Genomic DNA, 57,671 nt, shown 5'->3' with positions numbered 1-57,671 from the left:
TGTTGCAGGACTTGTTCTGAAATGTTGTGATGCTTCTTTTATAGTTAGAACCGTTCTGCCATAATAGCTTTCTTTTGCTTTTATTGAGGATTTCATTATTTCTTGCGAAAATTGATCTACTATGCAAATAAATAGTGTGTAGAACCTACATTCCCTTGTTATATGCAATACATCGCCTATATAATTAAAATATGAAAAAAATATAAATCCAATATGAAAGAGGGGGCATCATGTTGGAAGTGAAGATGTTTTATAAAAGTCAGGAAGAGGTAGCAAAGGCATTGAATACTTTGATTGACTCTTACTGGAACAATGAGGTTAATGAAGCCTTTATGCTTACCAACGTAGGTAATCTAATTCAGAACAATAGAAGTAAAATCTTAAAGGATACTGATTTCACAAGTATTCTCAAACAGAAATGCGGTAAGCGACGTTTAGAAGTTGTTGCAAGATTACTTGAAATTACTCAATAATACATTGCTTGTATAACTGGAGGAAAAACCTTGAAGACATTATTTGAACTTTGTAAGCCAAGAGATAGCGTGTTTAGTGATACGAAGCGAGAAGACGTACTCAACCTCTCTGACTTAGTAGAAAATAAAATTAACCCGAATGAATTTTTTCAAGAGAATTTCTTGACTCAAGGAATGAATGTACTTTTTGAGACAACTTTCAAACGGTTTAATCGACATAGTAATACAAGTATTATTAAATTAACCCAAGCAATGGGTGGCGGTAAAACGCACAATATGCTCGGGCTTGGATTACTTGCCATGCATCCAGAGTTTCGCGAAAAGGTATTAGGTAAGTCATATAAAGATGACCAATTGGGGAAAATAAAAGTCGTAGCTTTTACAGGTAGGGAAAGTGATGCTCCATATGGAATTTGGGGTGCAATTGCAGAGCAATTAGGTAAGAAAGAAATACTCAAAGATTATTATTCTCCACTTCGTGCGCCAGGCGAGAACGCTTGGATTACTTTATTGCAGGGTGAACCGCTTCTCATTATGCTGGATGAGCTTCCTCCATATCTCGAGAATGCTAAAGCTACAGTGGTTGGTAACGCAGACCTAGCTGTTGTTACAAGAACTGCATTGTCAAATCTCTTCTCCGCACTAGGAAAAGAGCAACTTTCTAATGTCTGCTTGGTGGTAGCAGACCTTAAGGCAACTTACGAAAGTGGAAGTGAACTACTACAATCTACCTTTAAAGAACTAGAGAACGAAATAAATCGCTCTGCACTTAATATTGAGCCAGTTGGTAGTACGTCTGATGAAATCTATCAAATTCTAAAGAAGCGTTTATTCGAACAAGTACCTGATGCTGCTGAGATTAATGATATTGCTATGGGATACAAGAATGCAGTCCATGATGCCAAACAAATGGGATTAACAAATTATTCTTCCGATTCACTTTATGTTGGTATTAAAGAATCGTATCCTTTCCATCCTTCAATTCGTGATCTATACGCTAGATTCAAAGAAAATCCTGGGTTCCAACAGACACGTGGATTAATCCGCCTTATGCGCCAGATTATTCGACAGCTGTACACTGGAGAACAGTGTAGCGCTCAATCTAAGTATATGGTCAACGTCTTTGATTTTAACTTGAATGATCGAAACATGTACACGACAGTAACACAGATTAAACAATCGCTAACTAATGCTGTTAGTCACGATATTGCATCAAGTGGTAAGGCAGTTGCTGAAGAGTTAGATGGTGTGTATGGTGACACTCTCGTTCAAGATGTGAGTAAACTAATATTGGTCGCTTCTTTAGCAGACGTACCTCATGCTCTATTAGGTTTGTCAATGTCTGATACTATTGGTTATTTGTGTGCGCCTAACAAAGATATTACTGGTATTAAGAAAGCTCTGGATGAACTTAGAATGAAGGCTTGGTATCTCGACCAAGATAAAGATGGACGCATCTACTTTAAAAATACTAAGAATATGATTGCCGAACTTCATTCTCTAGTGGAGTCTTACGACAATGAACATGCGAAAAAGGAGCTTCGCACATTCCTAGAACAAAGGTTTAAACCCGCTGTACAGGATTGTTATCAGGCGATTCAGGTGTTTCCCGCTGTAGATGACATACAACTAAGTGCGGATAAAATAACACTGATACTGTTTGAACCGTCTGTTGGTACTGGGTTACATCCTGAACTAAAACAATTCTATGATAACACAACCTACAAGAATAGAGTCATGTTTCTGTCGGGGCAACGCGATGTAATGAATCGTCTATATACATCGGCAAAAGAACTTAAAGCAATCGAAAAGATCATTGCAAATATGATTGATGAGAAAATTCCCGAATCAAATCAGCAATACCAAATTGCATTGGATACACGTGACAAAAAAGTGATGTCTGTATTGCAGGTATCAAGAGAGACCTTTGCAACCTTACATTTTCCGATCAAAACGGGATTGACCTCAGCTGACTTCTTAATGGAGTTCAAGGAGAATAACTACAAAGGCGAAGAACAAATTCGTAAACTTCTTGAAAGTAAACAAAAATTTACAACGGACATCAGCAGTGATACATTCCGTAAAAAATGTGAGGACCGGCTTTTCACTGTCAAAGAGATGCGTTGGAGTGACGTTAAAGAACGAGCTGCAATTGAAATAAGTTGGCAATGGCATATTCCTAGAGCGCTAGACGACTTGAAGAGTGATGCCATACGAAAGGACATTTGGAGAGAAAATGGCGGCTATACTGAAAGAGGACCCTTTGCTAAAGAAAAAACGAACGTTATTATACAAATTAAAGAACATAATCCTGAAAACGGAACAACGACATTAAAGGTAATACCGCAATTTGGCGATATGGTTTTTTATGAAGTTGGTGGCACAGCGACACAGGTATCCGAGCCTGTCCAGGATTTAAATCACTTTATAACTTCTGAGTTAAAGCTATCCTTTCTCTGTATTGATAGTAATGGGGAGCATGAACCAGGTGATACAGTAGAATGGAAATGTGATATCAAGATAAAAAATGATATCAAAACGACAGCAAATGGGACGTCAATTAAGTTCCAGGCTCATCCGAAAGCCAAGCTATTGTACACAACGGATGGTTCTAATCCGAAAGTTAATGGAGGCGTTTATAATGGTGAGTTTATTGCACCCGTGAATGCTACGTATATACAAGTTGTTGCTGAACATAGTGGGGAGTATTTTGATTTACAGACAATCCATGTTGAGAAGTCAAAGGCAAAAGGATTAAGTATTAACAAAGAGGTCAAACTGGATTTATACAAACGTTATCGGACGAATGACACTAGCGAGACGTTTAAGGACATTGCCATTTTGAAAAAACACGGTGCATCCATAGCTGACATTTCAGTTTCTATTATGAAGGCTGAGCAATCGAATAATGGTTGGGTAGAGATAACAATTGACCCGACAACAAAAGTGGACTTAACGCATCTTGAACAAGCCATTGAAGTTATTCGGGGCGGAATATTGAGCGAAGGTAAGTCAAACATTACACTTGAATATAACACTATTGGTTTTGAGAAGGGTCAGATGTTTCTTGACTGGGCTTCCGAAAGGGGAATTAGCCTCAATGATATTAAGGAAACGGAGATTAAACAATAATGGCAGCTAAAAAGTCAGCCCTAGGGTTTGGCTTTCTGCCTGAGCAGAGTCAACAACACTTTCTAGTTACCATCCCAAAGACAACTGATGATTTAGTTATCATTCATGAACGATTTCAATGGCAAAATGGGATAGAGAAACAAATAATAGATGAATTTGTTGATAAACCAAAGGCGCAATTATCCAAACACAAATGGAAACTTATTGAAGAAGCACTTAAGGTGGAATTTAATCATCGCTTAAAAAAGGACGCTATCTTGACCGGGAAATGGAGAGTTGGACAAAACCCTGTTGAGAAACTACTAGGCAAAGAATTGCTTCTGTTAGTCTGGGCGATTGAAGATTCCGATCCGTCAGTAATTCCAATAGCAATACGTAATTGGCGAGGATTAAGTGCAGAAGAACGTTGGTGGTTGTTCACTATGACTAACGCTTCCTCTGGTAATATTCATGACAAACGAGGTTGGCGTAAAGCGGTAAGATACGCACTAACTGAGAACCCCATTGACGAGAAAAACAAGCAAGTAGATTTATTTGAGTTGTTAGTAAATCAACAAAAAGATGTCTAATTAATTATGTCCACAAAGGTCAAATGATATCTTTTGTGGACATTTTTCATGGAGGAGTGAATGGCGTTATGACAAATGAGAAATCGTTTATAGAAGTACAGTTTCCAGTATCTAAAGTATCTAAAGAAAGCTACAAAGAAAGAAAAGCGAATTTCATGCAAACACTAACAGGTCTTGGGAAATGGTGGGGGAGAAAACCGCTAATCTTAGTAAGAGCTGCAATTTTAGGATTACTTATTCCTGCGAGTAATGATGCGAAGAGAGACAGAGATATTTTCTTGAAACTATTGACAATGGACGAATCTGGATTGTTGATTAGAAAGTCAAAACCTATTCCATTAAAAATATTATTTGAGTGTTCGTCAGAAGTCGAACGAAGAGTGTATTTCGATCTAAATTCAGAAAAACCAAAATACAAAAAGGGTATAAAGACGGAAGAAAAAAGTGAACTTCAACGCCTCGTTTTCAATAGATTTTCTTATGATGAGAAACTAGAATATTGCATGCGACCCGAAGAAGTTGAAAAGCTTCCAGATAGTGAATGGAAAGATATTAATTTACATCTAGGCACTTCAGCCACTAACTTACAAGAGTTGGTAAGTGAGTTGGGTATTCGCAAATTTGGACATCATCCAATAATAGGCGATTGTTTTAGTGGAGGAGGAAGTATTCCTTATGAGTCTGCACGACTGGGGTGCGGTGTATTTGCTTCTGATTTAAATCCAATTGCTATGCTCTTAACTTGGTCATCTCTAAATATTGCTGGTGCCACAGTAGAAGAAATAAGTAAACTACGATTATTTCAGGAAAAGATTTATAACCTAGTTGAAGTCCAAATTAGAAGTTGGGGAATTGAATCCAATGAGTCAGGAGATCAAGCAAACTCTTATTTATATTGTCTGGAAACAGTATGTCCCGAATGTGGAATTAAAGTTCCGTTATCCCCTTCATGGATAATAGGTAAAGGTACAAAAACAGTAGCATTATTGAATAAAGGCAATGACAATCAATACGATATTGAAGTGATTTCAAATGCAAGTGAAGAACAACAATCAATGGCAGAAAGTCAGTCAACTATTATTAAAAACAACCTGCATTGTCCTAACTGTAAAATGAGTACTCCAATTTCTTCCCTTCGTGGGGACCGTAAGAACGAAGATGGAAAGTCCAATTATGGTCTAAGAAAATGGGGGAAAGACGACTTTATTCCTTTAACCGATGATGTATATAATGAACGACTATTTTGTATTAGGTATGAACAAGAATATCTAGATGAAGCCGGAAATATTAAAAATAAAAGATATTATACCTCTCCTACTAAGGGAGATATGATACGAGAGGATAAGGTAAAAGAACTCTTAAGAGAAAAGTTTCAAATATGGAGATTAAAGGGGTATATTCCCGACTTGGAAATTGAGGAAGGGTATAACACGTCACAACCAATTCGAGAAAGAGGCTGGACTCATTGGCATCATCTGTTTAGTCCAAGGCAACTGTTGGTTCATGGTTTGTTTATGGAATTCATAGACAAAGAGGCAACTGAGCAAAAGGAATATGTTGTTGGTATGTTGGGAATTAACAAGTTAAGTGATTGGAACTCGAAACTTTGTCAGTGGATTAATGCTGGTGTAAATGAAAATTTAGGTCATACTTACTATAATCAAGCGTTGAATACTTTTTATAACTATGGAAGTAAAGGATTGAAAAATCTTAGCTCATATTGGTTTTTTAATATCAACACCTCTACAATCAATAGTGCTTCTATAAATATGAAAATTACAGATGCACGCGATATTACAGAAAAATGTGATATGTGGATTACCGACCCACCATATGCTGATGCTGTTAACTATCATGAATTATCAGAACTATTCTTGGCGTGGAATGGAAAATTTATTCAAAAAGTGTTTGGAGATTGGTACTCAGACAGCAAAAGAATTCTCGCAGTAAAAGGTACAGGAGAGGAATTTAATAACAGCCTAATAAATATATATAAAAACTTAAAAAACCATTCTGCTGATAGTGGAATGCAGATAGTTATGTTCACACACCAAGACGTAAAAGTATGGGCAGAGCTTTCTATGATTTTGTGGTCAGCAGGGCTACAAGTCTCAGCCGCGTGGAACATTGCTACCGAGACAGATGCTAATGGCTTAAAAGAGGGGAATTATGTAAAGGGAACGGTATTATTAATATTACGTAAGCAAGAGAACAATTCGACTGCCTTCTTAGATGAACTGTATCCAGAAATTGAGGAAGAAGTTATATCACAAATTAATAGTATGCGAGAAATCGATGATCAGGATGATCCTAATTTTAGTGATCCAGACTATTTACTAGCTGCTTATGCTGCTTCTCTTAAAGTACTAACTTCATACAAGAAAATTGAAGGCATTGATGTGGAGTATGAACTATCTAAAGCAAGAAATTCAAATGAAGAATCACCAATAGTTAAAATTATTAATGAAGCTGTTAAAATTGCTTATGATTATTTAATTCCGGTAGGCTTCGATAAATATATTTGGAAGACCCTAACGTCAGAAGAAAGGCTTTATATTAAAGGTCTGGAATTAGAAAAGCATAACATATACCAGCTCTCTGCTTATCAAGAACTAGCAAGAGGGTTTGGAGTCAATGATTACAAAGAAATGTTAGCTAGTACTAAAGCAAATGCTGCTAGATTAAAGACACCTTCGGAATATGCTACAAGGAATTTGAACGACAACTCAAAGTTTGGAACAACAATTCTTCGGAATATTCTATATGCTGTTCATACATCAATTAAAGAAGAAGATTCTCTAAAGGGACGAAACTGGCTAAAAACAGAACTTGTCGATTATTGGAATGTTCGTAGCACGTTGACTGAGATATTGAAATTTATTGCTCCAATTCGCTATATGGAAAATATGGAGCATTGGCAACAGGATGCCCATATGGCATCAATACTTAAAGAATTAATTGAAAACGACGGCGTATAAGATGGAGGAAGAAAAGAATGTTAAAACGATATTCCTCCAGAAGCAATCGAATTGATCAATCATTCTTAAATGCTCGATTAATGAATGCTCAGTATTATGATAGAATCGCTGGTTATTTCTCTTCATCAATCTTGGAAGTTGCGGGTGAAGCAATAGAAAGTGTTAGTGAAAAAGTACGAGTCATTTGTAATTCGGATTTATCTAAGGATGATGTGCTTACAGCGACTGCAGCGCAGAACGCAATGAGAAAAGAATGGTGCAGTTCAACCCCTGAAGAGTTGCCCCCTTCTTTATCTCCTCGTTTATTAAAGCTGTATTCTTTAATTAAAAGTGAAAAACTTGAAGTTAAGGTCATTCCCAACGATGTGTTTGGGCTAATCCATGGTAAAGCTGGAGTCATAACCTGTGCAGATGGAAATAAAACATCATTCATGGGTAGTGTGAATGAAACATATTCCGCCTGGCGATTAAATTATGAAATTCTGTGGGAAGACGACTCTAAGGAATCTATTCAATGGGTTCAAGAAGAATTCGAATTCTTTTGGAATAGTCCATATGCCATACCGCTAAGTGAATTTATCGTTGAGGATATCCACCGCATCGCAGAACGTGATGTTATTAGTACGATAGAGGAATGGAAGCAAGACGCAAATCCTGCTGCGGCGGTTATTGAGGCTCCTGTCTATCGGCAAGAGTACGGATTGTGGGAGCATCAGAAATACTTTGTTAATTTAGCCTTTGAAGCTCACAAGAAATCCTATGGCGCTAGATTTGTTCTTGCCGATCAAGTAGGTTTGGGGAAAACGATACAGTTGGCGTTGTCTGCCCAGTTAATGGCTTTATATGGGGATAAACCAGTATTAATTATTGCTCCGAAGACGCTATTGTGGCAATGGCAAGATGAAATGAATCATCTACTGGATATGCCTTCTGCCGTTTGGACAGGTAAGGAATGGATCGATGAGAATGGATTAAAGTATCCTGCTATCGGTAGTGCAGGGATTAAGAAATGTCCGAGACGTGTTGGGATTATATCGCAGGGTCTAATTACAGCAAATTCAGATTCTATGCAGTACATGCTAAATATGGAGTTTGAATGCGTCATAGTGGACGAGTCACATCGAGCAAGACGCAAAAATTTAAGCGAAGGAAAAGAAGACGAAAAGCCACAGCCTAACAATTTGATGGACTTTTTATTGAAAATCTCGCGCAATACCAAAAGTATGCTTTTAGCTACAGCAACACCAGTTCAGCTATACCCTATTGAGGCTTGGGATTTACTAAATGCATTATCACAAACTAACGAGAGTGTTATGGGCAATTCCGAAAGCCTGTGGCGCAAGCAGCCAGGAAAAGCACTAAAACTAATAATGGGTCAAACCCAGTTATCTAATATGGATCCTGAAAATTGGCATTGGATACGTAACCCATTACCACCTGCAACAGAAGACCGTATTAATATTGGGACGCTTAGAAGGAAATTGGGACTTAGAGACGACCAATTTATTGTCGAAGCAGGTGCATACTTTGATTTAGGCATCTCAGAGCAGAGACGCATCGGTAGAATTATTGATAACGGATTTATCCAAAATCATAATCCATTTATTCGTCAAATTGTAAGAAGAACTAGAGATTTTCTTGAAAACACACTCAATCCTGAAACTAACGAACCTTATTTGAAAAAAGTAGAGGTAGAACTTCTGGGAGAGAAGGAAAATGAAGCTATAAATTTGCCACCATATTTGCAAGAAGCTTACAGGTATGCACAAGAGTTTTCTGATTTGTTAAGCAAAAGGGTCAAGGGCGGCGGATTTATTACAACTTTGTTGCTTCGAAGAGTTGGAAGTACAATGATAGCCGGAGAAAATACTGCAACAAAAATGCTTAACTGGGGTAATTCTTCAGAAGATGAACTTGAGGATAATTATGGTGATGAGGAGATTGACGCGAGCAGCGTCAAAAACCTCACTGAAGATGAAAGAGGTTGTCTTGAAAGATTTCTGGCTACCATTTCGTTAAACAAAGAAAAGGACCCTAAATATCATATCGTATACAGCCAACTTGCAAATGAGGGTTGGTTGGACAAAGGGTGTATTATATTTTCACAGTATTTTGATTCGGTTTATTGGGTCGCAGAAAATCTTTCACGAGATTTCCCAGACACCCCTATTGGTATTTATGCTGGCGGTGAAAAATCCGGGATATTACTTAAAGGTAAATACACTAAAAAGACCAAAGAAGATATTAAAGCGATGGTCAAACGTAGAGAACTAAAAATATTACTTGGAACGGACGCAGCATCAGAAGGATTAAATTTACAAGCCTTAGGCACATTAATAAATCTTGACTTACCGTGGAATCCAACACGATTAGAGCAACGTAAGGGTAGAATTCAGCGTATTGGTCAAGTGAATGATAAAGTTTATATTTATAATCTACGTTATAAGGGTTCTGTTGAAGATAAAGTACATGCAATACTCTCGGAGAGACTTGAAAATATCCATAACATGTTTGGACAATTGCCTGACGTTTTAGAGGATGTATGGGTTCAAGTTGCACTAAATGATATTGAGCAAGCGAAGAGGAAAATAGATGATATACCTAAATATCATCCATTTGAACTTCGTTATGAGCGCGGAGTAGGCAAGGTAGAATGGGAGAGTTGCGTGACGGTTTTAGACAAGACAGAGAAGAGAAAGCACTTAATGAAAAGCTGGAATGAATAACATCAATAAACCCTATGACTACTTTACATAGTTGTAGGGTTGTTTTTTGCATCTAAGTCTATATTCGAAGCGATGATTAGTTTGTCTGTGATGAACAGTAGGATGAAAGATTTCTATGATATAAGGTCCTGCGCCTTAACTTAATGACATTGCCCCTTGTAGGCCGCCCTTTTTAATATTCGGAAATTACTTTGTGCCGGCAAGTTGGCCAACAAATTAATGTTCGTGTTTAAAGAATACGGCAAGAAAATACCAACAATGCCCCTTGGACTATTAATCTGTAGGATCTGCGGTGTTGAACTAGAGTCGTTGATTTAACACGTTTATTTGAATTGATGGACCTCAAAACTTGAATTTCTGAAACAGAACAGCGGCGGACCAAGTCTTGAAAAACAAGTCTTAGACTGCCGCTTTTGTCATTCAACTAACGTTTCCCGTTAGCTGATATGAGAATTCTATAAATTATAGTTTACAGTTACAGTATGACGATTAAATAAAAAAGCGCCGCTAATACAAAACGGTATAGAGCAAACCACTCCAATCGAAGTCGCTTGATTAGTCTAATAAACGTTACTACCGCAATCATAGCCACAAGGAAAGATGTAACAAAGCCAATTAACATTAGATATAAATCGTGCATCCTTGCCCTACGAGAACCTATATGATCTTAAATCAGGAGGGAGGGGTGGCCAACCTGCGAAACCGAGTTCGATGCAGCTTACCTTTGTACACTTAAATAAGATTTTCCGTTTTTTCTATGAACACGGCATGATTCCAGATAATCCAGTAGGACCCATTAAAAAACCACCAGCAGCGAGACGTACACCGAAGTGGCTCACACGTAATGAACAAAATGCGTTTCTTCGGGAAGTTAGGGGTCAGAATAATAAGAGAGATTATGCGACGATGATGCTTATGCTTCGTGCAGGTCTACGAGTTCATGAGCTGTGTGAACTTCTCAAATCCGATATTACGATGAGTGCTCGCGCCGGCAACGTATATATTCGAGGAAAGGGAGACAAAGATCGCGTGGTTCCGCTTAGTAGCGAAGTTCGTTCTTCTCTTCAAAGTTACTTTGAAGAGAGAGAAGATGAGAGTCCATATGTCTTTGTTTCTCAGCGATCGAAGAAATTGTCCGTTCGCGGTGCACAACACATGGTCGAGAATTATCGGAATCGAACGCGGATTGAACATCTTACTTGCCATGCGCTAAGGCATACGTTTGGACATGATTTAATAAGTGCCGGTAATGATTGGCAGCAAGTGTCCATGTTAATGGGACACTACAAGGAGGATGGAACACCCAATATCCAGATGACTAATGATCTACACGCTCCTGGTATTGAGGATCTGACGGCAGCGGTAGAGTCGATCAGCTGGTTATAATAATACTTACTACTTTTTTGGAATCACGTTCATGTCTTCTTGACACTAATAAGAACCCCATTTAACAAAGGGGTTCTTTTTTCTGTTCAAGTGCCCGGAGTATAGCCAAGTGACTTCGGTCTCCTAATCTTCGCGTGCAACTGATCTGAAAAATTGTAAGTGCCATTAAATGATGAATGTACTGACAATTACGCCCTTCTAAAGCATTAATCACTCGGATATATACTGGATCGCTAAATTCACCAAAAAATTCTGAAACATGGAGTAATTGAACACTCATAGGGAGTTTTATAAACTTCTTTAAAGGTTCGTCTTGATTATGTGGATCATAAAACCAGTCAAATTCTTGGCTTTCATTACTTCTATGTATGGAAGATATAGATTTCTCTATAATATTCCGTGCTTGTTTCCCAATTGCAGTATCTGATACAACGGGGAGGTGGGCAAGTATATACTGTAGGTGTGATACATCTAAACTAATTTTGGCCATTTGATATCCCCTAGTCTACTTTAGCACGAAAGGGAGGTTTCACTTATGAATTGATATAGTGAAAGCCTTTAAGCGCTATTTTTGATATTATTAGGATCGAAGGGGAGTTGAGCCATTATGACATTAACAACGCATTCTGTTTTTACAGGTATAGTTATAGGATGTCTAACCGAGTAGGACGTTACATCAACAAATGTAATCATAATTTTTTTATAAATTGATTGAGCTGCTCCGACATACGATGAATCTCTTCAATGTAAGCCAAAACCTGCTGAGATGACATTGCTTGCTGATCCACGATGGACGCCATATGTTCAATCGAATGACGCATTTCACCCATAGCATCTTCAAATGTCCTCAACGTATGCTGAATCATATTTGTGGAATGGACGGATTCATTGGATAACTTCCGAATCTCATTGGCCACAACGCCGAACACTCTTCCATGGTCCCCAGCATGTGCCGCTTCAATCGCCGCATTAATGCCTAATAGGTTTGTCTGGTCCGCTACTCTTCTAACGATAGCTAACACCTTATCCGTTTCATTCACCTGTTCTACCGTCTGACAAGCTAGATCACGAAGCTCATGAGCAGCCCCAGCCAGACCAATCGAGCTATCCGTAACTTGCGAGAGCTGATGGTTGGCTTGCGATAGTGAAAGGGAAATTTGATTGGAAATGGAAATTAGTTCAGTTTGCTTCCTAAGCTGAACCGCTATGCCACCGATGACTTTTCCACTGGAGTCGTGTAGTGGAGTAGCCGTCCCGATAAATTCGAATCCGTAAAATTCAGAAGGCACTTCCGCTCTTAAAGCAACGTTGTTTTGAATGGCCTGCATTAACGGTTCCTCTTGATGTAACCGCTGACCGATCCGTATATGTAAATCGATATTTTCTCCGGGCCAATATGCTAAAAACTTCTCTGTATCACAAATTGCTATCGATAATTCGGCCGGAACTGCCGTCTTAAAAATTGGGATCATTGCAATCGTAGCGTCTAGTGATTCAATGCTATGCATCTTGATGTCTCTCCACTCTTTACGATAAGTATGCCCCTCTTAACAACCCAATCTTATCAATTTTATGGTCTATTGCAAATCTAGGGCTATTTTTCGTGTTTAGATTGCTTCATTAAATACAACCCTTCATATGAGAGCTGTTATTCTCTGCTGTCATTAAACTAACGATTTATCATTCACAAATTTCATTATCCGTAATGGTATGGTTTGAAAAACAGATCGTCTACTTCAGAAATGCTCAATAAATTACTTTGGCTTGAAAATTACTGTTTGTCTACCGATAATATATTAGGCAACCCTGGATACCGACTATCCTATGGACAACAAATCGCGAATTTTTTGACACCAGTGCAGCCAAGGTGCTCATAGAAGGTTGATAAATAATCGATATATAAGTAGATGCATGTGAACCCAGCAACTCAAGGATAATAAAATCATGCACTGAAGAGGGACATACATAATGACAAAGTACGCTGATTGCTCGCAATGTGGGAAAAAAGACCCCTTTACGGGGTCTTTCTTGTATCAACTACGTTTAGTGATAATACATGTGTGTTGATTATTTTTTCTGAGTTAGTTTTGCAAAAGCTGCTTTATCAAAATCGTCAGCTTGAATAAGCCACTCACCATTTTTATTTATAAGTGTCAGCCTTCCTTCTAAAGGAACACTCTCACTCTTCCCATCTTGCTTTTTTAACACAAGATCCATTGTGTAATCCAGATCTACGTAACCTTCAAGTTCCTGATAGACTGTAAACTTCATATTTTCCGGCTTTAATGATGCTTGTTTAGTTATCGCAGCTCGTAAAGCTAGTGCGATATTGCTTGCATTAACCGGTTTTTCTTCAAGATTTTCCGCGAAGAATGGTATCAGTTCTTTATTTCGTTCAACAAATATTTCTTCAGAAGTTTCTGGCACCTCATTAATTGTATATTCCTTTGTCTTATATGTTTCAGCTACTTCGATTGCTTCTTCAGTTGCCTGCTCATTTACTTGCTCTTTTTCGGCAGTCTGTGAACTTTCAACAGGCGTCTGTGCTTCTGTTTCATTAGATGTATTATCTTGAGTACATCCTGTTACTAAGATGGCCGACAATAAAGATAATCCGATAATCCACGATAATTTCCTCATAATGTTAGTACACCTCCTCTAGTTAAGGATAAACTTACCATATATTACGTATTAAATCCAAATTTGTATCAAAAAAATTATTTAAAGACAGGTTGTATTTTTAGGCGGTCAAAGCTCTTTATCTAATATAAGCGCGATCAACTTGAATTGAACGCTCTTAAAACTATATTTAAGGGATTTAAATGGCAGAGAATCCATGTCCTGTATTAAGTGGTGGTCATCGTATGCTGATGAAAGGTTCAGCGTCACGAGTAGATGATGATGCGACTGGTCAAAGATTGCCAGGTTTCTATAATGCTAACTTTTATCAATGTTCCGGATGTAGTGAGTATTTGATCGCAACAGGATCTCCACATAACGGACCTGGTCACTACATCGCCGATTATTTCACTCAAGGTGCTATTGTCTCTGGGAAATCTCAAAATGCCGCTTGGGTGTTCCGAGTGAATAAGAACTTGGTTCGATACATTGCAGCTAGTTCGTTGCCAGGATATACATTTGTTTAATTCAATTTCCCCAAAAGGTAGCTTGTTCTTTACAGAACAAGCTACCTTTTTTTGGTTTTTTTATATTTTCAATTCGATTTTATTATTAATAAGGAATTTTATATATTTATAAACTAATAATGGTATAATGAATAGGAACAAATGTTCTTAGATTGGTTGTTGTTTTCAGAACTTATATCTCTTTATATATTAAGGGAGGGGATACTTCTTGTTACGAGTTCAGAGAATTTATAAAGACGAAAAGATCTAAAATTTCACGGCACACGCAAGATCAAAGCCTAGCTCTATAAACAAGGGATAGTCGTCTCCAGACGTCTTATTGGGCGGATCATGAACTCATCTCCATCTACACGATCGCTCAGTAAAAACCTCATATAACGTCCTGTAACGAAGCAAAAACATCGAATTTTCTGAATTTTGAGTTTGAGCAGACAGAAGCTCAACGTTTTGTTGTGAGTGATCTGACGTACGTCAAGGTTCAAAACATGTGGAGCACTACATTCACATACTGATTGATTGATTCAATCGAGAAATGGGCGGTCATAGCGTGGGCTCAAACAAAGATCTCTAAATTGCAACGTAGATTATACTTATCGAGGTTGAATCAGGCATTAGGCGGGGCTCCAGTATACAATGTGGAAATTACATTCTGGACTTTTATTTCACAAAAATATACACTAAATGCTGACATATTACAGTAAGTCAATATGATCATATGTGATAGGAGAGTTTAAAACAAATGAGTGAAAAGTTTTGGGGGGTTTGGATTATTGCCATCGTGGTTTTATTTGGATGGCAGGCAGTGGCGAGCGATTACAAAGATGTGTACAACATGAAAGTTGTATTGGCATCGTATGGAGTTGATGGCCTGAGTACCACGTCAGACAATCTATTAGGTCTGTCAGGAAGTGATGAGAGCACTAGTGGCGCAAACGTTGTAGCATTAATTGAAACTATACAGCCATCGCTAAAAAAATCAGAAGCCATAGAAAAAAGAGCCTTATCTACAGCATTTGGAGAAAATGATCTGCGTTATCATCTGAAGTACGCATCGGGTAATTTTGTTCCGACCACGCTCGATTTCTCAACCAATATTCTATATAACTACTCTTATATGATCAATACACCTTCGAAACTAATACATAATTTAAAGTTAGACTTTACTCTAGATGACGTATTTATGAGTGGAAGTAAACTAGACCAACTGCATGGGAAGTTTGTGGTACTGACGTTTGTCATTTGGGACATCCTACATACAGTTGTTGGGTTAGGATTGGCATTCATTATGCTGTTCATTGGCTGCATATTTGGTCTTCTTTTTCATCCAATTCATAGTATACTTAACTTCTTCCCGGCGATGTGGCAGATAGTTGTTACAAGCTGGCATGGGTTGTCCAATTTATTCAACTTGTTTAAATAATACGTTTTCCATACCCTATGTACATTTCAACATTTGGCAAGACTATAGTTAAGGTATACTTATATATACTTACTTAGACATAACGAATTTCGTAGAAGCAAGTCTTTTATAGTGTAGATCGAACTACACTCGATGAATACAAAGAAAGATTCCAGTACTTAAGACTTAAGTGCTGGAATCTTTCTTTGTATTTTCTTTATAATTCTCTGAAGCTGACCATGTAGTAGAGGGGAGAGGCAGCTGTTATGCTCTGGAGAGCCTACCACTAGTATGAGAACGACAACAAGGAGATCTGTGGTGGACAAACAATTACGAATCCATCACCCACTACTCCATCCGAATCAAGTCCAATTACACCTGGTTCACCTGCACCGATCACACCTGTAGAACAATCATCTCCATCCACACAAAGTGGAGACATTGGTTGGTGGTTCAGACGCTGGTGAAGTGGACCGCTCTGTGCGGACAGCGAAGTTCAACCAGGTTGATAGCATGATCGTGGACAAGAACAATAACATCTACTTTCTGGACATTTAGAAATTGAGGATACGCAAATTCATCAGCTTTAACGGAATGGTAGAGACGTTTAAAACGATCAATCAGGAGTTCAGTTGGAACTATAAGGATGCAGATGGAAAAACGAAGCAATATGACAATAAAGACCTAACGCCCCTCAAGCTTGCCTATAATCCAGGGAGAAGCGAGCTGTATCTCGCCGCAAGAGGATTTCCAGGGCATTCAACTGTCACACTCCATTATGATACGTCAGCATAGCTACATATGAGATCAACCATGTTGCATTCCCCGACGCTGAGAACGTTCTGTATGGTGCTACAGCCAGTCACGAATCGAATGTCTTTGAGGGTACATTGAATCAATCACAAGTAGAACAAGTAGCCAGCAGTACAAGCTACAATGCAATTGATCTCACTGATTACTATGAATATGCTCCAATCGTAGTTGCACATGAAACAGCTAACAATCTGTATGTGTTTAACCGAAGTAAGATGTATAATCTGCAAATGTTTCCTCTGAAAGTGGACAAGATTACTGAGTATGATGGTAGCCTGTACGATAGTGCGTCTGCTTACAACGAAAGACTGTACATGACTGTGGCTGGCCCCACCTACGAGATAGCAACAGACAGCAACTTGATTACATTTGTTAACGGAGATGATTTGATATACCAAGATGGAACAACAATTAGCAAAAGAAGCAGCTTAACTTTGACACGAAGAGCAACTTCGTTTTCTACGACGACAACAGCAAGTTCATCCGCAGAATCAAATTTATAGCAATATTTTATAAAAAAATGGGCTGAATTCAGTCCGTTTTCTATCTATGACGGAGGCGACATGATGAACCATCGTAAACTGGAAGACTCAGATATTTTGTATATACTGTCTCAATCGAATGAAGTAGATACGGATGATGTACCAATTACCGAAGCTAACATTAAGGGGATTCCAGAAGAACAGTTGTCCTTATTCATTGCCAAAAATGAAGATACATATCTACAAAAATGGAGAGAGGACAGTTCATGGAACTGGGCAGCGTTTATCTTTGACTTCTACTGGTTGCTTTACAGGAAGATGTATCAATATTTCTTTATCTACCTGGCAATTGTCTACTTCATCATATATTTAGTGGGAACTATGATATCAAACATGTCTAACTCATTGGTAGCTCCAGTAATAATAGGAATAGTCACATACAGTATCTTCAAAGTGATAATCGGTACAACGGGAAATCAGCTTTATTGGCGGCATACCAAACGAAAAATCGACCGGATCCATCAGCTTGTAGAACACATCTCATCAGGCAAACGGAAAATTGTCAATTCAGGAGGCGTCAATCTGGCTCTACCTTTGATCTTAATTCTTCTACCGGCCCTCATTGCAGGCATAAGCTTCACGTTTAATTTCTTTACAGCTTTCCGAGCTGTTTCAGATAGCCTGGGTCAGAATACTCGAAGTGAAAGCAATGCTGTGAGAGAGCAAGCTGAGGATATGAATATTTCTCCTTCTACAACGATGAATACTTTACCTAATGGCACATCTGAGAACGAATGGATAGCTATTGCAACTGAGATCAACGGTTACAACTGGAGTGAACTGATAGGATATGATCGTTTAGTGGTTATCGTCGCAGGCTTGATGAAGAGCTGGGAACATGAGAATTTACGAGTGGAAGGCGTGTCAATCAATGTAAATCAGGATGCCCCGATTATAACCGAGCTAGTAATTGCCCTATATGGAGACACTAACTATGCTCCTATGAATCTGATTGAGATTATGGAAGTGATTAAAGAACAGTTGTATCAGGAAGAAAATTCTATAGAATTTAGTGCAGCTCTCGATGAAGACTTGTATTACGCTGTAGCCGATGATAGTTACAATGAATTAGTCCGTTTATTAAATCAAGGAGCCGATCCCGCTAATTCTGCTTCAATAATAGCGGCTGCTCGTAATAAAAATGCGGGAGTGATGAGTCTATTGATACAGTACGGGGCTGATCCAGATTACTTTTTCAGAGGAGAAACCCCGTTATCCATACTTGTTCAGGATGACGAAGTAGAGTTAGTGAGTCAATTGCTTGATCATGGAGCAAATCCTGAAATGGGAACCCCCTTAACCTCACCGCTCCAAATTGCAGTAGAATTAGGCTCAACTAACATGGTGCAACTATTATTAAAACACGGCGCTGACAGTAACAGGTTTATCGAAGGCGAGATGAGTATACTTCAGATTGCTGAGGAATTAGGCCATACGGAAATCTACCAAATGCTCAAAGAACAGGAACATTGATATATTTTTTTTTAAAAGCCCGTTACAAAATCGGACTTCAGACAATAAATAGAATGTAGCTATGAAAGGTTGTAGCATCTTTAGTCTCAGATAAGGGTTAACAAGTTGTATTTATGGCTTTTTGTAGTATTTCGTGTAAGGTACGTCATGGAAAGCAGCGTTCTAATCCAAACTAACTACCAATTTGTTTCTCAGAAGTACAATAATTCATTCTCTCAGTTAAATCGTAAATTTTTTTCAGTGGATGTATAGGGATAATTTAATATCGTTCGAAATCTTCCCTAACTCATTATGAAAAGAGTAAAACGTTATTTCAATGACGACAGCGGCAGTCTCAGACTGCCGCTTCTTTCTTACTGAAATAAGCTACGCTTTTTTCAACGAACAGCAGATTTTTTTGCCAAGAACCAGATTTAATCTAATTTTAAATATATCTTGGGGAAACTGCAGCTATTATTCTTGGCACAAAATTGTATATACATTAAGTAAAAAAATATCCATTTACTAGCCCGAGCCTTTAGGATTGTTATTAACTTGAGGAAAGAAAACCGTTAAATAAATGACTAGGAATAAAGTCAAGCTGTCGGCAATCGGTACAAGTTCTTATCCTCAAGAGCTAGGGTATGTCTTCAAACTGATTAAATGGTAATATATGGGTTAATTATTTTAAATGAATACACGATACGAAATTCACGAGAGACAATGGCAGCTAATTCAAGATTTGTTTCCATCTGAACGAAAACCACAAGGAGGACGTCCCGCAGTGGACAATCGAATCATGTTAAACGCGATGCTATGGGTAGCTCGTTCAGGTGCCCCTTGGCGTGATCTGCCAGACCATTTCCCCAATTGGAAATCCGTCTACACCCGCTTTCGGCGTTGGCAGAAAGCGGGCATTTGGGATGAAGTGTTAAAGCATGTTTCCCTAGATTCTGACGAGGAAAGCGTGATGATTGACGCCACGATTGTGCGGGTTCACCAGCATGGATCAGGCGCAAAAGGGGGCAAAGCAAGCAAGCGATCGGACGTTCCCGGGGTGGATTAAGCACGAAAATTCAAGCGGTAGTTGACGCGTTAGGAAATCCACTGCGCTTCGACTTGACTGGAGGTGAAGCGCATGACTCCGTCCAAGGTTTCAACATCCTTAAAAGCATGATACTGACCCGGAAGCAAGTCCTAGCCGATCGAGCGTATGATACGAATGCCATTCGGGCCTTTTTGAAGGAACAACAGGCCATACCGGTTATTCCCGGAAAGAAAAATCGCCGAACGACCCTAAAATATGATCGGGATGTCTACAAAGAGCGCCATTTGGTGGAATGCTTCTTTAATAAAGTAAAGAATTATCGTCGTTTAGCCACTCGTTATGATAAATTAGCGTGCACGTTCAAGTCTTTTTTGGCCTTGGCATCCATTATGGTGTGGCTTGCTTGAGTTTGAAGACACGCCGTAGTTTAAGTCCAAAATTTTAATTCTTTAATACCTAGCCGCCCGTGTTTAACCTCTCATCGTGACAGTTGTTCCATAACAATGTGGGCACTTTCATGTATTATGGTACCTAGTAAGGTTTTATGTGCATGCACTCATTTTTATAGATATGTATCTAATCGGTAATCGGACTATGTTCTTGTCCCCCGACAACCCCATTTAAAAGTACCGCGTCAACGGTAAAGACTCTTTGGACCCAAGAGGCTGTGGATGGCCAAGGCGCGCATGAACTAAATACTGTTATTCAAGCGAAACCCACCGTCAGACGTCCAACCTTATGAGGTGGGTTTTCGCTTGCTACGAAACTTTTTTGCGCAACCAACGGTAAAGCTTGCGCCCCATTTGGTTCTGTAGTTAGCATCAAGTGTGATGTATCTTCATCTATAAAGGTCTATTCGTTACTACGATACAAGTCTATATAGTTATACAAAAATGAAAAAATAAGCCGCTCTAAGGATATGGAGTGCACCCCTTAGAATAGACATTGGAAAAACCCCTGGGTTTAGCCGATGAAATTCTAGGGGTGCATTTTTTTATGGCGATTAAAGGACAAAAGTATAAAACATATTCGGAGAAGATAAAAAAAGAGGCTATTCGGCTGCATACGGTTGAGGGCTGGACTTACCGAAAGATCAATGAACATTTGGGAATTCATGACCCGGGACGAATGAAGCGCTGGATGCGAAAACACCGGGAACAAGGTGAGTTTGCACTGATGGATCAGCGAGGTCGACGGAAAGAATACTTGGATCAAGAACGCTATGTGCAAAAACTGAAACGGGAGAATGCGTTGCTAAAAAAGTGCTTGGTAATCTGGAAGGAGGAAGCAAACAAGAGAGATTTCAGATCATGGAAAAAGTAGCGGCATACGGGGATATCCAGAAACTCTGCCATGTTTTTGGCGTGTCCCGGAGTGGGTTTTATGCCTATGTAAAACGTAAACGATTCGATCGCGATGCCAAGGCGAAGAAACAGGTGCTTCAAACGTATCATCGCTATGAAGGCAAATATGGTTATCGACAACTCCAGTTATTCCTTTGGCAAGATCAAGGGATTTGGATGAATCACAAAAAGGTACTCCGCCTGATGCAAATGCTCGGTATTCAATCTCGAATCCGTCGTAAACGGCGCTCCAACAGCTCGTATGCACCTGCGCAGCGTGTAGCAGAGAACCGCTTGAAGCGAGATTTCAGTGCAGAAAAACCGAATCAGAAATGGGTCACGGACATTACCCAGTATCGTGTGGGAGAGCGCTGGATATATCTTTCAGCCATAAAGGATCTGTTTAATAATGAAATTGTGGCCTACGAAATAGGCGAACGCAACGACAATGAACTGGTGCTCCGCACATTCAGCAAGGCGTTTGCTAAGCAAAAAGACGTGACCGGACTAGTCGTTCACAGCGACCAGGGATTCCAGTACACGTCTCATGCTTACCACGACATGCTGCCAAAGGTTGGCGCCCAAATCAGCATGTCTCGCCGAGGAAATTGTTATGACAATGCCTCGATGGAGAGTTTCTTCTCGCATCTCAAAACGGAAGGACTCTATCCTTATCATATCCGAACGCTTACCGAAGCACAAAGCAAAATCGAAAAGTATATCCGCTTTTATAATCGAAAACGACCACAACGGAAACTAAAAAAACTGACGCCGGTAGAGTACCGACGCCAGTTTGAAGCCTAGGGTCTTTTTATAATGTCTATTAAATGGGGTCTTGACCAGATACGAGCTGGTGCTTATTTCTTCATGTATATGTTTTATCACTTTTTGGAATGAATTATGATTGTGATACCTATCCTCAATTTGAGATTAATTTGAGATTAACATAAGTAACTTACTTCCAGCCCAAAGTAAATAACCAGCTTGTGTGATGATATACATTGAACGTTCCACACCTGTTAATGGCCTTTGTCTTTTAATTCTTCTTAAGTGTAGGAAATAAAAAAAGGAAACAACAAGTAAAAAAATCACTCCTAAATCATTAAGTGTGCTTAACATGAGTATCTTAATCATCTCCTTCCCTGTCTTCCTGGTTACATTAGCGTTCACCAGGAAATCAACAGCTTCAATCACCCTCATTTTACATTATATACAATTTTAAGGAAACAGAAAAATCCCTTTTGTATGCCGCAACATACAAAAGGGATTTGGACAGATCAGTTTAGCCGGCTGGTGCAGCTCCACACGTTAAGCCAAATACAAAAATGGCGACTGGACTTAAAATGACACCACCGATTGCTAGAACTCCAGCAGCAGCAGCCCACTGTTTTGCCTCGACATAACCCAAAAATTCATTTAGGATATCGCCGCTAATTCCTACTGCATCTTGCCAGCATCTCTGCCATGCATTGCTTTGAATCGTTATGCTGTTCTCATTATTGATGTATTGAATCATAGCGCGTACGCCTTGCTTTTCCTCTTGGTTAAACGTTGATTTCGCTAAAGCTTGTTCATCAATGATATATAGACCACGCGCTTCATCCTTATGAGCAATGTTCTCAAAAATATACTCTAATTCAGCAGCCCATGCACGAAGTTCTTGATTAGAAACGTTCTTCTGTTTTGCTGCTGCATTAGATGCAGGAGCAAGGATAGTTCCTATCGCTAATACAAAGATGAATGTAAATGCATAGAATTTCTTTAACATGTACAAATTCCTCCCTTATGAGTGTTAGGTTCTTTTCATTCGTAAAACAGAAAAACTATTAACTCCCTATACGCATCGCCCCCAATATTCATCTAACATCTTATTGAAGTATGTCTTAGAAATTACACTTACAACTATATCAATATTTAACATTAATATGCAAGATAAAATAGAATAATTTATTACATCTAACTTTCTTTAACATTAGTTATCTATCAATCACTGATAGCTCACTTATCCTGAGTCAGACCAGAGCGTCGCCTTCCTATGTGTGAGTGATAAATGAATATATGGTTTTGTTATAAATCGTAAGCAAAAAGTCACATTGCAAATTGCAGATGTGCTCTAAACAAATTAACACTTACATATACGTATACGTATATGTAAGTGTTAAAGTAGAGAATGTACTTAGATGGTTGTTGTGCCGCAGGTGCGGCAAAATGTTTTTCTGTTTTATCACAATTAATGTGTAGCGTTACGTCTTGATTTCGATCGTGCGGATATGAGCCATATATGGATTGGAATGGATACTAAAGAATACGCGATAAAGATTTAATTGAATAATATTTTATGTTGGAAAGTTTGTGCTTGGATATAGTTGCAGGATAAATACATAAGTATTGCCGTTACGAAAACATATTTGTTGTATGCTTCTCGATTCGTACTAATTCGCAGGATTACCGCATGAAGCCACGCAACAATGAGTTTTGTTCAATAGTAATTTCTACAGGGGAAATTTGAAGATGGACTGCCGCAAGATAAGAGCAAATAGCTAAATCTTGTGACTTAAGTAAATGTGCTACTTTTCCAAGGTTAATATAGATCGTCATTTCAGTTGGATCTTCTTGCAAAGCTTGAATGTAACAATTCCTCGCACCTTCAAGATCCCCTTGTCTTTTAAGGGTAACTCCTCGGTCGCTATGAAAGGTTGTATCATCTTTAGTCTCAGATAAGGGTTAACAAGTTGTATTTATGGATTTTTGTAGTATTTCGTGTAAGGTACGTCATGGAAAGCAGCGTTCTAATCCAAACTAACTACCAATTTGTTTCTCAGAAGTACAATAGTTCATTCTCTCAGTTAAATCGTAATTTTTTTTCACTGGATGTATAGGGAAAATTAATATCGTTCGAAATCTTCCCTAACTCATTATGATAAGAGTAAAACGTTATTTCAATGACGATAGCGGCAGTCTCAGACTGCCGCTTCTTTCTTACTGAAATAAGCTACGCTTTTTCAACGAACAGCAGTTTTTTTTGCCAAGAACCAGATTTAATCTAATTTTGAATATATCTTGGGGAAACTGCAGCTATTTTTCTTGGCACAAAATTGTATATACATTAAGTAAAAAATATCCATTTATGTGTAATTTGTATCCTAAATATGGTATAATTGATACAGATACAGTCAATAGGGAGGATGGTTATGAAACAGCACGAGAACGACGTACGTAAAAACGTAAAAGTAATTAATTCCGTCAAAGAAGAACTTCATCATTTGCACACACAACTAAAGGCTGAATTAAAAACAGAATCGGCGGTTATTGCCTACTTATTAAAGATACATCAAGACTTTGAAGATACAATCACCTTCAAACAGCACAGACAATACATACGTGCATCTCAAGAGATGCATAATGCGAAGGTCTAATGAAAGGAGGCAATCAAATGTCTAAATTCAATGAAGATCAGATCGAGCGATCGATCCGTATATCTGAGGCTAGTTTAAATATTGAAGGACAGGAGCTCCAAGCCGGAGCCAAAAAGCTGATTGAACTAAAACTGTCTGGACAAATTAGCGAGAAAGACTTCTTGAGAATGGCAAAAGGCTTAGCCAAACATGAAAAATGATCAGTCCACATATTGTTATCCTGGATCCGACGTGTTAATCAATAAGCTAGGTTTACGAAAACAACAAGAATTGACTAACTTTGAAAGCACTGTAACCACACTTCGTGGAGCAGAGTTAGTGTATAAGCCCTTACCTGGAAACTTTGATTTTAAACACTTAAAAGACATTCATCGTTACTTATTTAAAGACGTTTATCCTTTTGCGGGCAAAGTAAGAAGCGAAAACATCGCTAAGGATACGTTCTCGTTTGCTCGGTCCGAATTTATTGATGAAGCAGCTAAAGATCTATTTCGATCGTTAAAAAATGAAAAACAACTAAAAGGACTACAATTTCATGTGTTCTCTGAACGGGCAGCTCACTATATGGCCGAAATTAATGTACTTCACCCCTTTCGAGAAGGGAATGGACGGAGCCAGCGGGAGTTTATCCGGTGCCTTGCTCAGTCGAATGGTTATGAACTGGATTGGTCTCAAGAGGATAAACATAAGCTTCACCAAGCGTCTATTCGATCCGTTATGGATACGTCGATGTTAAAAGATAGCCTTGAAAAATGTATTTTGAATAAAGCTCCAGACCTCGAAATGATCAAAACGTATAAGACACAAACTCAAGAACTCGAGCGCTAAATGGTACCGTTGGAGTGAAACAGGTCCCTGTGGGACTTAGAGTGCTATGAATATAGAGAGGGTGTTTTCACTTGAAACGTATGTCAATTTCTGAATTAAATGAAACTTTAGTAAAAGCTACTTTCTCGGCCAGACAAGAGGCCAAGACCAATGGTGTCCCATTGTATATGAAGAAAATGAAAAAATGATTAAGGAATATCCGGATGGCAGAAAAACAGAGATCATTTACGATGAACATGGAAATAAAAAGGAAATAGAATACCCATGAGTAAACCCGTCATGACTGTTTTTGCCGGAACGAATGGAGCAGGAAAAAGCACACTAACCAGGAATTTTAACGATCAGTTTGGAGAGGTTATTGATCCGGATGCCATTGCAAAAACTATTAATCCTCGTCATCCGGAATCGGTTTCTCCATCAGCTGGAAGAGAAGCTATCAAACGGGTCCGTGAATGCATACAGAACGGAAAGAGCTTTTCCATTGAAACAACGCTTGCCGGTAAAAACGCAATACGTCAAATGGAACAAGCCAAAGAAGCAGGGTTTGAAATAAACCTATAATATGTAGGCCTTAAAAACGTGGAGTATCACATCGAGCGATTAGAAATGCGAGTAAAGAATGGTGGCATCATATTCCAGAAGAGGATATCCGAAGACGATATGACCGATCGATTGGTAACTTACCTGAAGCATTAAAGTTATCCGATCGCTCTTTTATTTTTGATAATACCTCAAAATTCAGATTAGTAATGGAGGTAGAGAGAGGAAAGGTTCAAACGATATCCAAAGACATTCCCCAGTGGTTAAAAGTGCTTTTTTAAGAGAAACGGAGAAAGAACAGGAGCACACACATACGGATGAAAGTACACGCGAACGTGAAGAGAAACAAACAAAAAAAATGAAAGAATCGGATCTGGAGCGATGATAGAGAACTAGATAGGAACATATACCCAGTTGTAGTAAAATAGATAGAAAACGATTGGTTTTGACGAAACTTGCGCAGAAGCAAGCCGAGCAACTTCGAGTAGAAAAATTACGGGTTTGCAGGTCAACATCCGTTGAGCTGTGTTCATTGAACGTGTTTAAGCCAATCGTTAAGTGGCCGAACTACAAGGAGCGAGACTATGAGAAATTACATAATACCAACAAGATTATATCAACGAATGACATTAGGCCATGATATTAAACTTCTAAGCCGCGATTATTTGCCTGTTTACTACGATCATCGTGCAATCATAGTCGATTCGAGAAAGAAAGCAGGCAGTTCAGATTTTACTCCACGTAAGCGTCCAACAGAACTGAACAGCCAAATAATTAACTTTTATGAGAGTAAATTCGCCTACTTCGCTGGATTTGAAGCTGCATCCTTGTACGGATTTGATTTGTTACAAGATTTTTTTCAAGTGGACGAGTATGTATATATGGGAATGGAGAAATTGACAAATCAGCAGTTCGATAATTTTTCTGAGCTCTCTCAGAAAATCGGAGAGTACCAGCACTCATTCTGGACGGGAATGAGTGAGCAAGGTATAAACAAAATTGCTGGACATATAGGAGAAGGTCTATGCTGCCGATCACCTAGAACCAGCGGGTGTTTCCGTTGAATGGCCGTACGTATCAAATCAGATCGGTTGGGACCTCCTTGTTGACGGTCACGAAGTGAATGTCAAATTGGTCTCTGATTATTCAATATTCTTATCCTTCAATATTAGTAAAATGTTTAATTATTCATAGGCATTTCTGCAATGATCATCTTCATTGTAATTATGTGAGAATGTACATTTATCACAAGAGTTAAGATGCCAGTATTAATCTCGAGATAAGCTATATCAGAGGAGTGATGGGATATATATTTTTAATCATCCCCTGGGTCTCTATGGTTTACGTTAGTTACATAAGGAAAGATGTTGAAAAGTGTAGAAAATAATGAAGTAAGCAATCCGTTCATATACCAGAATATGCTTGTTACTTGGTGAAATTAGACCTATAATGAAGTAGATTTTTAAGCGGTTCAATGATACTATTTTTGCGTAGCTAAGAAAGTCTTTCAAGACATTTTTAGATAATTCAATTAACCGGCTGCTCACTATCCGTGAAGGCGGTTTTTAATTGTAAGTAAAATTTGAAATGTTCTATTTTTCAGAAGTCACTTTAGTGTAACTTGAAAAGGCTATTTACTTTCGGTCTATTCAAAAATTAATTAAACATAGAGAAATATGTATGACTTTTAAATAGAGCTTTGAATTTATAGTCTATTAATGAGGGGATAGGAATAGTAGTGACCAAGCAACAGTTAGTCTATTTTGAGCAAAAACAAGATCAAATCATTCAAATTTTGGAAGAGATCAAGAAAATTGCTGGGGTGTTGAACGTCTCACCAATAGTGGATATGTTAACTACCACGACAGAAGATTTAAAGAAAGAACGATTTAAAGTCGTCGTCGTCGGAGAGTTTTCGAGAGGGAAGTCCACCTTTATTAATGGACTACTCGGTAAAAGAATTCTACCATCTTCACCGGTGCCTACGACAACGATTCTTAACAAGATTGTTTATTCTGAGACTCCTACATATTCCTTGGTATTTAGAAATGCTGATCGTATGCCGCAAACCGTCAGTGAAGATGAATTCATGTCCATTATAGCACCTGATGAACCTTTTGAAGAAGACGAAACAGCGACGATGGTACGAAATGAACAACTGGAGCGGATTACGAATATCGCCTACGCCGAGATTGGATACCCCACAAAAATCTGCGGCCATGGTGTCGAAATTGTAGATACACCGGGAACCAATGATTTAGATGCTGCTCGGGAAGAAATTACATATCGCTTCATTCCCCAATCCGATGCTTCCATTATTCTGTTATCAGGCAAAATGCCTCTTGCTGAAACAGAAATGAATTTCATCCGGGATCGTATCATCGCTTCGGATATAAAAAAATTGTTTTTCGTTATAAATTTTAAAGATGCCTTGAAGACAGAATCAGATCAAAACAAAGTCATACAGTATATTAAGGAGCATCTTCAATCCGTAGTTAGTAACCCTCGTATTTTTATGGTATCTGCCAAGCAAGCACTGTCAGCAAAACGACGTTTACTAGGAGAGACAGTGAAGGGGCAGGCTGTCCCCCTGGAAGAGACAGGATATCCCGAATTTGAAGAAGCGTTATCTACGTTTCTTGCGGAGGATCAGGGAAAAATCAAGTTACTGAAGCCTACTGAACGAGGCTTACGGATGCTAGATGAATTGAAACGAAATCACATACGTCTCTTACTCGGTACGATGTCGTTAAATATGGAGCAACTCGAAAAAAAGATAGGGGAAATTCGCGGTGAACTGGAGCGAGCACGATTTTCAAGTAATCAGACGCTTCAAAGTTTAGAAATGAATCTGATGGCATCCGGAATAAAGATACGGGAAGAATTGATAGACAGCCTTCATAACATTGCGAACAGTGCCGTTCAAACCATTACGAATTATCAGGGGTTATTAGATAATGATGAAATAGCTCGGGCTGTAGAAAACAATGTCGCTCCCATGCAAACGGAACTGCAAACCCGTCTCAGACAGCTTCAGACGAAATTGATGCAAGAAGAATTCGAGCGAGCGAATCGGAAACTTCTATCCGAATGGGAGGTTATTGAAGCTAAAATCGTTGATTCTTTGTCGTTCAGTTTGAATATCTCAGAGGATGAACAACATCAGTTCCATACTCACTATGATGTAGGTGAAATCGCAGTAAAAACTGGTTTGGGATCATTAGGTATTTTCGGACTTATCGCAACCTTTCATATTGCTATTCCAATCGCAATTCCGGCTCTATTTTTTGGTGGATCATTCTTATACGAACATTTCCAAAATAAGATGCGTGAGCGCTTACTAGGCGAAGCTAGAGTATTAATAGAAAAGCGTTATCGTGATGGAATTCCTCAAGCATCCTCATCATTTGAAGAGCAGTGGAAAGCAACCACAAAGCGAGCAGTGCAAGCATTTCAGAATGAAATTAATCTAAAGCTAGATTCCATTGTTAACCGATTAGAATTAATTGAATATGAATATGGGACAGAAAAGTATGCAGTAGAAACACGTGAACAAGTGCTTATGGGTTATCTATCCTTATTAGAAGAATGTAGGAGAACGCTTCAAAGTATTTCGGTAAACTTACAAAAAGAGTAAATACAGCAGGGGTGAACAAAACATGTACGGCTATAATGAGGGGAAGCAGCAGCTTCTACATGTCATTGAAGAAGTGAATGTACAATTAGAAATGTATTTACCGGAATCAACGCAAGTTGAGAAATTAACATGGCTTTATGCAGATATTCAAGCCGATTTTCATATGATCGTCGTATTGGGTGAGTTTAAGCGTGGAAAGTCAACTTTCGTGAACGCACTACTTGGAGAGGAATTACTCCCTGTCGATGTAACACCAACAACCGCAACAATTAATGCTGTTTTTCATGGTTCTGAAAGAAAACTTAGCATTTATCATGAAAATGGAACTGTGGAAGAGTCGGAGTTAAGCTTTGAGGCGTTAAATCGGTATTCGGTGGATGGCCCAGAGGATGCAAATGAAGTTAAGTTTGTTAAAATGCAACTTCCATTTCCCATGCTTGGGGAGCGGGGTGTCATTGTCGATACACCTGGAGTCAACGATATGAATCGTCAACGAATGGATGTGACGTTCCAATACATCCCTCGTGCTGATGCTGTTTTGTTTTTATTGGATGCCACTGCACCAGTGAAACGTTCTGAAGCTGAATTTATATCAGACACTTTTGAAAAAAACGGGTTGGATCGGATGGTTTTTATCGCAAATTTCTACGACCAAGTAGATGAAGAAGATCAAGACGATTTAATAAGGCAAATCGAAACTCGGCTCAAGCCTGTGCTGAAGGGAACAAAACCGTATGTCATACCGTTCTCAGCAAGAGAAGCTTTAACGGCACGTTTGGCGGAAGACAAATATGCTATAGAAACTTCAGGGTTTCATTATGTTTCGAAAGCGGTGCAGGATTTAATAGAACGTGGGAAACAGTCAAACGAAAAGTTATTCCGTTACAAGCAGCGAATGCAAGAGTGCCTCGCGACTATGCACGTGGAGTTAGACCAAATACTCACATTGAAGCGGCAGAGTATTGATGAGATTGTGATGTATTTGGATGTACTCCAATCCGTTAAACAAAAGCACGAGACCATTCGTTCCCAAATGGTAGCTTACGCGGAAGATCGCCAAGTGGAGATCAAAACCATCGTACATAAATCGTTCAGCCATTTTGAATTGAATCTGAAAGAAGACCTACATTATATGATCATGAGCTATAACGGTAACGGTATGAAAGAACTAGTAGAAAATCAAATCCCGTTACTTTTGAAGAAGAAGATCAATCAATGGATTGAGCAGTATATGCCGGCTGTAGACAAACTGCTGCAAATGCTAGAACGAGAGCTTGCTATTGGACTTGCAACGGAGTTTAATGCGAATATTGCACGTCTTGCCGTCAAAAAAAGGGGAGGCTCTATTAATATCGACGCGGAGCTATCGATTACTTCTGAAAATTTATTATCAACCCAAGTGAAGGCAGGAATCATTGCTGGTAGCGTTGGCGTTATAGCTTCATTGATGGGGGGAATCATTTTTCTTCCTTTTGTCAGTTTGGCAGGATTTCCATTGCTTCAAAATATGATGATGAAGAAACAGCTGGAGCGCGAAAGAGAGAAACTATTACCAGAACTTGACGAAGCACTTCGACAAGTAGGTCTAAGTTTCCGAGCCGAACTGGACAATCAGTTGGATCAGCTTACGAAGGACATACAGGATGCTGCATTAATGCGTTATGAAGAACTTATTGAATTTATTTATGCTCAGTTAGAACGAGAAGTGCAGGAACGACAGGATACCTCTAGTGTTTTGGAAAACGAAAAGTATCGCTTTGAAGAAATGATCGTAAAGCTTAAAAATTGGGTCCGACAAGTCGAAGCCATTCACATTATCGAACGGATAGGAGACTGACATAAAGAATGTCCATACCCATAGCTGAAACTTCAGGAATCCTAGCATTGATTGTTCTTTTGTTCATCGTATTTGTTTGGTTGCGTAAGGCAAAACGAAAGAAAACTTCATCCAAAAGTGTAAACCAGAAAACGATACAAACAGAGCCTCATCAAAGAGAACGAAGACGGTTTGATGTGTCTCGGAAAGAAGTCGAATATCTAAAGTCGATCAAAGTTTCTTACTCTACTTCACTACCTGAATATCAGTCCAATAAGTTGTCATCAGGGATTATTAAAGATTCGTTAGATCGATTACGAGAACTGTTGAATCAGTATCCAGAATTGGATAGTCTAAAGCATCAACTCGACATACTTGCCGATGATGCGGATAAGCCTCTATTGGTTGTTGTTATGGGGCAATTCAAAAGCGGTAAAAGTAGTTTCATTAATACCCTGTTAGGCCAGGAGGCTTTAAGAGTTGATGTTACTCCTGCAACTGCTGCCGTAACGATGCTAGTGTACGGTGAGACATCAAAGTTCATCGGACATATGCGCGACGGAAGAGAAGAGATCTTCCCGTTGGAGCGGCTACACCTATTATCTGCAGAAGGGGATGAGGAAGGTGTTCGCCTACGTAGTCAACTCAGCTATCTCGAGGTTAGATTGCCTATAGAGATGCTTAAGAGAATTACTATTGTCGATACTCCAGGTTTAAACTCGGATAATCCACTTCACACAGAAGCGACAGAATTTTTCATGGAACGGGCTGATCAGGTTATTTGGATGTTCTCGTATGCACAGGCGGCTTCCCGATTTGATATGTCAAGCTTACAACATATTCAAAATGACCTACTACCTATAGGTGTCGTCAATCGGATCGACGAGCATGACGAGGAGGAGATGGATTTAGAAGATTTCCTCAACAGTGTGAAACGTAAAACAGGAAATCGCGTCAGCCATTTAGTAGGCGTTTCTGCATATTTAGCTTCTGAAGCTCGACTCTCAAACAATACTTCACTTTGGGAGGAGAGTCGATGGGGAAGTCTAGAGACACTACTAGATCGTGAGGTCTATGCAAAAGGTGAACAAAAAAAGATTGTTCGGATCCTCTCCCGTCTCCAAGATTGGCTGTTAGACCTTATGAAAGAGGTGGAGGATATTGCAGCGCAACATGACCTCGCTTATACCTTCATTCATGATAATGGAAAAGCTCTCGCTAATTTGACTACGAAGTTGAAAGAGGCACAAATACTTTATCAGTCTTGGAAGGGACATTCAAAATGGACAGCCCTCTACAATCTCGGTAAAGTTCCAATATATGTGGAGGGTTCCGCCAAGCTTAACTCTCAAATCCAGATAATGCAAAGTGTTCACGAAAAGCTTTCCGAAGAACGAAAGATGCTAGACGAGGAAGGCAAGAAGATTTATTCTGAATTTGTACTCCATAATATTGCTTATAGCCAGTTTGAAGAGGAATTCAAGAAATATAACAGCTCGGGCATCTTTGGGGGAGCACCCATTTTTGATTGGGATGGAATCGGAAAACAACTTACCTCTCGTCAGAATGAGTTAAACCAAAAGGCAATCATGTTGGATAGTCAGACGGATAAATCCGAAAGAGACAAAAAAACGTTTATTGACCGGTTGAGTAGAACTGAAAGGGAAGCGTTGGACTTGTCATATAAAATCGTAGAAGCCTTAGATCAGACCATCCAGGGACTACAGAACCAGCTTGATAACAACGAGCAAGCTACGGATAAAGCATTAAAACAATTGGATGATCTGGATTGGGCAGCTATTCTACATGGAAAACTACACCGATTGATAACATGGGAGTTAGGTTTGAAGATGGCTGAGATTGAACGTCGTTTTGGAATTAACGGCGAGTTCTCAGAGAAGATTGAAGATGTAATACAAAGGATAGACAGTGTAAAAAGAAGTCTTGCAAATACCTCTAATATCGTTGGAATAAGAGCTGAAGAGAAAACCACCCCTGCGAGGGTTTCTTCCGCAAAACTTTATGAACTTATTGCATCTGCGGGAGAGGGAGAAGTTCTATCGCTACCTGAAGGCATCTATCAAGTTGACGAGACTATTGAGATTTCAAAATCCTTAACTCTTGCTGGTCAAGGATCGAAGAGAACGATTCTCAAAGGCCAAGTGGATACAATGCTCAAACTTGTTGGCAGAGCTAACTTCAAATTATCGGGGATTGGCTTTGATCTTGAGGGTCATGCAGGCTGCATTATCCATGCTGTGGAAGGTACTCTATCCATTGAAGGATGTCTGTTTACGGGAGCCTTGGAGTTAGATGAAGAACTAACCGATGGAGATCCCCCCAATTATGAAAACACGGAAGGAATTGCGATATGTCTGGGAGCCGATGTCACGTTCCATGCCCAAAACTGCCATCTTGATAATAATTCAGTAGGAATTGCCCTTCATGGGAACAATCCTGCCTCCATCACAGAGAGTGGATTTTCAGATAATGGCTGTGGCATACTCTTTTTGAAAGCAAGTGATGGTACACTTCAAAAAAATGAGTTTGTGAACAATACCTTAGGGATTGTTTCTATCGACAAGAGTAAGCCGACCTGTAAAAACAATCGGTTCTGGAATAATGATATTGGTGCTTTGGCTAAAGAAAGTTCGAAGCCATTTTATGCCTACAATGAATTTATCAATAACGGTAAGTGTGGAGTGCTCTCTTCCGATGCTAGTTTTTCAACCCTAGAAGGTAATGCTTTTCGCGGAAATCTCCATGGGATCGTGCTAACGAACTCGGCAGGAGGATATGTATATGGTAATCGAAGTGAAAGTAATTACTTCCATGGACTAAGCACGGAAAGTGACGGTCATCTCGTCGCTGAGTACAATCACATCGAATATAACGGAATACACGGAGTAGCAAGTTTGGGCAAAGGGGAATTCCAACTATCAAAAAACAAAATTATTAATAACTTTGACCATGGGGTGTATGCCGAGGGGCAAGGTTATCTTGAGATCATTGATAACAAGATCTCCTATAATCGACATTATGGTCTCCACCTTGCCGGATCCACTGATAGCCTCATTGAACGAAATGAATATTGGCTTAATATGCATGGTATAGTTATTTCTAATTCTGCGAAAACAAAGGTTATAGAAAATGATCTTATGAATCGAAACATCGGCCTCTTGTTTATGGGTAACGCGCAGGGCACGGCGGAACGAAATCATTTCCATAACAATACGACTGGCTTGCAGGCTATCGATAATACTAATTTTAAGTGGTCCGGCAACACAGTTGAAGAAAACAAAGAATGCGGTATTCATATTCTCAATCGTGCGACAGGGGTCATTGAATTTAACAAATGCATCAATAATAAAGGCTTTGGCATTCTAAACGAAAGTACTCAAAAGGTGGATACAACGTCGAATAGCTGCCATCGTAATAGCTATCTTGGAATTGCATACATTAATGATGCAAATGGGCGGATTTCGAGTAATAGCTGTGAAGAGAACAATGCAGGTATTCGTATTTCGGGTCAAGCTAATGTGGAGATCGTCGGTAACGAATGTACAAAGAATCGTTATGAAGGTATCGGGTTACAGGATTCAACTAAGGGACAAGTACAGGAAAATCGTTGCAATGATAATGAAAGCAACGGTTTCTTAGTCGTAGAACAAGCATTGGTTCACATGGAGGATAATGAAGCGAAGGGAAATAAAGGGAGTGGCATACGATTCTCTGATTTAGCCAAAGGTTCCATCATTAACAATAGTGCTAGCTTCAACCGGGATTTTGGAATATACATTGATTCAAAAGCCTATGTGAAATCTGAAAATAACTCAACTATTTCAAATAAACGTGGGCAATACAAAGAAAAGAAATACTGATGAATTGAGGGTAATTACTATGGAGACATATGATGCTTTTGATAATGTGTTTGGCGGTAAGACGATTGTTCAGCATGGTCAAGAAGTTATTAGCACAACACCAAATGCACTTGGAGGCGATAATATAACCAGCGGAGGGCAGCACCTCGGCCATACTGTTCCAAATATATTTGATGGCATTGATGTGTACGAACATGGTCAAAAAGTAGCACATACTCAAAAGAATATATTTGGTGGACAAGATGTACATGATCATGGCCATGTTGTTGCCAGTAGTATGCCTGATGGAACGGGGGGAACAACACTCACATCTTCTGGTCAGACGGTGGGACACATTTATCCTTCAGTTTCGGGATTAGACACAATCATTCACCATTCCGATCCATTGGCTCATGTCAATTCGTTTGTGATGCAGCCTCTCATTTTTTGACTTTAGCTGATGAATTTGAGCCTATTCTATGCATATCACAGAAAACCGACTCTCAAAAGAGGGGCGGTTTTTTGTACTTAAAGACATGTGTACAAAACCGCTTCTTCGTGACTGACTATTGCTATGGCGGATTGTAATCTGAATTTCGATACCCGCTGGAAATAAATAAAAAATAGCTCATGGCCGGATTCGTGTAAAATGAAGGTTCCTACACCACATTCACACAAGGAGAATCCACCATAGCTACACACACTTTAGCATAATCGAGCACAGCAAGCTAGAAATCCTCCATCGGCAAGGTCAAAGTTCAAGAGGCATCGCACTTCATATTACAATCCGTCATCCGTCATGACTTTCACAATTAATATGGATAATTTACTGATCAATTTCAATTGCGAAAGCAATATCTTAGAATTCACTTTACTTACTTGGTAGCTTAAGTAAAATTGGACTCCTTTAGAGGAACATATGTGCTATAATAAAGTGCGCCAAACTCAGATTTGACGCACTTTTGATTTTAAGTTATTTTTAAGTTTCAAGCGGACACGCTATACGTGAATTGACTCGACTAAAATTGCTTCATATTGTAAATTATGATTAAAATAGTTTTTTTGTGCTGGATGAATATTCAACGTAATCTACTAATCTAAAATTATATAAATACGAGACCGGAGTGAGGGAAATGCGTGACCGATATGAACTCGAACATTTATATAGTGAACAAATCCGGGCCTTTCGAATATATTTAAAGCAATCCGGATACACTGCATCTACTCAAAAAGAATATATGAGAGAAAGCCTGATTTATTTAGACTCGTTAAATGGATCCCTACTCCAAGATGCGGGGAAACTTCATATTATGGAGTTTCTGAATGATAAACAGGGTTCTACAGCAGATAAAACACGAAACAGATCTCTTTCTGCCATTAGAACTTTCTATATGGCGCTGATTGATTTTGAACTCGTGTCAAAAAATCCGGCTGCCGAAGTAAAAAAGTCAAAAACAGAGAAAAACAAGAAACCGATCTATCTAGAGGAAGAGGATCTCTCTGAAAGTCTTAAATATATTGAAGGACGCTATAAGAACAGAAACATAGCGATTTTCTTGCTTATGGCGTATTGTGGATTACGAGTAGGCGAAGTTAACAGGTTGAATTTGAAAGATCTGAAAAAAAACAGAGGAACCATTGAAGTGTTTGGGAAAGGGCGAAAGTGGAATGAGATCCCTGTTCCAGATGTATTACTAGGCTATCTGCTGGAGGTTGAAAAAGAGAGGATCTCTCCTTATAGAATGAAGGAAGACGCGTTCTTTGTATCTCAGAAAGGCCGGAGGCTCTCCATCAGGCAGATACAGAAAATCATCAATCAAACATTTGAAGCATTCAAAAAGAGCAATCCAACGGTTAGTGATATGAAACTTTCATGCCATAAATTAAGGCACTCTTTTGCTACAATGCTCCTAAAAAATGATGTGGATATTCGTGTAGTGAAGGAACTTATGGGGCATTCTTCAATTGAAACTACGATGATTTATACGCACGTTAACGATGAACAAAAGAAAAGGGCGATGGCTACCGTAAATGTTCCTTTAAATGCGATCAGCGATACAAATTCCACTTTAAGCGGACTTTAAACACACGGAAATATCTAGTTTATATGAAATGGATAGAATGAAGCGGTTCGAAAAGCGGATATTGCAAAAGTATTCAAGAATATGGATATATAGGTAAGATCCTTTTAAGACTGGCCACATTAGTTTGAATTATGTTAGATTGTCAGGTGATGTTCTACAAGTTAAAATTATTATGGATATATTTATAAGTGTCAAAGTATTATCCGATCTTTATTATGGAATAATTTATTATAATAGCAATATAGGGAGGGAAGAGTGCCATGTTTGAAAATATTAATAATCTGCGTAAAGAGGTTGATAAAAGAAGACCGTTACAACCGGATCTAATGAATATAATTGCTCAAAAATTTCGTGAAGAATGGACATATCATTCAAATGCAATAGAGGGGAATACATTTACTTATAGAGAAACAGCTTTTTTTCTAAGAGAAGGTCTAACGGTAAAAGGAAAATCGCTTAGAGAACATCTTGAAATTGTTAATCATGCTGAAGCAATTGATTATTTACAAGAAGTAATTAAGGATAGAGATCTTACAGAACGTTTCATCAAAGATATGCACGCTATACTGTTCCAAGGTGTAAGGGATATTAATTTCTCTCCAGGAGATTACAAAAAGGAAGATAATCATGTATTGACGATTACAGGTAATATTCATCAATACACCCCAGCTATCCATGTCTCAGTAGAGATGGAAAAGTTAATAAACTGGTATAATACTCAGAAAATAACAATGCATCCTATACAACTAGCAGCTATTTTTCATCACAGACTCGTGGCAATCCATCCTTTTACAGATGGGAATGGCAGAGTGAGCAGACTGGCAATGAACCTGATATTAATGAAAAATGGCTTCCCTCCAGCAATCATTAGGAATGAAAATCGTGAGGAATATTACACCGCTCTAGAACAAGCTGATCATGGGGATCTTCAGCCCATAATCGACCTGGTTGCAACGGAAGTAAGAAATAACTTAGAGCTAATATTGTCAGCCTAAATAATAAATTGCATTACATCCACTTAGGAGTATAAGTAATCAACACATCAAAACAATCTCTAATAGGTGCGTTTTTTATGGAAATTTAATATCTAGGTTCCCTATAACTTTCACAAGATATTAATCTCTTTTATTTGAATGAGCGAGAAGGATTGCTCAATGATTCAAAGAAAACCTGGAAAAAGGTAACCAATTTTCTAATCCTCATTATATCTATCCGGACTTTAAATTGCGAGGTACAATTCTTTTATTAAAAGTAATGCAATATTATCTTTAAAGATTTGCCCAGGTGTATTTAATTTTCTCTTTAATTTACTATCTTCCAAAGGTATATCTGTTGGGTCTCCCCACATGAGATGTGGTTGATCCTTTTATTTTTGGACTTAAAAGTACAGAAATAAAAGGATCTCAAATTGTTTTTTTGTTAAGAGTGAGAACACAACAAACCATCTGACACACCACATATAGGACAAATGACGCCCCTTCCGAATCTTCGAAGGGGATGGGGGCGTTACAAATCGTTGATACTAAACCAAATGATGTTTCCCTCGTCACTATCGAGTTTCCATGTTCCAGACAGTTTACTATCTTTAATCGTTAGTGTGTATTCTGGACCTATCACTGCGTTTCCTGCTTTGATTTTTTCCGTTTCCTTAAAAGTAATGGTTTTACCGGAAAGCTTGCCTTCAATCTTGTTGATGGAATTCAGATTCAACCATTCGATTTGACCCTCAAATTCGCCGGTAGCTGTATCGTACTCGGTGAATTGGATTTTGTACCACCATTGAATATTTTGGTTTCTACCAGCTTCTCCGTAGTGTTGACTGGTTGAGGATAAGAGATTCTGAAGCCTTTGTTCGTCCGTCAGTTTTACTTCGCTGCCTTCTGCATATGCATCACCAATATGAACCTCCAGGTTCTTATTGTCGTATACAACGCTTTTACCGAGCGATTCCGCTGCAAAGCGAAGCGGAACATATGTTGAACCTTCGTAAATAAATCCGGTTTTTCCTGTTGCAGGTGTCTTCTCAACTCCATCGAAATGGTATTTTAACTGCAGAAATTGGACAGCGATGTTCGAAGTCGCTGCATAAGAAACTCCGGAGAACAAAACTCCTCCCAAAGTGACCCCTACAGTTACATCTCTAAGTCTCTTCATTTTTGACAATACGAACTTCTCCTCTTTATTTAGGCATATGAAATTGTAGGTAATTATTTCCACGGATTGGGCGATATTTCCTTCCTTTGAAATAAAAAAGTGTAGGTGAAAACCGTCATGTATATTAGAAAAATATTTGATAGGAGGATTAGGTTTATCATGATTTAGTGCTACGCAAGGATTTCCGATAAACTCATGTCCTTGATGCGTTTGTGATTGTAGTACTACATGTATTGAGCTAGTTCTTGCTTGAAGTCATCTACACTTCAAACTCATTCAGATAAAGAAACTCTGTCTTCATCATGCCAAAGAAGTTCTCCATTACTACGTATGTAACAATTTACCATTCTGATATCTATGAACGGTTTTCAATTTCTCATCTAAATTGAATTTAGCAAACAAAATCGCACCTCCATTGTTAGTCTTGTCTAACAAATGGGTTGCAGTTCAAACTTCCGGTTGCTTATTGTTGTAACCGTAAAACCTCTGACGTAACTAGGTTTTAGGATTCAATAGACCTAAGAGTATCAATATGTATTATAGATCTCTATTATCTCTATTATTGTATCTTAATACGATAATAGTAGTCTTCGGCCATTTGTTTGATAACGTCCTCACGCTTCATCTTAACGCTGTATGGAAGACGTTTCTTATCTCCAATGATGAAATCCTTATATGTGCCGGCTTTAGTCTTAAGCAGTTTTGTTTCGCTTGTTAGCACCGTATGGTCTTTAGTGAGTGTTTCCATCACTATGACTGGTGGTCGTGAAACGTCCTTGGTCAGTGTATAGGTGAGCTCCATATTGATGCCGCCAAGTAAGGACTTGCTATCCAAGGAAGTAATAAAGTCATAGTTTGCCTCTTTGGTTAAATTTCAACCGCTTCATTATCTATAAGAGGATAGTCTTCTTCCGGAGCTGTAATTGAGATTGTAGTGTTTGATCCATCCCACTTCACTTCATACCCCAGTGACTCACCGACCAGTCGTAACGGTACATAGGTTTTTCCATTATAAGAAATCGGAGTATCTGAAGGCGTCCCGATAACAACTCGGCCCTCCAGAAGCATCATAATTTGCAGAGACAAGTGAGCAGTAATTTGTTTTCCTGCTGCCCAAACTATAGTTGGAATTAGCAGTCCAGTTGCAAGGATCATACTCACTTTCCATATTTACTTCTTCTTGTAATAACTAGTATCATCTTATATTTTGAGGGAACAGTAATAGGAGCTAAAGAGACTTTCTCCCTATATGTCTCGAAAAAGATCACAATCTGGACTAGTTATTGTCGAATATAGACGATAAACTGACTTTTTTCCTATCTTCTCTTTGTATAAAAAGAAGAGGTGAGGTTTTCTCAACCCTACACCTCTACGGATTTTTGGATAATACATGAATTAACCCAAGTGTTTTCTGTCAATGTTGGTAAAAGATAAAAACATTGTGTCATCGTCCAGATTGAGATTCTATCATCATTAATAAAACTGTCCTCCATATGATAAATTCAATGATTGTGGCGAGATGTAACTTTAAGATATTAAATGGTCGCAAACTAGCTACTTCTCGAGTTGTAAAAATTGTAAAATGATAACCACGCTCATATGGTGTTAGAGACCTTCAAAAATGTCCATTAGAGAGTTATCTTATAACCAATATGGTGTGATAGGCACGGAGGTGAACTGCTTTGATGGAGGAACATGTAAGATTTCCTGCATGGTATCATTTCTTCTGAGCTTACACCTGCCAACATACATGAGATAAGAAGAAAATACTTTTAAAGAACTACAAATAACAGTAAAAAGATGGCTCAAGTCTCTACAAGAACTTTCAAATAAATCTAAAGTCAAAAACAAGCGTGTTGAAGAGGTTACAACATGGGCAGATGATATAGAGAATGCTCAGGTTGATGTAGTTGTAACTTTTCCTGATGGAACGACATGGATTACGAACTTTTACACCATAAATTGTATTCAATCTATAAGAGGTGACTATTTAAAAAATGGTCATTAGCGAGGCGGATTCGGTATAGCCGATATCTGGGGCGCGGGATCTTAGTTATCGTAAATGGGGTGCGGAGAAGGATCTGATGATTCCTGAAGCCAATAAACCAAATATGATTGAAGGCCCTATTATTCTTGGACATCCTGACCGGGGGAGCACACGTCACTTTGTATGCGGTGAACTTGTGTACAGCGGCTGCTATATTGAAATTAAATTCGGAGGGTGCTGTTCCCTGGAAGTTACGAGTATCTGTCTACGGAGTCACAAATAACAATTATCTCTACAGGTGGGCACGTTATCTTTATTGAGGAGCATCACCTGGTACGTATTATTCAACAATAATTTGGAAGGATCTCCGATAAAGGTTTCCAAATCCAAAATCACCTTACACCACCGGATGATTTTCGAACTCCTCAATATGTATGAAAATGATAGCAATTATGAAAAGGTCCAAAACTACATAATGGAATCATTTGTTAGAACAGTTCTTGAAGGTACATCCTAACATATACTATATTCCGTTTTATTGATAAGTTATTTGCTAAGACAAAATCGAATGAGAAGACAAATGGGATCTGCGAGAATCCGTTTCTAAGGTTAAGTAAATGTATTGTTTGTTCAAAAAATCAGGGACGAAGTATAAGAGCGTCTGTTTAAAGGACGTTTTATTTTACTTATGAGATGAATCGTAATTAAAAACCCAATCTTTATTCAGATTGGGCTTACATGCGTCTAGTATGTATTATTCTGGTTGCCTCTTATTCAGTTTCCCTAAGTAAACAAGTCCACCAATTATAGCACCACCTACAAGGAACCAATACCAATATGTAACTACGAATGCGAAGGCAACCATGCCTACCAACATACATCCAATAAACGTAGCACCTATCGCCTTAAACCCGTAATAGGTAATATTTATAAACTTATTTAAAATGACAAACACAATGAGTCCAAGTACAAGGCCGATAACAATGCTTACTCCATCCATAGCTAAAAATCCTCCATTAAATATTTCATGTCTCAGGAACTATACCTAGAATCAGTAGTTATATTATACCAGTATTATAGAACTACTTCTATATAAAAATAAACAGTCTGTACGCCGAAGTAGGAAATTCAAGAAGAAGATCATTAGGCAACACGTGAAATAACTAACTGTATGATACTAAGGAGTTAAGATTACGCAAGGTGTGGGGGGGCCTCTCAGTAAACAAGTAACAACACTGCCGAAACAAGATACTGATGCAAAAGAGATTGGATCCTCGGAGCACGAAAAGGTAAAACGTTATTCAACAACACGGTTTGTCCTTAATCTTCAGGTTCATGGTCGCTGGACCCGCACAATGATTTTTCATTTAACATAGTTGGTTCACTCCTTCTTTAATTTATAGTTACCAAAGATACACGAGACAATAAAACTATCTTTGTGCGCCGGTGGCGCGCTATGAAGCTGTTCGGATATCGTCCGGATCGGAGGGAGCAGCCGTGTGCCTATTGCCCGGTCTTCAGCTCATGAAAGTTCCTGGTGCAGGTCTGGCAATCGATACTTCCAGAAACAGACAATGTCTTAAGACGAAGGTGAGTAATTTTGAAGATTAAACGCAATGGTTGGATCGTTATTGTCACTTGCTGTCGAGGGACAATAACATAATCCCATTGAAGTCGCTATTTTAGCGGCTTTTTTATTTTATCGGTACAATTTCTTGTCCCAAGCCAAGGACAAGAAATTGTACCGATTCCCGAAAAGGACAAGAACATGGTCCGATTACCGATTAGATAAATATCTAAATATGAGCACATGTAGTTTAAGCCACGATAAATACAATGATACATGTCAGTTTCCCCATCCTAATGGAATGACTGCCTCGGAGAGGTAAACAGCGGCGGCTAGATATTAAAAAACGGAAATTTAGTTCTGGAAAGTTGTGAAGGGACAAGAACATAATCCAATTGCCGATTAGGTTTATAACTAATCAGTTGAGCGTTAGTGAAGTAGCTATCTTGTGAAGTCGAATGAACTATTCTGCCCGTAGCACCGCATTTACATATCGCCATCGACGTATGAATACGAGGAAGTATCGGCAAGCAACTTTCTGAACTTCAGCCAGAGACTGTTGATCCTAACGTCGAGTCGAGGTTTGGGTCTTGTATTCATGCAAGCGATCGATGACGCCTACACGTCTGACGTGAAAGGATTTATATCACTGGTTTCAGGTTAATGTTTCCAAAACTACCATTGAGACAAGATTCTTGTCTACATGTTCGGGAAATCCACCGGTTACGATCGCGGCGTGCTTCAGCAAGCATTCAATTTAGCCAATTAATTGGGGTGATAATTTGAATTTATTTGATCTCGTTTGGCAGCACATTGTCGAGCACGAAGGACGCGAGTTCCGACAGGCGCGAGGCAAGAAGTTTACCTACAAGTTATCCGGAAACGATCACGTTCCGAGTTCGATGAATTACCTCATTCCGAGAAGCCAAGTTGAGAATGCGTGGAAACGGATGCCGGTTTCCGGCCCTGGGGCGCTTCAGGATCTTATTGCGCCTTCGTATCTCTATTTACGGAAACCTTAACCCTACGGTCGCGGCGGTAGAACCAACACTAGTACAGACGCTGACCGTTCTTCCGAATAGCTATATGCTTAACACTTCAAGTTCGATTATCGTCGTTACAATAGCATTAACGGGCCAGACGGTTTTGTACAACGGCGAAATGACGTCGGTTGCGTTGTTGCCGCAAGATGACCGAACGAAGGCGCCCGATTACCTCTATGACGAACGGCTTATGAACCAACCGGAAGTTTACGGTCGTGCCGTCCCGTCCGTGTTCTTTTCGATATATGCTGCGATTTCTTCAAGCTTCGCTTTGTCCGCCGATCGCGCCGCGCCGTACTCGCCTTCCGACGGTCGATTGATTACGAACGCGTCCACGTCATGAACAATCCGGTGCGCCAACAATAGCGCTTGAATGTCATGGTTCTTAACGCCGATTTCGACCAATGTCGCAACGTCCCGCAAGTCTTTGCGCGGCTTTCTCGTTCCCTACCACGTCCGCCAATTGTGAGTAGTGTTAGGGTAGGTTGGGACGTGAGTCTTACTAACGTCCTCATCTGCTGTTAAAATATATTTATATCTTTAAGTTTTTATTATGTTTAGTGGAGTTAAGAGGGGGATTTAAGCGATCATTCCTACCTTAGGCGGATCGTCAGGTACAGATATCCATTTTGGCTCCAGGTGCAATTGGCTGACCTTAAACTCCTCAAATTTTTAATAACCTCTGCTTTTTCAGGGTTGTCCTTCATGTTAGGAATTTCCTTAATCCATCTTTATGTTTCCAAAAAAGACAGACAGCGAGCATTCTCCCCAGATGCATTTGCTTACTCGCGGTGTAATATTCAATGATCATTCTTTATCGATAAGTAGTGCTAATTTATGAGGTTATTCGTCATTATTTTTACGACATTTTACACCTATTCCAATATAAACCATTCAGTGGTAATATGTTAATGTACACATACGATATAGGGGGTTATATGAATGAGTTCTATGCAGCAATCTATGGATACGGAGAGACTTGAGGGTTTCTCGCAAGCAATACAGGCCATTGGCGACGAGGCGAATATGGTTTGCAAGGGGTTGTTCTCGGTGCGTAAAGAGGCAGGGGCAGATTATGAATGGGAAGTAACAGCCTACGGAAAAAAGGTATTTATAAGCTCTGATGAGGTTTCCAGATTATTGAATATAGGTGATAATACAAATTTAAAAGAAAAATTCAAGGAACTTGTAGCCTGGAAATTAAGGGCGGTCAACAGAGGCAATTTATAATTTCTTATCTACATAGAAATAGTTTTTTTATGACGGATTGTTGTCGCAATTAGTGACGAGGGACAAGAACATATTCCTATTAAAGTCGCTATTTTAGCGGCTTTTTTATGTTATCGGTACAAGTTCTTGTCCCGAGCCAAGGACAAGAACTTGTACCGATTGCCGGAATGGACAAGAACATGTTCCCATTAAAGTCGCTATTTTGGTCATAACCCTGTCAAGTAGACAGTACAAAAAAGACAAGATTTAAGCTACGGCCGTTTCCCGGTATTCTACCGGGGAACGGTCGTTTAGTTTTTTCTGAAATAGGTTATGGTTGTAAAACAATATGTATTCGCTCACTTGTTGTTCAACCTCTGCTTTATTTGCAGCCTTATTCAAGTATATTTTCTTGGTCTTTAAGTGAGAGAAAAAAGACTCGATACAGGCATTGTCTAGGCAATTTCCACGCCTAGAGTGACTGCCTAGCATGCCGAGCTGTTTCAGTTTACGGTTAAAAGGCTTCGAGGTATATTGAAATCCTTGATCCGAGTGCAAGATTACGCCACTTAGATCCACATGCTAACGGAGTCTATCCAGTGTTTCATGAACCAAAGCAAGATCATTTCGTTCAGAAAGATGCCACGCTACAATTTCGTTATTGTATAAATCCTGAATAACAGAGAGATACACAAACTGCTCTCCAGCGCGAATATAGGTGATGTCAGTAACCAGTTTGTCATTGGGGAAAGCCCTATATTCAATTGCTTCAATCCCTGCAAGGTATCACAGGGTATCCAGATGGGAGCTTTAGGCCAAACAATCGCGTAACGAGAGCTGAATTTAGCATCATGTTAAACCGAGTCTTCTCGCCATCCGAAGGAAGCCCTGAACCAATAGTGTTTAAAGACGTTAATAATCTCTGGGCAAAAAAGGGTATTCTTCAGATCGCGGAGCAAGGCGTGCTTCGTGGATATGCGGATGGAGCCTTCAAACCGGATCAATATCTGTCCAGAGCAGAAGTGGTTGAACTTGTGGGAAGAATTGTTGAGCTAAATTATTTCACGAATTCTGCCAGCCCGTTTCGCGATATTAATCATACCTGGAACCAAGAGAATATTGAATTTGCCTACGCCGCTGGTCTAATTGAGGGACGGACAGCAAATCAATTTGTTCCTGATGGGCTGGTTACAAGGGCAGAAGCGACTGCACTCCTGATCCGAATGTTATCCCTCGACCCAGATCTGGGCCCTATGTTTACATATGCACAAAATCCGTATTTTGTGCATATGATTTTATTCCGCATCGATTACTAGAGTTCATTGGTGGTGGTGTAATTATTAACTACATGATTGTCGGAGGACAAGAACATGTACCGTTAAAGGACAAGAACTTGTACCGATTGCCGTTCCCCTTTCCATTTTCAGAGTACGTTTAACGAATTATTAAACACAAAAACCGTCAATCTTTTCAGATTAACGGTTATCAGAAATTCAATTTTTTTACATATGTCTCGACTGTTTTTTGTAGCATCTTATTCTCATCACTTGGATTGTTCATGATAAGCATTGCAACTTTTTGTGGCATGTACGATATCATTGACTGAATATCCGCTTTAGCACTTTCATGCTGATAAGGACATTCGAATTTATTAAGTATCGATTCATTTTTACTTAGATGATAATACTCAATGCTGCTGGAAGAACTGCTCTCATCAAAATTGTACTTAAAAGCAACACTTGGAAAAGACTGATCTCTCATTTTTTCAATTTCCTGCCAAGATGGTACGCTAATTTCTTTACTCCTCTTCCCTGCAATCTCTAACCAAGTACAGAAGAAATTTTCACTGAACTGCATAACTAGTTTTTCAAGAATCCAAAAAAGTATCCTTGCATCAAGCCTTTGGAGAATCTTCATTTGATAACTGAAGACCTGATCAGAAAAATACTCCAGAAGATCCCTGATTATTAGTGGTTCAGCATCAGAAATCAAGGTTGTTCTTAAAGAATTATAGCCATAGAAATGTTCCTCCTTTAAAATAGATTTCCTCCAAAAAACATAAGCATAGGCAAAGGGACAAATTTCAGGAAACTCAATTGCTTCATTCGATTTTCTTAGCTCCATTAATTGAGTGATGCAATGTTGATGGTTTTGGAGTGAATCCTGAAATAGTCGCTCTACAACTCGTTGAACAGTACCAGAAATAACTCGCAGTAATTCTTTTTGGAAACGATTAGAGAAATAATCTCCCCTATGTAAGGAGTCGTCTGAATGAAATACTTTTATTGCTTCAGGCGACTCCTTAACTAATCGCTTCAGATTGCAATGTTCTGCATGAATGATCCATTTAGACTGCATATTTGACGTCATCATGCTTGCCTGGTTTGCTTGGAGCCAACGAAGGACATCGGGATTCATTTGATCAGGCGATCTCCATTCGTTCCAACTGGACACATGAAAATTAGAAAAGGCATGTCCACATTTACATTGAAATGCATGTTTTAACTGTCTATTCGACAACAAGAAAGGTATTGCTGACCTACAGCCTGGACAAACATGATTCAATTTAAGATCATGAAATACACACTCATCGAAAAGCCTGAACTGATGCAACCAAGAATGAAACCCTCCCTCCATACACTGCGAACACCAGTGTAAATCTGGATGAAACCAATGCTCCCAGGAACTATATAATTCAGAAAATGGAGTTATCAACGAATGAATAATTTTATTATTGTGCTCTTGTAAGTTGAAATCCAATGTTTGATGAAGTCTTTCGACGTTAAAACCATTTAACTGTAATAGTTCTCTTTGGTTATCTCCAATGTGATGTTTAATGTTCTTTACATGAGTACTGCCAAGGACTTTTAGAATCTCGTTCCGATCCGTAAGGTTTACCAAAGCCAATTTTTCAAATACAGACCAGGGCGATTCATATTCATTGATCCATTCTTTCCTCCAAACAACATTCATTTATTAATCACCACTACCTGCTAAAGACATATAAATTTCTGACTCAATGTAGCCACTAAGTTTGATGGATTCTAACCAATCTTGAGATGAAATCCATTCAAGTTGTTCCCCATGAGCTCCGTATATCTTCAGAGCGTTTTCAACAGCATACGTAAAGTACTCCATAGGGATCTCAAGTTTTGAATGAACCCCATGTTCGCTACGAATATTTTGAAATTGTTGATAAATTAAAGCAGCATCTTCCTCCAAGCGATGACCTTTCGCATATCCTTCAGGAAAAAAATATCTAGTGAAGCTCCAATCACTGTTTTCGGGATATGCGGAGATTTCCGATGAATCGTAGCATCGAAGAACAGCTCTGATATCGTCCAAGGAAGTGATACCGAAAAAACGATGCTCATGTGTCATAAAGCGTCCAATGATTTGAGACTTACGTTGTCCTAGAAAGAATGTTCTTCTCGTGAGCAACTCTTCTTGACCTACGCAAATCACAGTCATACTAATTTTCGCACGATCCAGTTGATTGTGGATGTCCATTAACCAAATAAAATGTGATTCTGTTAGGCGATGTGCCTCATCCATAATCAAGATAACCCTTCTTAAGCGAGACAATTCCGCTCTTTCTTTTAGCAAATTGACAATTTGATTCCGCATTTCATCGGCTTGTCTTCTAGCTATAAACGGAAAATCAAAGTCATGGAGAAGATCCGCATAAAATTTTCCTTCGTTGGGAAACTTGTATGAGTTGCTGTTGGCTATAAAGATTGGTATGGGTGCATTCATAAAATGCGGCAGATTCTCCAAAGCAAATTTTAATGCAGTAGTTTTTCCGAGACGTGGCCGACCATAGACAATCATTCCTGGTAAGCGGTTCAGTACAATCTTTTTGAGATTATCCATTAAACGGAGTACCTCTTTGGTTGGGAGTAAATAATGGCCTACTTCAATAGGGTGTGTTCCAACAGGTATCAAGTGATTATCCAATGTTATCTTCTCCTTTTTTTAGTACATTTTTGTCTTGAATTGTTTTAATAAACGCTCATAATTATCCATCTCATTGAGCTTTTCCCTATTCAATTGTTCTTCTCGAACTTTGTCTAATAAATCATTTTGTGCTTTTGCTTCTTCTAATGCTTTTGTTTGTTCTTCTGCTTCAGCTGTCGGCTTTTGTTTACTTACCTCTTTTACTTGAGTAATTTTATTTATTGTTGATTTCTTGGAATTTTCTTTACTCAATAAATAGTCAGTGTACACGAAGATAGGGTCATCCCAAGTCGTGTAATGAATTAGCCTCCGCTGAACTAATGAATTGATTGCACGTCTCGTTTGCAAGGAATGTGGAGTAAGTGACCACCTTCCACTGGCTGTTAAATAACCGAATTCACTGCCGTCGGGTAGAAATGCTTTTATGGTACGCAGATCGTCAACATTTACATGTATAATTAACTCTTGCTTTATTAGATGGGCAGAGTTCGCAAGTTTTTCACTCCGGTACTCTACACCTTCATATTGAATGTAAGGCTTTCTTCCAGTCACTAGAGAGCCTCTTACGGTTCGATTTATTTGGGTTTGCATAAATAACATCTCCGATCGTTTCTCTTCTTCCAGGCGCCTTGGTAATAAACCTCTTAGTTGTATCCTTTTTTCAAGAAGTTCAAGTGGCGTTTGATGATAAATCCCTCCATGAGGTGTGCCATTGTAATTAGAAATCATTACATCCACGAGTTGCAATAAATGTTCGTATGTGATGTTAAGACGAAGAGCGGTCTCTTCAGGATTATTTCTTCTAGGGTCATCCGGACCACTCCCCGTTGTATTTGGTAACCGATGAAATAAGCTTCCTGCTAAGTTTTTAAAATACCTTTCAATCACTCCTCTTCTCATTGGAAGTGCTACGGGACCAAAGTTCGGTGTACATCCAATTAAATTCGTGAGTCGATCTTGTACCATTTTAGCGTAGTGAGATTTTGCATTATCTAGACACATCACATCCCACACTGCCCACTCTAACTCAGGAAACTTTTCTGATGGGAAACCACCAGGGGGATGGTAATTCAGGCCTGGGATTGTCAATTCAAGCCGTTTATGTGGCATGATAGCATTACGAACACAGTGCATCACGTCACTTCCCCCATACTCTCTACTTAGTGAAATAGAATATCCTAAAATGTTCCGAGTACTTACATCAATGATGGTAAGAATCCAGAACCGTTCAAGCGTTAAGGTCATAGGATCTCCGTCTGGTGTAACAATATCTACTGTAAAAAAACCATCAATTCGATGAGCATCAAACTGAACTTTCTGATAGGGGAATAGATTTGATAGTGAGTTTTGATCCGCCTCCCCTACTCGGTTTGCTTTTTGAAACGCATCGTTACCATGGCGAGATGCAGCCTTTCTAAAGTTTCTCTCAGCTATTTGTTTAATGTAACGTTGTAAAGCCTTATACCCCATCCATTTTGTATTTAAAGGGTAATCAGAGAGAGTTATTCCCTTTTCCCTGCACTGATCAATAAATCGTTTGTGTATGTGCTTTAACTTCATGACAGGTTCCAATGAACGCTTTTTTCTTCCTAAAAAAAGGTCTTCTACCAGGTCTTTAATATCTGGATGCATGTCCATAAAACGATTGAATTCTCCGGTTTTTTGATCTTTATTTCTTTTTTGACCTAATAAATCTAACTCATATTTCTTTATATTTTTTTGTGGAATCAATCCTCGAAATCCAAAAACAACTCCATCTTGATCGTACTGAATACATCTTTGAATTAATCTTCTCAGATTTCGAGGTGAAACTCCGGTTGTGTGTTGAATATTATTTAAATCATCCCTCCGGAAATACATTATTACTGCGTTTTTACGCTGCACATACACTGTAAGTGCAGATTCAGTGAGAACATTCTCATCTACAGAGGGCCAAAGTTCAGGATTTGCTTGGTCAGGTTCTAATCCATCCTGCTCATATATTCGCGATCTGCTCACTATCTCCGAACCTCCATTTCAAATCCGATAAGTTGATCTTCCATGTTCGCTTTGATATCCCCCTCATAAAGGAGCCATTTTAGGCTTAAAAGTATATCTTCAACAGGAAGATTAGATAGTTCTAACACAACTTCTTTAATTTTTATCCCTTCACGTGAAATAACACCGAGCACTTCGTTTAAATAAACAGGCTTCTTACTATTGACTACTGACATACATAAGGAGGTTCGGTTCTCAACTGAATGTCGGCCCTTTCTTATATCGTCTTCTGTACGAACTACATAATTTTTGTTGTTGATACGACACCATTCTTTTTGTGCTTCGATTTGTCGTAGTGTTCTCGCGTGTTTTGGATGTTTAGATGTCAGTTCCTTGTTGTATTTGACTTCCACAAAAATTTCCGATCCATCTTTTTTTAAAATCCACATATCAAAGATAGAGGTACGGAGTTGGCCGTTTAATACATAGGAGATCTCTAATGGTTGCTCACAATAAGTTATGACTTCAGGATCCGAATCAACCACAACCCAGTGATCGTATTCCAGATCACTATATAGCTCGACAATTCGCTTATCGACTTTATTTCCACGCGGGGTCCAATAATTGTTTCCATATTTTTTGCCTCGTAGAATCTTGATGGGCTGGTACTTCAAGAGTTCCTTTCTATTCATAGCAAGTTACCCCTTTAGATTTGTTTACCTGTATAAACAAAAATTCAAGTTTTTATACACATGCATGTATAAAACTTGCCTTTCTATGAACATACTAAGAAGTAATAGAATGATAGAGGGAGAGAATTCTATATGTCAGAAGAAGAATTTTATAAATGGTTAGGTGAGCAGCTTCGGGATCTTCGCAAATTAAAAAAGCAAACGCAAGAAGAGTTATGTCAGAACTATCATCTTGCTCGTTCTTCCCTTGCCAATATTGAGCGGGGAAGGCATGTGATCAGTGCATACAACTTGTATCTGCTGTTACAAGTTTTGGATGCCCCTCTCGAATCATTGCTGAAAAATCATCTTCAAAACAGTAATTTAATCGACGAAATTTCATCATGAACGTATTAAACCAAGGTATTTTGGGCACACAACCTGAAAAGAGATCAAGGAAGGTGTCCATGTTTATGAAAGTACAAGAATCCAGAGATTTAGCCTTGCTATCAGAGCTGATTGACGAGTTACCTTTGGCCGTAAAATGTTTTATTGAACATAAGCTAGATCATGATCGGTCTCCTTCTTCTTTGTTAGAATATACCCGAGATTTTCGTATTTTTTTTGGCTGGATCGCACCAAATCTGTGGCCGTTCGTTGCTACCGAGAAAGAACTTACCTTAGACATGTTCAATGATATAACGCGTGAACATGTACAAGAATTCGCAGATTACTTGACAACGTCTAGAAATTTGCAATATAAGTCCCTGGTTCGTAAGTTTCATTCGTTGCGCTCATTGTTTACCTATCTTCATTTGAGATTTGAGTATAACGAAACTCCTATTTTGAAACGTAATGTTTTCGCTACTTTCATCATGGAAAGACCCAGCAATAATATTGAGGTCGCACGTCAGTTACAGAACAAGATCCTACGTCTCAATGAAATTCCTGCATTTGTTAAGTTTGTACAAGAAGGCGTTATAGAACAAAATAATGTACAAGCCCAGTGGTTCCATAACCTGAATCGAGCTCGTGATGTCAGTATTGTTACCTTGCTCTTAGAGTCTGGAGTCATGGTAAGTGATATTGTCAATTTGGATCTGGATGATATTAGCCTTCAGGAAGGCTACATTATCGTGACAAGGCAGCAAGCTAGCGTACGAACGAAACACCGAATTATGTTTGGTTATAATGCAAAAACCTATCTGTACGATTACTTGAAAGTCAGAACTGATACGTATGCTCCTCAATCAGGTGAGCGAGCGTTATTCTTGGCAAAACCTAACGGTGAAACACAAGGCAAACGAATTTCAAAGCGTGCGATTCAAGCTATGGTTAAGAAGTATGCTTTGAAATTTGGTGCCTCAGAAGTTACTGTACGCCAGCTCACCCATTCATTTGGAGTTCAATACGCAGCTACGAATACTGTCCGCAATATGAAACAACAATTGGCCCAACGTAATATTGATTCACTAGAGAAGTACCTTATACTGTCGAGTCTCATTGATTGAAATTTGATTGAATTCCACCTTCCTACGTCTTGTTCTCTTTGAACAAGGCTTTTTTTTATTGTTTACCGTGTTCAGTTAATCTGTTTTGTAATGTTCTTCTTTAGCAGCTTTAGTTGGTTCAATCGATCGTGATAATCATCCACATCCTTTGCGTTTCTCTTTTCTAAGCTCACCCATGTAGCGACACTTACTTCTTGATATTTTAACGAAATGATCAGAATTGCTTCACGATAGTCTTTGATATGAACGATAGGAATCTTCCACTCTCCTTGTTCTCTAGCCAAATCAAACCATTTCTTTTTTATCACTGCACGATTCGTGTATATTCTGTCGTTAAATAAAATTCCTTGAGCTGTTATGGTAGCAACTCCAACATCTGCTTTTATGTGATTTGTCATCCTCTCAACCTCCTTTATCATTTATGTCCAGATAAATTGATATATATACTTATCATTTTATTAAAATAATCTATATACATTAATGTATCGAAGGTTTCCCATTGTTTAGACTGAATTTAGAGGTGTGGCAATGAACGAACCTGTTTTAAGATTAGTAGGACAACGTGTTCGCGAATTACGGAAAAAACAAGGATATTCGCAGGAAGAATTAGGCGAAATGGCTGGTTTTCACTTCTCCTACATTGGGGGCGTTGAACGTGCCGAGAAAAATATCACCTTGTTAAATCTTCAAAAAATTGCGGATGCTCTTCAAGTCAATGTCCATGAACTCTTTTATTACAGCAAGTATGTTAAGATTGGAAACAATGATAAAGAGAAATTGCTAAACGAGATCAATGAGAAGCTTTGGCCTATGAAATCTTCCGATTTAAAAAAGGTTAACCTGCTCTTATCTGAATTTTTCGATAGTTAACACAAAAAAGCCGATGTCTCTGACATCGGCTTTTTTGTGTTTTAAATTTATTCCTTCCACGATGTTTCACTTTGTAAATTAATCCATGAGTATCGATTATTCTGCTGTACTAGTCCCTCCATCATATTACGCTCACTCGTTAATGTTAAAAGCAAATATTTCGATTGGATGTTCTGAACATTTAGAAGCTCATACACTTGTGATAATGAAAAGTATCTTCTAGCTGCATATAATTTTACTTGCTCCATATCAATCTTTCCACTCCGTTGTATCAGATTCTTCCCTCCAAGCCTATATACAGCATCAGCATCAATGTATGGATTTGGAATTACTACACTTAGCCTTCCTATAGGTAAAGATACTTTGTACTGTTCTATTCGTAGCATCTCCTTAAATACGAGATTACGTATGGATTCCCACTGTTCAACAAAGCTTGAGTAAATCCTTTTATAATGTTTCCATTGATCTAAAAGCCAGTATATGTTGTTTTTTGTGATGTTCTTTCTATACGCACAGAGTTCCTCTTCTCTGTGGCCACTATTAGCTCTAATCGGAGAAAATCTTAAGTATTGGTTGCTAGCTGTATAGAATTCTTGAAGTGATAATTTCTCTGACTCATTTAGGTTGTTTAATTTAATTCGGACCACCTTAGATAGAACACCATGATTATCAAATAAGTCAAACAATTGCTGATTTTTCAAATCGTACTCTTTAGTTGCAATAAATTTGCCAACAACATTTTGTTCTGTCCACTCAAGTCTCTGAAGTCCAAGGGATGATTGATATTCACCAATCGCTTGTCTCAGCAATTGTACTTTTGCACCTGAACTGTGCATTTGCTCATAGTTTGATGATTGAACAAAATGAACGATTTTTTCTATGCTCACTAATCTATTCTCCTTTGCCTCAGCAGATTAGTGAGTGGTATTTACTATTTCTGTATATTTTATTCAAAGTAAAGAGTAGTGAGTATCGGAAGTTGGTCTCAATGTATGGATAAATGTGCCTATCTGTATCTATGTTCCTAGTATTTCTTCTCATTTCATATAGTTTAATATGCCAACGGTATGAAGATATTTCTACTATGGATTGCTGCCTGATAACCCCCATTATTGAGCAAAACATCCAATCCAAGCTTTTTAATCGTACAAAAATATTCATTTTAACTTGTAGAATTCAATTCAATTATGTAATTGTTGTTGCCTTTCACCAAGCTAAATGAGTCCTGAAATTGGGGTGGTCCACACCTGCTTGAACGTTATAATTTCTTTTATCACATATAAAGAATAAAGCCAACATATAAGCGTTGGCTTTTCATTAGAAATCGTTTATTTATCTTTGAGGAATGACGGCGTACCATAGTTTGCCTTTCGCTGGTAAACAACGGTCACTTCGCGATCAGGACCACCATCTAACGAAGGAGCCATGAGTTTCACTTTCGGGAGGTCGCCAACTCGCTGTTGTTTAATAAACTCTTCATTCGTTTTACTCATTTTAATCCCCCTCATGGAGATAATTTAATGTGGTGATCGGTTCTTGATTTTCTTCATCTAAAGTAGCAAACTCTTCAATCGAAACCTCTTCCTGACCTCCGATATGAAGAGTGACACAATTTACCCAAAGGATAACATAATTCATGTGAAAATGACACTCTGCCATACTAATTGAATGTTACATTAAGACAAAAAATACCGACCTTTCAACTTCAAAGGTCGGTTTACCCAGATCGGGAAAAGAAACAATGGTAATAACTGCATTATATCCACCCTATGTCGTTATGTACCGTATTCTGTTCTAACTCTATGTTTATCTGTGCATAAATGTAACAACGTTTTATTAATTAGCCCCTTTTCACAAAAAAACCGTCGATCATTTTCAGATCAACGGTTAACGGTTCAAGAAAATTTTATTCAATCTCATGTCTCGATAGTGAGTTCATACCAGCTTATACTCATCACATTTCCCAATAACAAACATTAAAAAGAATTGTTAATTGAAAGAAATACAAGCTGTTATACATTAAAGAAACCATATCTCCCTACTTCTTTGTTTTTTGTAAACTCAATGTAATTTATTTTTTTTAAAATAGATATTGGAGGTTTTTTATTTTCCAATATAATTACTTGTCGTTTTGTTTGAGCTAATTCTTCAAAAAATTTGTTTTGCAGTTCTTCAGGCGTCTTATCTTCGTTTTCATCTTGTTCCTTATAGGAGGTTACAGGGGAATCAAGGACAACAAATCCTGGGTGAGGCAAAGCGCTACTAATACAATATTCCATTAATCCTATAATAAAGGCTCCATAACTAATAGATCGGTATCCTTTTCCAAATAACCTCCTTGCTTTTCCTGATATAAGAACATCTTTATTTTTAGGATCAAAATCAACAGTAGAAGAATCCGGAAAGTTCCAATCAGTCAAAAATCTTTGTATATGCACACACAATTCAGCTATTAATCCAGTGTAGTCCATTTCAACAGTTTGATTCTGTTCGTCTACTTTTGTTAAAACTAATTTACTTGCTATTAATTCTCTTTCATTCATCAGTTTTTCAATCGAGGATCGAAAACCAGAATATTCAATTATGTTTTTTTGCTTTTTTAGAAATGCTGTCAATTCCTCTTGAATGAATAGTATCTTTGGAGAGAGTTGCTCATCGAGTTTAATACTTATTTCTTCATACTTTAGATTAACATCTAAGGTTGATTCTAACAGTAAAGCTTTTTCACCTTCCATAGACTCAAGTGCATCATTAAGGTCTTTAAGATGACTATTTATTTTAAGAAGTTCTTTCGTATATGAGTCCTTCCTTTGTTTAATTTCTACGTGGTCGCAATCTTCTGTATTTGTAATTAGTTGATTACAATGAGGACACCTTTCAAAGTCTAACATCGAAAAGTAATGATCCCCTTCAATCAAGAATGATAACCTTTTAATGTCAGTCTCATATTGTTCTTTCAGGAGATAAAATCTCTTGATTAATTGATTAGTAGAGAGTAGCCTAGACTCATTACTTTGAATATTCTCCCAGAAGATCTTACGTTTTTCCGTTAATGTTTCGATTTCCGAACTTAATCCACTCCGTTTTAATAACAACTGTTCAATATCTCCAGATAAATTGTGGTCACTCTGTGGCAATTCTAATAATTTAATTTCCGCTTCTATATCCAAAATTAGTTTATTAATAATATCTATTTGAGCATTAAAAAAACCATTTTGGTTGTCAGTCTTTACTGTATTTCGTGTTACAGAATCATCTTTATTTGAGATGATAAGCTTAAAAATAGATTCCTCTGCGGTTTGGTTGTTATTTTTAGATTGAATTGGTGAGTTCTTTGAAATGATCTCAACCTCATTAATAAGAATATAATCGTTAAAACTACGGTAGCTGAACCTTTGAGTTTCCTTAGTTCCCTTGTTTTTAATTGACAGATTGTAATATGAAGTGCGACACCCGCTGGAAATAAATAAAAAATGGCCCATGGCCGGATTCGTGTAGAATGAAGTCACCACAACAACCATTCACACAAGGAGAATC

General features: G+C 38.6%; 47 protein-coding genes and 4 pseudogenes (1 of these 51 running past the window's edge). 30 read left to right on the top strand and 21 right to left on the bottom strand.

Features of this window, described 5'->3' with window-relative positions; genetic code table 11:
* Positions 1–96, bottom strand: the 5' end (the start) of a protein-coding gene (locus WFI24_RS30625; protein ID WP_336765626.1) for a helix-turn-helix domain-containing protein. The gene continues 231 nt to the left of window position 1, outside the view; only the first 96 of its 327 coding nucleotides appear in the window; the start codon lies at positions 94–96; its stop codon lies off the left edge, out of view.
* A gap of 134 nt (positions 97–230) precedes the next feature.
* Between WFI24_RS30625 and WFI24_RS30620 the strand changes: the two genes are divergently transcribed.
* The 5 genes from WFI24_RS30620 to WFI24_RS30600 all read left to right on the top strand — a co-directional run bounded on the left by WFI24_RS30620 (position 231) and on the right by WFI24_RS30600 (position 9,878).
* Positions 231–473, top strand: a complete 243-nt coding sequence (locus WFI24_RS30620) for a TIGR04540 family protein (protein ID WP_336765625.1) — start codon at positions 231–233, stop codon at positions 471–473.
* A 30-nt stretch (positions 474–503) separates the two neighbouring features.
* Entirely contained in the window at positions 504–3,605 is a 3,102-nt protein-coding gene (locus WFI24_RS30615) for a DUF499 domain-containing protein (protein ID WP_336765624.1), read from the top strand.
* Positions 3,605–4,174: a DUF3780 domain-containing protein gene (locus WFI24_RS30610; protein ID WP_336765623.1), complete on the top strand. Its 570-nt coding sequence runs from the start codon at positions 3,605–3,607 to the stop codon at positions 4,172–4,174. Before WFI24_RS30615 ends, WFI24_RS30610 begins: the two co-directional genes overlap by 1 nt.
* A gap of 68 nt (positions 4,175–4,242) precedes the next feature.
* Positions 4,243–7,152: an anti-phage-associated DUF1156 domain-containing protein gene (locus tag WFI24_RS30605; protein WP_336765622.1), complete on the top strand. Its 2,910-nt coding sequence runs from the start codon at positions 4,243–4,245 to the stop codon at positions 7,150–7,152.
* 17 nt (positions 7,153–7,169) lie between these two features.
* Complete coding sequence (locus WFI24_RS30600) at positions 7,170–9,878, top strand: phospholipase D-like domain-containing anti-phage protein (protein ID WP_336765621.1); 2,709 nt, start codon at positions 7,170–7,172, stop codon at positions 9,876–9,878.
* 475 nt (positions 9,879–10,353) lie between these two features.
* Here the strand turns inward: WFI24_RS30600 and WFI24_RS30595 are convergent.
* A pseudogene (locus WFI24_RS30595) lies at positions 10,354–10,512 on the bottom strand (undecaprenyl-diphosphate phosphatase); the annotation flags it as partial.
* 77 nt (positions 10,513–10,589) lie between these two features.
* Here WFI24_RS30595 and WFI24_RS30590 point away from each other — a divergent pair.
* Entirely contained in the window at positions 10,590–11,264 is a 675-nt protein-coding gene (locus WFI24_RS30590; RefSeq protein WP_336765620.1) for a tyrosine-type recombinase/integrase, read from the top strand.
* A 61-nt stretch (positions 11,265–11,325) separates the two neighbouring features.
* On the opposite strand, the gene WFI24_RS30585 is transcribed toward WFI24_RS30590, so the two are convergent.
* The 3 genes from WFI24_RS30585 to WFI24_RS30575 all read right to left on the bottom strand — a co-directional run bounded on the left by WFI24_RS30585 (position 11,326) and on the right by WFI24_RS30575 (position 13,904).
* Positions 11,326–11,754 carry a hypothetical protein gene (locus WFI24_RS30585; RefSeq protein WP_336765619.1) on the bottom strand — a complete coding sequence of 143 codons (429 nt, stop codon included), beginning with the start codon at positions 11,752–11,754 and terminating at the stop codon, positions 11,326–11,328.
* A 199-nt stretch (positions 11,755–11,953) separates the two neighbouring features.
* A complete protein-coding gene (locus tag WFI24_RS30580; RefSeq protein ID WP_336765618.1) occupies positions 11,954–12,592 on the bottom strand; it encodes a methyl-accepting chemotaxis protein in 639 nt (212 codons plus the stop codon).
* A gap of 739 nt (positions 12,593–13,331) precedes the next feature.
* A complete protein-coding gene (locus WFI24_RS30575; RefSeq protein ID WP_336765617.1) occupies positions 13,332–13,904 on the bottom strand; it encodes a hypothetical protein in 573 nt (190 codons plus the stop codon).
* 224 nt (positions 13,905–14,128) lie between these two features.
* Here WFI24_RS30575 and WFI24_RS30570 point away from each other — a divergent pair, with 224 nt between their 5' ends.
* The 8 genes from WFI24_RS30570 (at position 14,129) to WFI24_RS30535 (ending at position 21,811) form a co-directional block, all read left to right on the top strand.
* Positions 14,129–14,410, top strand: a complete 282-nt coding sequence (locus WFI24_RS30570) for a hypothetical protein (protein ID WP_336765616.1) — start codon at positions 14,129–14,131, stop codon at positions 14,408–14,410.
* A 739-nt stretch (positions 14,411–15,149) separates the two neighbouring features.
* Positions 15,150–15,830, top strand: coding sequence for a hypothetical protein (locus WFI24_RS30565; protein WP_336765615.1), 681 nt, complete (start codon positions 15,150–15,152; stop codon positions 15,828–15,830).
* Between the two features lie 540 nt (positions 15,831–16,370).
* The gene (locus WFI24_RS30560; protein WP_336765614.1) at positions 16,371–16,604 is read left to right on the top strand and encodes a hypothetical protein; all 234 of its coding nucleotides are present in this window, start codon (positions 16,371–16,373) and stop codon (positions 16,602–16,604) included.
* Between the two features lie 95 nt (positions 16,605–16,699).
* Positions 16,700–17,125 (top strand): hypothetical protein, encoded by a 426-nt coding sequence (locus tag WFI24_RS30555; RefSeq protein WP_336765613.1) that lies wholly within the window; start codon positions 16,700–16,702, stop codon positions 17,123–17,125.
* 60 nt (positions 17,126–17,185) lie between these two features.
* A complete protein-coding gene (locus WFI24_RS30550) occupies positions 17,186–18,637 on the top strand; it encodes an ankyrin repeat domain-containing protein (RefSeq protein WP_336765612.1) in 1,452 nt (483 codons plus the stop codon).
* A gap of 670 nt (positions 18,638–19,307) precedes the next feature.
* A protein-coding gene (locus WFI24_RS34600) for an IS5 family transposase (protein WP_442956280.1) occupies positions 19,308–20,071 on the top strand; the annotation gives its coding sequence in 2 pieces (ribosomal slippage) (positions 19,308–19,644 and positions 19,644–20,071; 765 coding nt in all).
* A gap of 589 nt (positions 20,072–20,660) precedes the next feature.
* The gene (locus tag WFI24_RS30540; protein WP_336765610.1) at positions 20,661–20,987 is read left to right on the top strand and encodes a transposase; all 327 of its coding nucleotides are present in this window, start codon (positions 20,661–20,663) and stop codon (positions 20,985–20,987) included.
* A complete protein-coding gene (locus WFI24_RS30535; RefSeq protein WP_336765609.1) occupies positions 20,975–21,811 on the top strand; it encodes an IS3 family transposase in 837 nt (278 codons plus the stop codon). Before WFI24_RS30540 ends, WFI24_RS30535 begins: the two co-directional genes overlap by 13 nt.
* A gap of 478 nt (positions 21,812–22,289) precedes the next feature.
* Here WFI24_RS30535 and WFI24_RS30530 read toward each other — a convergent pair whose 3' ends face one another.
* Complete coding sequence (locus tag WFI24_RS30530; RefSeq protein WP_336765608.1) at positions 22,290–22,775, bottom strand: hypothetical protein; 486 nt, start codon at positions 22,773–22,775, stop codon at positions 22,290–22,292.
* 677 nt (positions 22,776–23,452) lie between these two features.
* Positions 23,453–23,686, bottom strand: a pseudogene (locus WFI24_RS34595) (tetratricopeptide repeat protein); the annotation flags it as partial.
* A gap of 512 nt (positions 23,687–24,198) precedes the next feature.
* On the opposite strand from WFI24_RS34595, the gene WFI24_RS30525 reads away from it, so the two are divergent.
* From WFI24_RS30525 to WFI24_RS30475, 11 genes are all read left to right on the top strand, one after another.
* Positions 24,199–24,423: a hypothetical protein gene (locus WFI24_RS30525; RefSeq protein WP_336765607.1), complete on the top strand. Its 225-nt coding sequence runs from the start codon at positions 24,199–24,201 to the stop codon at positions 24,421–24,423.
* 17 nt (positions 24,424–24,440) lie between these two features.
* Positions 24,441–24,623, top strand: a complete 183-nt coding sequence (locus tag WFI24_RS30520) for a hypothetical protein (protein WP_336765606.1) — start codon at positions 24,441–24,443, stop codon at positions 24,621–24,623.
* The gene (locus WFI24_RS30515) at positions 24,613–25,251 is read left to right on the top strand and encodes a Fic/DOC family protein (protein WP_336765605.1); all 639 of its coding nucleotides are present in this window, start codon (positions 24,613–24,615) and stop codon (positions 25,249–25,251) included. The genes WFI24_RS30520 and WFI24_RS30515 overlap by 11 nt, the downstream gene beginning before the upstream one ends.
* A 264-nt stretch (positions 25,252–25,515) precedes the next feature.
* Positions 25,516–25,812, top strand: a complete 297-nt coding sequence (locus WFI24_RS30510; RefSeq protein WP_336765604.1) for a zeta toxin family protein — start codon at positions 25,516–25,518, stop codon at positions 25,810–25,812.
* Positions 25,813–26,375: 563 nt separating this feature from the next.
* Positions 26,376–26,855, top strand: coding sequence for a hypothetical protein (locus tag WFI24_RS30505; RefSeq protein ID WP_336765603.1), 480 nt, complete (start codon positions 26,376–26,378; stop codon positions 26,853–26,855).
* Positions 26,856–27,529: 674 nt separating this feature from the next.
* On the top strand, positions 27,530–29,428 hold the full coding sequence (locus WFI24_RS30500; RefSeq protein ID WP_336765602.1) for a dynamin family protein: 1,899 nt from the start codon (positions 27,530–27,532) through the stop codon (positions 29,426–29,428).
* 22 nt (positions 29,429–29,450) lie between these two features.
* Positions 29,451–31,265 carry a dynamin family protein gene (locus WFI24_RS30495; protein ID WP_336765601.1) on the top strand — a complete coding sequence of 605 codons (1,815 nt, stop codon included), beginning with the start codon at positions 29,451–29,453 and terminating at the stop codon, positions 31,263–31,265.
* An 8-nt stretch (positions 31,266–31,273) separates the two neighbouring features.
* The gene (locus tag WFI24_RS30490; protein ID WP_336765600.1) at positions 31,274–35,125 is read left to right on the top strand and encodes a right-handed parallel beta-helix repeat-containing protein; all 3,852 of its coding nucleotides are present in this window, start codon (positions 31,274–31,276) and stop codon (positions 35,123–35,125) included.
* 19 nt (positions 35,126–35,144) lie between these two features.
* A complete protein-coding gene (locus WFI24_RS30485; RefSeq protein WP_336765599.1) occupies positions 35,145–35,555 on the top strand; it encodes a hypothetical protein in 411 nt (136 codons plus the stop codon).
* A 682-nt stretch (positions 35,556–36,237) separates the two neighbouring features.
* Positions 36,238–37,188, top strand: a complete 951-nt coding sequence (locus tag WFI24_RS30480; protein ID WP_336765598.1) for a tyrosine-type recombinase/integrase — start codon at positions 36,238–36,240, stop codon at positions 37,186–37,188.
* A 260-nt stretch (positions 37,189–37,448) separates the two neighbouring features.
* Positions 37,449–38,183: a Fic family protein gene (locus tag WFI24_RS30475; protein ID WP_336765597.1), complete on the top strand. Its 735-nt coding sequence runs from the start codon at positions 37,449–37,451 to the stop codon at positions 38,181–38,183.
* A 511-nt stretch (positions 38,184–38,694) separates the two neighbouring features.
* Here WFI24_RS30475 and WFI24_RS30470 read toward each other — a convergent pair.
* The 5 genes and pseudogenes from WFI24_RS30470 to WFI24_RS30450 all read right to left on the bottom strand — a co-directional run bounded on the left by WFI24_RS30470 (position 38,695) and on the right by WFI24_RS30450 (position 44,344).
* On the bottom strand, positions 38,695–39,342 hold the full coding sequence (locus tag WFI24_RS30470) for a stalk domain-containing protein (RefSeq protein ID WP_336765650.1): 648 nt from the start codon (positions 39,340–39,342) through the stop codon (positions 38,695–38,697).
* A gap of 227 nt (positions 39,343–39,569) precedes the next feature.
* Positions 39,570–39,667, bottom strand: a pseudogene (locus WFI24_RS30465) (IS3 family transposase); the annotation flags it as partial.
* A 542-nt stretch (positions 39,668–40,209) separates the two neighbouring features.
* Positions 40,210–40,497: a stalk domain-containing protein gene (locus WFI24_RS30460; RefSeq protein WP_336765596.1), complete on the bottom strand. Its 288-nt coding sequence runs from the start codon at positions 40,495–40,497 to the stop codon at positions 40,210–40,212.
* Between the two features lie 1,586 nt (positions 40,498–42,083).
* Positions 42,084–42,329, bottom strand: a complete 246-nt coding sequence (locus tag WFI24_RS30455) for a hypothetical protein (RefSeq protein ID WP_336765595.1) — start codon at positions 42,327–42,329, stop codon at positions 42,084–42,086.
* A gap of 1,817 nt (positions 42,330–44,146) precedes the next feature.
* Entirely contained in the window at positions 44,147–44,344 is a 198-nt protein-coding gene (locus WFI24_RS30450; RefSeq protein ID WP_336765594.1) for a hypothetical protein, read from the bottom strand.
* A 537-nt stretch (positions 44,345–44,881) separates the two neighbouring features.
* Between WFI24_RS30450 and WFI24_RS30445 the strand changes: the two genes are divergently transcribed.
* Positions 44,882–45,169: a hypothetical protein gene (locus tag WFI24_RS30445; protein ID WP_336765593.1), complete on the top strand. Its 288-nt coding sequence runs from the start codon at positions 44,882–44,884 to the stop codon at positions 45,167–45,169.
* 246 nt (positions 45,170–45,415) lie between these two features.
* On the opposite strand, the pseudogene WFI24_RS30440 reads toward WFI24_RS30445, so the two are convergent.
* Positions 45,416–45,892: pseudogene (locus WFI24_RS30440) on the bottom strand (IS3 family transposase); the annotation flags it as partial.
* Between the two features lie 155 nt (positions 45,893–46,047).
* On the opposite strand from WFI24_RS30440, the gene WFI24_RS30435 reads away from it, so the two are divergent.
* Positions 46,048–46,464, top strand: coding sequence for an S-layer homology domain-containing protein (locus WFI24_RS30435; protein WP_336765592.1), 417 nt, complete (start codon positions 46,048–46,050; stop codon positions 46,462–46,464).
* Between the two features lie 169 nt (positions 46,465–46,633).
* Here the strand turns inward: WFI24_RS30435 and WFI24_RS30430 are convergent, their stop codons facing one another.
* The 4 genes from WFI24_RS30430 to WFI24_RS30415 are packed head-to-tail and all read right to left on the bottom strand — an operon-like array spanning position 46,634 to position 51,774.
* Positions 46,634–48,121, bottom strand: a complete 1,488-nt coding sequence (locus WFI24_RS30430) for a hypothetical protein (protein WP_175395074.1) — start codon at positions 48,119–48,121, stop codon at positions 46,634–46,636.
* 3 nt (positions 48,122–48,124) lie between these two features.
* On the bottom strand, positions 48,125–49,105 hold the full coding sequence (locus WFI24_RS30425; protein ID WP_175395075.1) for an ATP-binding protein: 981 nt from the start codon (positions 49,103–49,105) through the stop codon (positions 48,125–48,127).
* Between the two features lie 18 nt (positions 49,106–49,123).
* Positions 49,124–51,103 carry a hypothetical protein gene (locus WFI24_RS30420; RefSeq protein ID WP_175395076.1) on the bottom strand — a complete coding sequence of 660 codons (1,980 nt, stop codon included), beginning with the start codon at positions 51,101–51,103 and terminating at the stop codon, positions 49,124–49,126.
* Complete coding sequence (locus WFI24_RS30415; RefSeq protein ID WP_175395077.1) at positions 51,103–51,774, bottom strand: TnsA endonuclease N-terminal domain-containing protein; 672 nt, start codon at positions 51,772–51,774, stop codon at positions 51,103–51,105. Before WFI24_RS30415 ends, WFI24_RS30420 begins: the two co-directional genes overlap by 1 nt.
* Before the next feature lie 132 nt (positions 51,775–51,906).
* On the opposite strand from WFI24_RS30415, the gene WFI24_RS30410 reads away from it, so the two are divergent.
* Positions 51,907–52,161, top strand: a complete 255-nt coding sequence (locus WFI24_RS30410) for a helix-turn-helix domain-containing protein (RefSeq protein WP_175395078.1) — start codon at positions 51,907–51,909, stop codon at positions 52,159–52,161.
* 65 nt (positions 52,162–52,226) lie between these two features.
* On the top strand, positions 52,227–53,264 hold the full coding sequence (locus WFI24_RS30405; protein WP_336765591.1) for a tyrosine-type recombinase/integrase: 1,038 nt from the start codon (positions 52,227–52,229) through the stop codon (positions 53,262–53,264).
* 71 nt (positions 53,265–53,335) lie between these two features.
* Here WFI24_RS30405 and WFI24_RS30400 read toward each other — a convergent pair whose 3' ends face one another.
* Entirely contained in the window at positions 53,336–53,662 is a 327-nt protein-coding gene (locus WFI24_RS30400; protein WP_175395080.1) for a hypothetical protein, read from the bottom strand.
* Between the two features lie 130 nt (positions 53,663–53,792).
* Here WFI24_RS30400 and WFI24_RS30395 point away from each other — a divergent pair, with 130 nt between their 5' ends.
* Positions 53,793–54,134 (top strand): helix-turn-helix domain-containing protein, encoded by a 342-nt coding sequence (locus tag WFI24_RS30395; RefSeq protein ID WP_175395081.1) that lies wholly within the window; start codon positions 53,793–53,795, stop codon positions 54,132–54,134.
* 47 nt (positions 54,135–54,181) lie between these two features.
* On the opposite strand, the gene WFI24_RS30390 is transcribed toward WFI24_RS30395, so the two are convergent.
* From WFI24_RS30390 to WFI24_RS30380, 3 genes are all read right to left on the bottom strand, one after another.
* On the bottom strand, positions 54,182–55,021 hold the full coding sequence (locus WFI24_RS30390; protein ID WP_175395082.1) for a hypothetical protein: 840 nt from the start codon (positions 55,019–55,021) through the stop codon (positions 54,182–54,184).
* 441 nt (positions 55,022–55,462) lie between these two features.
* Positions 55,463–55,627 (bottom strand): hypothetical protein, encoded by a 165-nt coding sequence (locus WFI24_RS30385; protein WP_175395083.1) that lies wholly within the window; start codon positions 55,625–55,627, stop codon positions 55,463–55,465.
* 519 nt (positions 55,628–56,146) lie between these two features.
* Entirely contained in the window at positions 56,147–57,616 is a 1,470-nt protein-coding gene (locus WFI24_RS30380) for a hypothetical protein (protein ID WP_336765590.1), read from the bottom strand.
* Between the last annotated feature and the right edge of the window lie 55 nt (positions 57,617–57,671).

It is taken from the genome of Paenibacillus sp. USHLN196 (assembly GCF_037144955.1).
Lineage (GTDB): Bacteria > Bacillota > Bacilli > Paenibacillales > Paenibacillaceae > Paenibacillus > Paenibacillus xylanexedens_C.
The sequence above is the reverse complement of the archived record's forward strand: the minus strand, read 5'-3'. Positions and strand labels throughout refer to the sequence as shown.

Bases quoted from the DNA above. Each gene is read 5' to 3' on its own strand.
- WFI24_RS30495 (WP_336765601.1), top strand. From the start codon at position 29,451: ATGTACGGCTATAATGAGGGGAAGCAGCAGCTTCTACATGTCATTGAA.
- WFI24_RS30580 (WP_336765618.1), bottom strand. From the start codon at position 12,592: ATGCAGGCCATTCAAAACAACGTTGCTTTAAGAGCGGAAGTGCCTTCT.
- WFI24_RS30535 (WP_336765609.1), top strand. From the start codon at position 20,975: ATGGAAAAAGTAGCGGCATACGGGGATATCCAGAAACTCTGCCATGTT.
- WFI24_RS30445 (WP_336765593.1), top strand. From the start codon at position 44,882: ATGAGTTCTATGCAGCAATCTATGGATACGGAGAGACTTGAGGGTTTC.
- WFI24_RS30585 (WP_336765619.1), bottom strand. From the start codon at position 11,754: ATGGCCAAAATTAGTTTAGATGTATCACACCTACAGTATATACTTGCC.
- WFI24_RS30600 (WP_336765621.1), top strand. From the start codon at position 7,170: ATGTTAAAACGATATTCCTCCAGAAGCAATCGAATTGATCAATCATTC.
- WFI24_RS30490 (WP_336765600.1), top strand. From the start codon at position 31,274: ATGTCCATACCCATAGCTGAAACTTCAGGAATCCTAGCATTGATTGTT.
- WFI24_RS30430 (WP_175395074.1), bottom strand. From the start codon at position 48,121: ATGAATGTTGTTTGGAGGAAAGAATGGATCAATGAATATGAATCGCCC.
- WFI24_RS30530 (WP_336765608.1), bottom strand. From the start codon at position 22,775: ATGTTAAAGAAATTCTATGCATTTACATTCATCTTTGTATTAGCGATA.
- WFI24_RS30575 (WP_336765617.1), bottom strand. From the start codon at position 13,904: ATGAGGAAATTATCGTGGATTATCGGATTATCTTTATTGTCGGCCATC.
- WFI24_RS30510 (WP_336765604.1), top strand. From the start codon at position 25,516: ATGAGTAAACCCGTCATGACTGTTTTTGCCGGAACGAATGGAGCAGGA.
- WFI24_RS30405 (WP_336765591.1), top strand. From the start codon at position 52,227: ATGAAAGTACAAGAATCCAGAGATTTAGCCTTGCTATCAGAGCTGATT.
- WFI24_RS30550 (WP_336765612.1), top strand. From the start codon at position 17,186: ATGATGAACCATCGTAAACTGGAAGACTCAGATATTTTGTATATACTG.
- WFI24_RS30415 (WP_175395077.1), bottom strand. From the start codon at position 51,774: ATGAATAGAAAGGAACTCTTGAAGTACCAGCCCATCAAGATTCTACGA.
- WFI24_RS30395 (WP_175395081.1), top strand. From the start codon at position 53,793: ATGAACGAACCTGTTTTAAGATTAGTAGGACAACGTGTTCGCGAATTA.
- WFI24_RS30610 (WP_336765623.1), top strand. From the start codon at position 3,605: ATGGCAGCTAAAAAGTCAGCCCTAGGGTTTGGCTTTCTGCCTGAGCAG.
- WFI24_RS30525 (WP_336765607.1), top strand. From the start codon at position 24,199: ATGAAACAGCACGAGAACGACGTACGTAAAAACGTAAAAGTAATTAAT.
- WFI24_RS30520 (WP_336765606.1), top strand. From the start codon at position 24,441: ATGTCTAAATTCAATGAAGATCAGATCGAGCGATCGATCCGTATATCT.
- WFI24_RS30380 (WP_336765590.1), bottom strand. From the start codon at position 57,616: ATGGGCCATTTTTTATTTATTTCCAGCGGGTGTCGCACTTCATATTAC.
- WFI24_RS30455 (WP_336765595.1), bottom strand. From the start codon at position 42,329: ATGGATGGAGTAAGCATTGTTATCGGCCTTGTACTTGGACTCATTGTG.
- WFI24_RS30590 (WP_336765620.1), top strand. From the start codon at position 10,590: ATGCAGCTTACCTTTGTACACTTAAATAAGATTTTCCGTTTTTTCTAT.
- WFI24_RS30515 (WP_336765605.1), top strand. From the start codon at position 24,613: ATGAAAAATGATCAGTCCACATATTGTTATCCTGGATCCGACGTGTTA.
- WFI24_RS30505 (WP_336765603.1), top strand. From the start codon at position 26,376: ATGAGAAATTACATAATACCAACAAGATTATATCAACGAATGACATTA.
- WFI24_RS30620 (WP_336765625.1), top strand. From the start codon at position 231: ATGTTGGAAGTGAAGATGTTTTATAAAAGTCAGGAAGAGGTAGCAAAG.
- WFI24_RS30385 (WP_175395083.1), bottom strand. From the start codon at position 55,627: ATGAGTAAAACGAATGAAGAGTTTATTAAACAACAGCGAGTTGGCGAC.
- WFI24_RS30475 (WP_336765597.1), top strand. From the start codon at position 37,449: ATGTTTGAAAATATTAATAATCTGCGTAAAGAGGTTGATAAAAGAAGA.
- WFI24_RS30400 (WP_175395080.1), bottom strand. From the start codon at position 53,662: ATGACAAATCACATAAAAGCAGATGTTGGAGTTGCTACCATAACAGCT.
- WFI24_RS30605 (WP_336765622.1), top strand. From the start codon at position 4,243: ATGACAAATGAGAAATCGTTTATAGAAGTACAGTTTCCAGTATCTAAA.
- WFI24_RS30485 (WP_336765599.1), top strand. From the start codon at position 35,145: ATGGAGACATATGATGCTTTTGATAATGTGTTTGGCGGTAAGACGATT.
- WFI24_RS30470 (WP_336765650.1), bottom strand. From the start codon at position 39,342: ATGAAGAGACTTAGAGATGTAACTGTAGGGGTCACTTTGGGAGGAGTT.
- WFI24_RS30540 (WP_336765610.1), top strand. From the start codon at position 20,661: ATGGCGATTAAAGGACAAAAGTATAAAACATATTCGGAGAAGATAAAA.
- WFI24_RS30570 (WP_336765616.1), top strand. From the start codon at position 14,129: ATGCTGATGAAAGGTTCAGCGTCACGAGTAGATGATGATGCGACTGGT.
- WFI24_RS30460 (WP_336765596.1), bottom strand. From the start codon at position 40,497: ATGATCCTTGCAACTGGACTGCTAATTCCAACTATAGTTTGGGCAGCA.
- WFI24_RS30565 (WP_336765615.1), top strand. From the start codon at position 15,150: ATGAGTGAAAAGTTTTGGGGGGTTTGGATTATTGCCATCGTGGTTTTA.
- WFI24_RS30410 (WP_175395078.1), top strand. From the start codon at position 51,907: ATGTCAGAAGAAGAATTTTATAAATGGTTAGGTGAGCAGCTTCGGGAT.
- WFI24_RS30480 (WP_336765598.1), top strand. From the start codon at position 36,238: ATGCGTGACCGATATGAACTCGAACATTTATATAGTGAACAAATCCGG.